Here is a 57,671-nt window from a genome sequence, read left to right on the forward strand (position 1 = left end):
TGAACGAACTCCTGGCGTTCATCCACGCCCGTTACGAGGACGACAACCACGCCTACGTCGACATCGCCGAACTCTTCGGCGGGCGTGCCCTGTTGGACAGCCACCTGCCCATGCTCGACCTGATCGACATGCTCGCCGCCGACTTCGAGGCCATGTCGGCCTCCGACCCGCGCCGCCCCGGCCTCGCGTACGCCCTGCGCTCCCTGGCCCAGTCGTACTCCCACCACCCCGAGTACGAGGAGGCGTGGCGCCCTTAGCCCGCGTCCCAGGACCGCGGACGCCCCCACGGCCCCCACCACTTCGGCGTCGGCGGCTCCGCCGCGGCCGAGGTCGGCTGGTCCGGGTGCAGCCCGAGCCGCCGCAGTGCCCCGGCCCGGAAGCGCACGGCGATGGTGCCGTGCCAATGCCCGTCCGCGCCTACGCCGCACATCAGGTCGATCCGCTGGTCCTCGTCCTCGAACGGCCACCAGTCGATCCCCCGGTCACGCAGTCAAAGGCCGATCAGGGAGCCCGGATTGGGGCTGCCCGCGACGTTCGGGAAGCTGAACAGCGTCACCCACTCATCGACGTACGAAGCCTCATCGCCCATCCCGCCATCATGACCCGGCCCCACCCCTCCCCGCCTCCCGATTAACAGTTCGCTCCACGACCACTCGTCCGGGCACAATCCCCCGGTGAACCTCCCTTCGCTGCTCACCGCCATAGAGCAGGCCGACGAACCCGCCGCCCTCGACCTCCTCCTCGACGCCGTACCGGACGGCGAGCTGGACGGCGCACCGGACATCGAACTTGACGGCGAGGACGGCAGCACCCTCCTCCACGCCGCCGCACACGCCGGACTCCCCGAACTCGTCTGGGCCCTCGTCACCCACGGCGCCGACATCACCCACCCCTGGCCGGACGGCACCGACCCCGTCACCTGGGCGGCGGAGCACGGCGCGTACGAGATCCTCTACTCCCTACTCGCCCCCTCCCCCCGCAGCGGCCCCGACACCTACCGCCGCGCCCTCGCCATCGCCCAGGCCCACATCGACGCCGGCACCGACGCCGGAGACGCCGCCACCGGCCCGAACCCCCCGGCCCACCTGGCGATCGTCACCGACCTGGAGGCCCGACTCGGCGTCCACCGCACCCCGGACGAGCTCCTCGCCCGCGCCCTGGTCCACGCCCTCCCCGAGCACGACGACTGGTTCGCCTCCGTCCTCCAACTCACCGTCCGCGGAGGCCAGGAGACCTTCGACTGGGCCCTCGCCACGGCGAGCGACCCCGCCTCCCCCGACCACCGCCGCTTCGGCCTCGACGTCATCAACACCCTGAGCTTCGGCCTCGACGACGACACCATCGACAACGACAGCCAGGATGACGACGAGGAACCCCCCTACACCGCCGAAGCCCTCGCCTTCCTCCGCCCCCTCCTCCACCCCGACCACGGCGAGCAAGACCCGCACGCCCTCCGCACCGCCATCGCCGCCTTCGCCGCCTACTGCCGCCCCGACGAGCTCCCCGCCGTCCTCCCCCACGCCGGCCACCCCGCCCCGGCCGTCCGCCGCAGCGTCGCCATGGCCTTCGTCACCACCGCCGCCGTGCCCCACCCCGAGGTCCTGCCCACCCTCACCCGCCTCGCCGCCGACCCCGACCCCGAGGTCCGCGACACCGCCTTCCACGCCCTCACCGGCCACCCGGCCGACTCCCCCGAGCTGCGCGAAGCCCTGGCCGCCGCCCTCGACGACACCCGCCCCGACGTCTGCCCCGACGCCCGCCTCGAAGCCGCCGCCGCCCTCGCCCTGCGCGGCGACGACCGGGGCCGGGCCGTCCTCGACGAGATCCGCAGCGCCCTCACCAGCCCCCGCAGCCGTACGGCCTCCCGCCTCGACGAGATCGACCGCCTCCTGAACGCCCGCCGCCCGACCGCCCCCGCCACCACCCCCGACAACGCCCCCGCCTGAGGCCCGCCATGCTGCTCCCCACCGTCCCCCGCACCCGCATCCACGGCCCCACCGCCCGCCCGTCCGTCGACACGCCGTTCGGCCCGCTGACCTTCACCACCACCCTCGACGGCACCACCCTCCCGCCCGTGCCCGACCAGCTGTTCCGGCTGCCCGGCGAGGGCCGAACGATCGCCCGCTGGACCACCCACGCGACCACCGTCGAGCTGCTGCTCACCCCGTACGACGCCGACCTCGACCCCGACACCTGGAGCCCCCTCACCGCCGCCCACGCCGCCGTCTGGCGCATCGAGACGCGATCCGCCCTCACCCGCGTCCGCTTCACCGCCGCCCTGCCGCGCCACCTCCCCGAGGACGTCGAGACCTACTGGAACGGCGGCCAGTCCCTCGCCGCCGTCACCGTCGAGGACCACCACACCCGCCTCTCCCTCGGCGGCGACGACGAGGTGGTCCTCTGCGAGGCGGCCGGCAACACCACCCCCCGCCACTGGGCGGCCCTGATCGACGAGGCGTACGAAGGCGCCAACACCACCTGGGGCATCGACTTCGGCGGCGACCACCACGGCATCACCTGGCGCCTGCCCCCGCTCAACCCGGGCGACCGCTGCGAACTCCCCGTCGTCACCGCCTGGACGGACGCGGCCGACGAGACCGAGAACACCTGGTACGCCGTCATGGCCTCCTCCGCCGCCCTCCTCCGCCAGGTCGCCACCACCTGGTCCTGAACACGCGCGTGCGCAGGAAGTCGGCCCCACCGACTTCCTGCGCACGCCCACCCTCACGAAGCGCCGTCGGCCACCCGCTCGACCGGCTGACGCACCACGGTCCTCAGCTTCTCCGGCGCCGTCCGCCGCGGATCGCCCAGGTAGACCTCGTGGTGCAGCCCGGCCGGCCGCAGCCCGTTGGCCGCCAGGTAGCGCTCGTGCAGCTCCTCCAGCAGCGGCCCCTCGTCGTCGTACGGCCCGACGTGCAGCGCCTGCGCGCTGGGCCCCTCGTTCAGGACCAGCCACCGGACCTCCGCGATCGCGGGAGCCCTCTTCTTCGCCAGCGCCGCCCGCCCGGCCTCCTCGACCGCCTCCTCGGTGATCCACTCCGGCAGCCCGATGAGCATCGTCCAGCTCCACGCGTCCTTGTCCCGCACGGTGAACGCCTCGTACGAGTCCGCCCACCAGAGCCCCTCCAGCGGCCCGACCACGAAGTCCCGCCCGGCGCCCTTCTCCGCGAACTTCAGCGTGTACGCCACCGCGTACAGCGCCTCCACGGCCGCCGTGTACGCGGGCGCGGTGTTCGGGTTCCCGCTGCCGTCGACGGCGAGGTACCGCATCTCCGGCACGTCCACCACGGCCCACTCGGTGTTCCTCGGCGCGTAGAACTCCTTCAGCTCCCGCTTGATGTCGTACGGTGCCACGGCCGCACTCCCTCCTCCCCTGGGGGCGCCGCCCATCGACGCCCGGTACCGCTCCAACCACTCCTGCTCGGCGGCCAGTTGGCCGAGCGAGTAGTCGAAGATCGCCCGCACGAACTCCGGGGCGTCCACCTCCGCGTCCGACGCCCGCCGGACGGCCTCCAGACGCTCGGCGAGGGCCCGCGCCCGCCGCCCGAGCGCGTCGAGCAGCTCCTCCGGGTCGACGGCCGGCTGGTTGGCCAGCCCCACCAGCACCCGCGGGAACACCGGATGCGGCTCGGCGATCGCCGCCACCGCCCCCGCCGCACACGCCCGCCGGCCCTCCGCCGTCGCCGCGTACACCTTGCGGCCCTTGCCCCGTACGGGAGTCGCCGCATCGGCCTCGGCGATCAGCCCGCGCTCGCGGAGCTTGGTGAGCAGGTAGTAGATGGAGCTGAACCCGATCTCCGTCCACTCCCGCAGCCCCCGCTCGGCGATCACCTTCTCCAGCTCGTACCCGTGCCGCGGCTTCTCCACCAGCAGGCCCAGCAGCGCCAGTTCGGCGGCGGTCAGCCCCATGTCCATGCGATCCACGGCGGTTATCCTAGCGCTAGAATAGCTGCGCGCGAACCACCAAAGGCCTTCCGGCGCCCGGCAGTTCACACCACCGGGCACCGAAGATCCCTCAAGCGCCCCTCAAACCCCGCAAAGCCGGCCGGAGTCCAGGCCACCGACGCCACCGACCCCGCCTGACCCCGCCCGACCCCGCCCGACCCCAGAAACACCGGAGGGCCGGGAGCACCCGCCCCCGGCCCTCCTCGACACCCCGAACTAGCCCAGCTCCTCCAGGAACGCCAGCGCCGCCGCCCACGCCCGCCCGGCCGCCTCCGCGTCGTAGTCCGGCAGGTCCGCGTCCGTGAACAGGTGCCCGGCGCCCCGGTACCGGTGCACCTCCACGTCCGCCCCGGCCCGCACCATCCGCAGGTACCAGGCGTTCACCCAGTCCTCCGGCTCGAACGGGTCCGGCTCGGCCATGTGCAGCTGCACCGGGATCTCCGTCGACGCGTCCTCCCGCAGGTCGGAGGTGCCGTGCAGGAGCACCAGCCCGCGCGCCTTCTCGTCGGCCAGCGCCAGGTTCTGCGCCACCGCCCCGCCGAGCGCAAACCCCGCGTACACCAGGCCCTCCGCCGACAGCGGCGCGACGGCCGTGACCGCCCGCTTCAGCAGCTCGTCGCTGCCGCCGATCTCCTCCTGGTACGCGCTCGCGGCCTCGTACGCGGTCGTCTCCCCCGTGTCGTCGAAGGTCCGCCCCTCGAACAGGTCCGGCGTGTGCACGGTGTGCCCGGCGGCGCGCAGCCGGTCGGCGGCGGCGTGCACGGCCGGGCGCAGCCCGTGGGCGGAGTGGAAGAGGACGATCTGGGCCACGGTACGGGTCCTTCACCAGACGGAATCAGATGGAATCAGACGGAATCAGAGGCGGTACGCACCAATGATCCCTCACCCCGACCGACCGCCTACGACACCACGTCCTTGCGCGCGAACCCCCGGAACGCCAGCGCCAGCAGCACCACCGCGTACGAGAGCGACACCGACGCCCCCTGTACCATCCCGCCCCACTCCAACTCCGGCTGCAGCGCGTCCGCCCAGGCGTACTGCCAGTGCGCGGGCAGCCACTGCCGCAGGTCGCCGAGCGCGGTGACGGCGTCCAGCACCCCGGTGATGATCGACGCGAACACCGCCCCGCCGACGGCCCCGAGCGGCGCGTCCGTGGCCGTCGACAGCCAGAACGCCAGCGCGGCGATCACCAGTTCGCTCAGGAACACGAAGGCCACCGCGATCGCGATCCGGGGCAGCACCTGCCCGGCCGGCAGGCTGGCCCCGGCGGGCAGCTTGAGATCCCCCCACCCGTACGCGGCGGTGCCGACGGCGAGCCCGATCAGCGGCAGCATCACCACCGCGACGGCCGAGAACAGCAGCCCGACGGCGAACTTGCGGGCCAGCAGCCGCGCCCTGGGCACGGGCGCGGCGAGCAGGTACCGCAGGGACGACCAGCTGGCCTCGGAGGCGACGGTGTCCCCGCAGAACAGCGCCACGGGGATGACCAGCATGAACCCGGTGCCGACGAACAGCAGGGTGACGGCGAAGTTCGCCCCGGAGGCCGTGGCCAGGTCGATGAAGGTGGTGCGGTCCGGCCGCGAGGGCGTGCCGCCGATCTGGAAGGCGGCCAGGATGACGAACGGCATCGCCGCCAGCACCGCGCCGATCACCAGGGTGCGCCGACGCCGCAGCTGCCGCATCGCCTCCACCCGCAGCGGCAGCGTCCGGCTCGCCCTGTAACCCTCCGCATGGTCCGGCGAACCGTGGTCCATCGAACCCTGGCCCGGCGAACCGTGGTCCATCGAGACGGCGCTCACGCCGCACCACCTCCGATCAACGACAGGAACGCGTCCTCGAGCCGCCGCTGCGGCCCCGCGCTCTCCACCGGCACGCCCATCCGCACCAGTTCCGCCAGCAGTTCACTCGCCGCGAGCCCGTCGAGCCGCACCAGCAGCCCGCCCTCGACGGCCTCCGCCGAGCCGACCCCGGCCAGCGCGCCCACCTTCCCGGCGGCCGCCTCCGGGTCGAAGCCGGAGGCCACCCCGATCATCAGCAGCTCCCCGGCCCCGACGATCTCGCTCACGGGCCCGGCCGTGACCAGCCGCCCGCGGTCCATGACCACCAGGTCCGTACAGCTCTGCTCGACCTCGGCCAGCAGGTGGCTGGAGACGATGACGGTCCGCCCGGCGGCCGCGTACCGGATCATCACCTCGCGCATCTCCCGGATCTGCGGCGGGTCCAGCCCGTTGGTCGGCTCGTCGAGGATCAGCAGGTCCGGCATCCCGAGCATCGCCTGCGCGATGGCGAGGCGCTGCCGCATGCCCTGCGAGTAGGTGCGCACCGCGCGGTCCAGCGCCTCGCCGAGCCCGGCGATCGCCAGCGCCTCCTCGTAGTGCGCGTCGGCCTCGGGCCGGCCGGTCGCCTGCCAGTACAGCCGCAGGTTGGCCCGTCCGCTGAGGTGCGGCAGGAAGCCCGCGCCCTCGACGAACGCGCCGACGCGCGACAGCACCGGCGCCCCGGCCTTCACCAGGTGCCCGAAGATCCGGATCTCCCCGGCGTCCGGCCGGATCAGGCCCATCAGCATCCGCAGGCTGGTGGTCTTGCCCGCGCCGTTGGGCCCGAGCAGCCCGAGCACCTGCCCCTGCTCCACCCGGAAGCCCAGCTCCCGGACGGCGTACCGGTCCTGGGAGCCCTTGTAGCGCTTGCTCAGCCCGGTGATCTGCAGCGGCACCCCGGCCAGCTCCGGGTCGAAGTCCCTCCCGCGCGCCGCCCGCCGGCGCCGCAGCCGGGGCACCAGCACCAGCGCGGCCGCCACCAGCACCGCCCCGATCGGCAGCAGCCAGGTCCGCGCGGGCAGCGGCGCCGCCTCGGTGACCAGTTCCTCCACGGTCGGCGCGCTCAGCACCCCGGCCGGCGCGACCTTGTAGACGGCCGGCTCCACCGGCGAGGCGTACGCCAGGTCCGTGGCGGCCAGCACGAGGCGCACCCGGTGCCCGGCGGGGAAGGTGTGGTCGACGGTGGGCAGCGTCACCGTGACCGTCCGCCCGGCGTCCGCGCCGGTCACCCGCAGCGGGGCGGCCAGCTGCTGCGGCAGCACCGACTTCCCGTCCGGGCCGACGTCGTACAGCTTCGCGAACAGCACCGCGTCCGCCCGGTCCGCCGACACCTTCACCGGTACGGTCGGCTGCCCGGTCAGGTGCAGCGCCTTGTCCAGCGGCGCGGAGTCGAAGGCGGCGTTCTGCCCGGGGAAGTCCAGGGACAGCCCGGCGCCCAGCGAGGCGGCCTGGCTGAGCGCGCCGATCCCGGGCAGCGTCGAGATGCCCGGCGGGGCCCCGCCGGGCGGGTTGGCGACGGTCTGCTCGCCGCCGGTCAGCTCGACCGTGCGGCTGCCCGTCCCGCCGAGCCCCGGGTAGTGGTCCGCCGTGGCGCCGCGCAGCACGGCCTGGAAGCCCGTCGAGTCGACCCCGCCGGTCCGGGTCACCCGGAACGCCGGGCCGGTGTCCGTGCTCTCGCCGCCCATGAGGTACCGGTCGAACCAGGCCGTCACCCGGTCGTCCACCCGCGCGCTGGTGTCCGTCCCGCCGTCGTGCCCGCCCGCGAACCAGTCCACCGCGACGGGCGCCCCGTTGGCCGCCACCGCCTTGGCGATGCGGTCCCCCTGGTCGAGCGGGAACAGCGAGTCCTGCTGCCCCTGCACCACCAGCGTGGGCACCTTGAGCCGCCCGGCCACCGAGGACGGGCTGGAGCGCTCCAGCAGTGCCACGGCCTCCGGATCGGCGTGCCCGGCGGTGGCGACCCGGTCGTACATCGCGCACAGCGACTCCAGGAACCGCCCGCAGCCGACCTGCCCGGCCGCCACCCCGGCCCCCGCCGGCTTCGCCCCGCCGCCGCGCGGCGAGCCCCCCGAGGGCCCGAGGTCCCCGGCGGAGCCGGTGGTGAAGAAGATCCCGGCCCACAGCTTCTTGAACACGCCGTCGGCCGCGCCCGAGCCCCGCACGTTCTGCGGGAACAGCGCGTCGGCCAGGTTCCACCAGGTGATCTGGCTGGACACCGCGTCGATCCGGTCGTCGTACGCGGAGGCGAGCAGCGCGATCGCCCCGCCGTACGAGGCGCCGGTGATGCCCACCCGCGGGTCCCCGGCGCCGTCGAGCTGCACCTCGGGCCGCTGGGCCAGCCAGTCGACCAGGTGCTTGACGTCCTCGACCTCGCGGTCCGGCGCGTTCAGCCCGATCTTCCCGCCGGAGCGTCCGAAGCCCCGCGCCGACCAGGTCAGCACCGCGTACCCCTGCCGGGCCAGTTGCTGGGCGCGCTCGCGCTCACCCTCCTTGGACCCGCCGAACCCGTGCGCCAGCAGCACGGCGGGCCGCCGGCCGTCGCCCGTGGTGAAGAACGAGGTGTCCAGCTGGACCTGCTGGGAGCTGCCAGGCGTCTCCGGCATGCTGAGGAAGCGGTCCTCCTCCCGGACGGCCTGCTGACCGCCCGAGGCGACCGTCGCCGTGCCGACCCCGGCCACCGCCACCAGGGCCACGACCCCTGCCAGCACCCTGCGTCTGACGGACGTACCCCGGCCGCGCAAGCGACGCCACGCCCCACCGAACTCCATGACCGTTGATCGTATCGGCCACCACGGTAGGCACCCGATAAGGCCCCGAAGCCCGTCCACGAACTCCCCCGGGCGGAAGCCCGGGAACGGGCCCCGGGCCGATGTCCGCTTCACCCCGTAACGCCCGGGTATCGTACGGCTCACGCCCACCCCGAGAAGGTCCCGTGCTCTGGTCCCTGCTCACCCTGCTCGCCACCGTCGCCGCCACCCTGGCGATCGGCTGGATCGTCGACCAGACCCTCCAGCGCCTGGCCGCCGGCCACCCCGAGGCCCCCGTCTGGGCGCAGCTGCGCCGCTGCCGCGTCCCGCTCCAGCTCACCGTCGTGGCGGCCCTGCTGCTCGCCACCCACCCGCTTCGGCGGATCCTCCACCTCACCGAGGAGGAGGGCCTCCGCCACCTCCTCCTGCTGCTCCTGCTCGCCTCCCTCGGCTGGCTCACCGTCCGCGTGGTGGCCGCCCTCCTGGAGGCCCTGCTCAGCCGCTACGAGAGCGTCACCGCCGATCCGGCGCGCGTCCAGCGGGTGCGCACGCAGATCGGCATGCTGCGCCGGGTGGTCAGCGCGGTGATCGTCGTGGTCACCCTCGCCGTGATGCTGCTGACCTTCTCCGCCATGCGCACCATCGGCGCCAGCCTGCTCGCCTCCGCCGGCATCATCGGCATCGTCGCGGGCATCGCCGCCCAGAGCACCCTGGGCAACTTCTTCGCGGGCCTGCAGATCGCCTTCGGCGACACCGTCCGCATCGACGACACGGTGGTGGTGGACGGCCAGCAGGGCACCGTCGAGGAGATCACCCTCTCCTACCTGGTGGTCCGGCTCTGGGACTCCCGCCGGCTGGTCGTCCCGGTCTCCTACTTCGTCAGCAAGCCCTTCGAGAACTGGACCCGCCGCGACCCGGGCCTCCTCGCCTCCGTCCTGCTGCACCTCGACCACACCACCCCGGTCGGCGAGCTGCGCGCCGCCCTCCACGCCCACCTGGAGGAGCACCCGCTGTGGGACGGCGCCGACTGGGCCCTCGACGTCACCGACACCACCCCCAGCACCATCGTCGTCCGCGCCACGATGACCGCCCGCAACCCCGACGACGCCGCCCGGCTCCGCTTCGACGTCCGCGAGCACCTGATCGCCCACCTGCGCGACCACCACCCCGGCGCCCTCCCCCGGCTGCGCACCACCGACGGCTGAACCGAAAAATCCCCGCACCCCCACAGAGGGGGCACGGGGATCTCCCGACACAGAACCGACTACAACGTCCTCGTCATCATCCGGTGCGGAATACCGACCGAGTCGTACACCGGCCCCTCGGCCACGTACCCGAGCCGCTCGTAGAACCCGAGCGCCCGCACCTGCGCGTGCAGCTCGACCTCCGCGGCCCCGCGCTCACGCGCCTCGGCCTCGATCGCCCGCACCAGCCGGGCCCCGAGCCCCGTGCCCCGGGCCGCCCCGACGACCGCGAGCCGCCCGAGCAGCACCCGCCCGGCGACGCCCCCGGTCTCCTTCCAGGCCTGCTCCCCGAAGATCAGCCGCGCCGTCCCCAGCGCGGCGCCGTCCTCGGCGAGGGCCAGCAGGTGCACCGAGGTGGCGTCGTACTCGTCCCACTCCAGCTCCTCCGGCACGTGCTGCTCGACGACGAACACCGCCCGCCGGACCTCCCACACCAGTGCGAGGTCCGCCTCCCCGGAGGCCGTCCGGATGGAGGCGGTCATCTCAGCTCTCCGCCGCGATGATGTCCAGCGCCTTCTGCAGGTCCGCCGAGTAGTCGCTGGTGAACTCGACCCACTGCCCGTCCGCCGGGTGCTCGAACCCCAGCGAGACCGCGTGCAGCCACTGCCGGGTCAGCCCGAGCCGCTTGGCGAGCGTCGGGTCGGCCCCGTACGTGAGGTCGCCGACGCAGGGGTGGCGCAGCGCGGACATGTGGACGCGGATCTGGTGGGTGCGCCCGGTCTCCAGCTTGACGGCGAGCAGCGAGGCCGCCCGGTACGCCTCGATGAGGTCGTAGTGGGTGACGGAGGGCTTGCCGTCCTTGGTGACGGCCCACTTCCAGTCCGAGCTGGGGTGGCGCCCGATCGGCGCATCCACGGTGCCGCTCATCGGGTCCGGGTGGCCCTGGACGAGCGTGTGGTAGCGCTTGTCGGTGATCCGGTCGTGGAACTGCCGCTTGAGGTCGGTGTAGGCGCGCTCGGACTTGGCGACGACCATCAGCCCGGAGGTGCCGACGTCCAGCCGGTGCACGACGCCCTGGCGCTCGGCGGCGCCCGAGGTGGAGATCCGGTAGCCGGCGGCGGCCAGCCCGCCGATCACGGTCGGGCCGGTCCAGCCGGGGCTGGGGTGGGCGGCGACGCCGACCGGCTTGTCGACGAGCACGATGTCCTCGTCCTCGTGGACGATCCGCATGCCCTCGACCGGCTCGGCGATGATCTGCACGGCGGCGGCGGGGGCGGGGATCTCGACCTCCAGCCAGGAACCGGCGGTCACCCGGTCCGACTTTCCGGCCACCGCGCCGTCGAGCGTCACCTTGCCCTCGGCGGCCAGCTCGGCGGCCTTGGTCCGGGAGAAGCCGAACATCCGGCCGAGGGCGGCGTCGAGGCGCTCACCCTCCAGGCCGTCGGGAACGGGGAGGCTGCGGATCTGCGCTGCGGTACTCACCCGTACGAGTATGCCGGAAGCGGCGGCCCGCCCCTGCCCCGAAGGCCGTCCGGCCGCCCCTTACTCGCCCTTGTCCCCGGCCTTCTCGGGCTTCTCGGCCTTCTCGACCGGCTGGTGGACACTGCCGTCCGGGTTACTGCCCCGGAACGAGAGCAGCACCACGAGGATGCCGCCGCAGACGATGGCCGAGTCCGCGAGGTTGAACACCGCGAAGTGCTGGACGGAGATGAAGTCCACCACGTGCCCCCGGAAGACGCCGGGCGCCCGGAACAGCCGGTCCGTGAGGTTGCCGAGCGCCCCGCCCAGCAGCAGCCCGAGCGCGATCGCCCAGGGCAGGCTGTACAGCCGGCGGGCGATCCGCCAGATCACCACGATGACGGCCGAGGCGATCATCGTGAAGACGACGGTCAGCGCCTGGCCCATGCCGAACGCGGCGCCGGAGTTGCGGATCACCTGGAAGGTGACGATGTCGCCGATCACCTTGATCGCCGCGTGGTTCTCCAGCCTGGCGACGACCAGCAGCTTGCTGCCCAGGTCGATCAGGAAGGCCAGCACCGCCACGACCAGCAGCACGCCGACCCGGCGCCGCCCCTTGCCCTTGCCCGCCGCCGTGGCCCCGGCCTCCGGAATCCCGTCCGTCGTGGGCTCGGCAGATTCGGCCACGGCCGCCTCCACGTCATCGGCCTGGTTCGGGACGGCGTCGTCCCGGGTCTGGGGGGAACCTTGCGTACTGATGATCCGCTCCGCTGCCGATGAAAGTGGTCCGCTGAGGACCTGGGCGCGTCCGCGAACGCGCCGACCGACGTTACGGGGTCGAGCGTACGGCAAGCCCGACCCCCCACGTCGCCCCGGTGGCCGGGTTCAGCGGCGTTCCTGCTTGGCCTTGCACTGCACACAGAGCGTCGCCCGGGGGAACGCCTGCAGCCGGGCCTTGCCCACGGCCTGTCCGCAGGACTCGCAGACCCCGAAGCCGACGCCCTCCAGCCGCTCCAGCGCCCGCTCGGTCTGGGCGAGGCTGTCGCGGGCGTTGTTGGCCAGCGCCAGCTCGCTCTCGCGCGAGATGTTCTTCGTACCGGCGTCCACCTGGTCGTCGCCGGCTCCGTCGTTGGAGTCGCGCATCAGGCCCGCGATGGCGGCGTCGGCGGCGTCGATCTCGCTGCGCAGCCGCTCGAGGTCGCCGATCAGCTCGTCGTGCAGCTCGTGGACCTCCTCGGCGGTCCACGGCTCCTCGCCGGGCCGCACGGGCAGCGTGGCCGGGTCCACCGACTCGGCGCCCCGCGCCACGGTGACGGTGTCCGTCTTCGGTGCTGTTGTGGTCACAATCCCCTCCCCTGGATCGACCGCCACGGCTTTGCGTGCCCGCTTGGTGGCGGTGCCCGCGCCGGTTGCCTTCTCAGCCATGGCTTCGACCCCATCTACGAACGAATCGAGCCGCCGGTTCCCGGCGGCCTCCAGTGCCGGAACGATAATCCTGATCAAAACCGGTCACAACATGACATACCGGCACCTCACAGTGATCCCACCCAGGCAGCCGCCCCAATCGCCACGCCCCTCGCGCTGACAGACTTCTGCCCAGATCACCCCCGCCTAACCGCCCCCCGAACCCGCCCGCCGCGCGCCCCCGCACCACCCCGGCCCGCGTGGCGGAATCGACTTGCGGCAGGCCGATACACTTGTGCCTGCAAGGCGCAGATGGGACGAGTACCGACGTACGCAGCCACCAGCGACCCGGGGACGGTGTGAGCCCGGGGGTGTGCACAGCGGGAAGATCACCCCGGAGCCGCCGGAAGAACGGCCACCGCGAGGCGGCCCACTAGACCCGGCAGCAACCCCAAACAAGAGGGCCGCAGCGCACCAACCGCGGCCAAGGAGGGTGGTACCGCGGGTCGGCGAAGGCCGTCTCGTCCCTCCGGAGGATCCAGTCCCAGCATCCGCCGGAGGTAGACGCCCGCGATGAGTACCTATAACCCCGTCCCCGCACAGGTTGATCTCCCCGCCCTCGAACACCAGATCCTCTCCTTCTGGCAGGACAACAAGATCTTCCAGCGCAGCCTGGAGCAGTCCGAGGGCCGCCCCGAGTGGGTGTTCTACGAGGGCCCGCCGACCGCCAACGGCATGCCCGGCGCGCACCACATCGAGGCCCGCGTCTTCAAGGACGTCTTCCCCCGGTACCGGACGATGAAGGGCTACCACGTCGCCCGCAAGGCCGGCTGGGACTGCCACGGCCTCCCGGTCGAGCTGGCCGTCGAGAAGGAGCTGGGCTTCTCCGGCAAGCAGGACATCGAGGCGTACGGCATCGCCGAGTTCAACGCGAAGTGCCGCGACTCGGTGACCCGCCACACCGACGCCTTCGCCGAGCTCACCACCCGGATGGGCTACTGGGTCGACCTCGACGAGGCGTACCGGACGATGGACCCGTCCTACGTCCAGTCCGTCTGGTGGTCGCTGAAGCAGATCTTCGACAAGGGCCTGCTGGTCCAGGACCACCGCGTCGCCCCCTGGTGCCCCCGCTGCGGCACGGGCCTGTCCGACCACGAGCTGGCCCAGGGCTACGAGACGGTCGTCGACCCCTCGGTCTACGTCCGCTTCCCGCTCACCGGCGGCCCGCTGGCCGGCCGGGCGTCCCTGCTCGCCTGGACCACCACCCCCTGGACCCTGGTCTCCAACACCGCCCTCGCCGTGCACCCCGAGGTCACCTACGTGGTGGCCACCGACGGCACCGAGAACCTGGTCGTCGCCGAGCCGCTGCTCGCCAAGGCCCTCGGCGAGGGCTGGGAGCCCACCGGCGAGTCCTTCACCGGCGCCGAGATGGAGCACTGGAACTACCAGCGCCCCTTCGAGCTGGTCGCGATCGAGAACGCGCACTTCGTCCTCAACGCCGACTACGTCACCACCGAGGACGGCACCGGCATCGTCCACCAGTCCCCGGCCTTCGGCGCCGACGACCTCGCGGTCTGCCGCCGTTACGGCCTGCCGGTGGTCAACCCCGTCCTGCCGGACGGCACCTTCGCCCCCGAAGTCCCCCTGGTCGGCGGCCAGTTCTTCAAGAAGGCCGACGAGGACCTGGTCAAGGACCTCAAGGAACGCGGCCTGCTCTTCCGCCACGTCCCGTACGAGCACAGCTACCCGCACTGCTGGCGCTGCCACACCGCGCTGCTCTACTACGCGCAGCCGTCCTGGTACATCCGGACCACCGCCGTCAAGGACGCGCTGATCCGCGAGAACGAGGCCACCAACTGGTTCCCGGAGACGGTCAAGCACGGCCGCTTCGGCGACTGGCTGAACAACAACGTCGACTGGGCGCTCAGCCGCAACCGCTACTGGGGCACCCCGCTGCCGATCTGGCGCTGCGAGGAGAACCACCTCACCTGCGTCGCCTCCCTCGCCGAACTCAGCGAGCTCACCGGCACCGACCAGAGCGCCCTCGACCCGCACCGCCCCTTCATCGACGCGGTCACCTTCGACTGCCGCGAGTGCGGCACCACCGCCACCCGCGTGCCCGAGGTCATCGACGCCTGGTACGACTCGGGCTCCATGCCCTTCGCCCAGTACGGCTACCCGTACCAGAACAAGGAGCTGTTCGAGAAGCGCTACCCGGCGCAGTTCATCTCCGAGGCGATCGACCAGACCCGCGGCTGGTTCTACACGCTGATGGCCGTCGGCACCCTGGTGTTCGACAGGAACAGCTACGAGAACGTCGTCTGCCTGGGCCACATCCTGGCCGAGGACGGCCGCAAGATGTCCAAGCACCTGGGCAACATCCTGCAGCCCATCCCGCTGATGGACCAGCACGGCGCCGACGCCGTCCGCTGGTTCATGGCCGCCGGCGGCTCCCCCTGGTCGGCCCGCCGCGTCGGCCACGGCACCATCCAGGAGGTGGTCCGCAAGACCCTCCTCACCTACTGGAACACCGTCGCCTTCCAGGCCCTGTACGCCCGCACCTCCGACTGGGCGCCCTCCGCGAGCGACCCGGCCCCGGCCGACCGCCCGCAGCTGGACCGCTGGGTGCTCTCCGAGCTGAACACCCTGGTCCGCGAGGTCGACGCCGCCTACGAGGCGTACGACACCCAGCGCGCCGGCAAGCTGCTCTCCGGCTTCGTCGACGACCTCTCCAACTGGTACGTCCGCCGCGGCCGCCGCCGCTTCTGGCAGGGCGACGCGGCCGCGCTCGCCACCCTGCACGAGGCCCTGGAGACCGTCACCCGCCTGATGGCCCCGCTCACCCCCTTCATCACCGAGCGCGTCTGGCAGGACCTGGTCGTCCCCGTCGCCCCCGACGCCCCGGCCTCGGTCCACCTCTCGACCTGGCCCCAGGCCGACGAGACCCTGATCGACCCTGACCTCTCCCGCCACATGACCCTGGTCCGCCGCCTGGTGGAGCTCGGCCGCGCCACCCGCGCCGAGTCCGGCGTGAAGACCCGCCAGCCGCTCTCCCGCGCCCTGGTCGCCGCCCAGGGCTGGGAGGAACTCCCCGCCGACCTGCGCGCCCAGATCGCCGAGGAGCTCAACGTCTCCACCCTGGAGTCCCTCGCCGAGGTCGGGGGCTCCCTGGTCGACACCAGCGCCAAGGCCAACTTCCGCGCCCTGGGCAAGCGCTTCGGCAAGGGCGTCCAGGACGTCGCCAAGGCCGTCGCCGCCACCGACGCCGCCCGCCTCGCCGCCGAACTCCGCGCCACCGGCGAAACCGGCGTCGACCTGAACGGCGAGACGATCACCCTCTCCCCCGACGAAGTGATCATCACCGAAACCCCCCGCGAGGGCTGGGCCGTCGCCAACGAGTCCGGCGCCACCGTCGCCCTCGACCTGGCCATCACCCCGGAACTCAAGCGCCTCGGCATCGCCCGCGACGCCATCCGCCAGATCCAGGAGGCCCGCAAGAACTCCGGCCTCGACGTAGCCGACCGCATCGTCCTCCGCTGGCGCGCCACCACCGAGGACACCGCCGAAGCCATCGCCGAACACGGCCCCCTCGTCGCCGACGAGGTCCTCGCCACCGACTTCGCCGCCGGCGCAGCCGACTGGACCTCCGAGACCTTCACCGACGAATCCCTCGGCCTCGCCTTCCAACTCCGCAAGGCATAACAAGGCCCCCGAAGCCGCCGTCCTCCCCCAAAGGACGGCGGCTTCGCCATTCCCCAGCGGCCGCGCAGGGCGCAAGCCCACGCGGCCGCAACCACCACCACCCCACCCGCACCCACCCACCACCCCGCCCCACCCCACCACCCCCACGACCAACCCCAGCGAGAGGGACGCGCTGCGGGAGGGGGCGGCGGAGGGGGTGGCCCGGAGCGGGGCGTTGCGGGTGATTTTCAGACTGCCAACGGCGCCCAACCCCCACCCACAGAGTCGGCAGTCTGAAAATCATCCAGCCCCGCGGAGCGGCCCCCCCCGGAGCCGCCCCCGCCACCCACCCTCCCGAGAGCCACCCCCCAACGACCCCACCCCCACCCCACCCCAAACACAAAAGGGGCGCCCCCTCCCCGACCCGAAGGCCGAAAAGGGGACGCCCCGAAGAACCCGACTACAACCTCAGTTGTCGCCGTCCTCGTCGATCAGAAAGCCCCGCATCGGCGCCGGAGCCTGCTGCATCGGCTGCGGAGGCTGCGGCCGCACGGCCGCCATCGGCTGCGTCATCCCGGCCGGCTGCATCTGCGGAGCACCACTGCCACCGCCCGCCTGCCCGCCGAACGACGGCGCCGGAGCACTCCCACCGAACGCGCTCTGCCCACCGAACGAAGGCGACGACCCCCCGTACGAAGGCTGGTTGCCACCGAAGGACGGAGCGGAGCTCATCCCGGCCGGAGCCATCGACGAGGCCGCCGGCGGCAGCGAGGCCGTGGCGGGGATCCGCGGCGGAGCGAGCGAGTCGTCGGCCTGCGACTCCAGCTGGCGCAGCTGGGTCTCCAGGTACGACTTCAGTCGCGTGCGGTACTCACGCTCGAACGCCCGCAGGTCCTCGACCTTGCGCTCCAGCGTGGCCCGGGCCGACTCCAGCGACCCCATCGCGACGCGGTGCTTCTCCTGCGCGTCCCGCTCCAGGGCGTCGGCCTTGGCACGGGCGTCGCGCTCCAGACCCTCGGCCCGGCTGCGCGCCTCGCCGACGATCTTGTTGGCCTCGGAGCGGGCCTCGGAGATCGCCTGGTCGGCGGTCTGCTGCGCGAGGGCGAGGACGCGGGCGGCGCTGTCGCCACCGGGGCCCTGCTGCTGCATCGGGGCGGGGCCACCGAGGGGGCCGCCCATCTGCTGCTGGCCACCCATGGGGCCGCCCATCGGCTGCATCTGCTGCTGGCCCATGCCCTGGCCCATCGGGTTGCCCATCTGCTGCGGGCCACCGGGACCGCCCATGGGCTGCAGCATCTGACCGCCCATCGGCTGGACCAGCTGCTGCTGGCCGCCCATGGTCTGGCCCATCTGCTGCTGCTGGCCACCGGGGCCCGCGGGCAGCTGCGGGGCGCCGGAGGGCAGGCCCAGCGGCTGCTGGCCACCCATCTGCTGGCCGCCCATCTGCTGCTGGCCACCCATGGTCTGGCCGCCCATCGGCTGGCCCATCTGCTGCTGCGGACCGCCGGGGCCCATCTGCTGCGGGCCACCGGGACCCATCTGCTGCGGTCCGCCCGGGCCCTGCTGGCCGGGGACCGGCGGGCCGGATATGGCGGCCGGCACGGGGGCGCCGGGACGCGAGTCCTGCGGCGGCTCCTTGCGCATGTTGGCCTGGTTCTGCGCGGCGGCGCGAGTCGCGGCCGCGAGCTTGGCCCGCAGGTCCTCGTTCTCCCGGAGGAGGCGGGTCAGCTCCGCCTCGACCTCGTCGAGGAAGGCATCGACCTCGTCCTCGTCATAGCCTTCACGCAGGCGGACGGTCGTGAACTGCTTGTTCCGAACGTCCTCGGGGGTCAATGGCATCTCTTCACCTCAACGTGATCGTCGGCACACCGGCATCCTGTCGCATCGCTCACCTACGACTAGGGGTGCACAAGCGAGATCAGGACATACACAATGATCATCAGTACGAAGAAGGACAGGTCGAGCGCCACGCCCCCGAAACGCAACGGCGGGATGAACCGCCGCAGAAGCTTGAGCGGAGGATCGGTGAGAGTGTACGTGGCCTCCAGCACCAGGACCATGGCCCTGCCGGGGCGCCACGAACGCGCGAACTGGAAGACCCAGTCCATCACCAGCCTCACGAGCAGGAACACCAGGAAGACGACAAGGGCGTAGTAGAGCACCGCCCACACGATGTTCATCGCGCTTCCCTCTCCCCGGCGTTGGCCCTAGGACCGTCGCTCGTCACCTGTCGTTGACCCACTGTTGATCAGTTCCACACGTACAGTCGTGGCCGGGTCAGCTCTGGTTGAAGAACCCACCCTCGGCGATCCGAGCCTTGTCCTCCGCCGTGACATCGACGTTAGCAGGCGACAGCAGGAACACCTTCTGTGTCACGCGCTCGATACTGCCGTGCAGACCGAAGACGAGTCCAGCCGCGAAGTCTACGAGCCGCTTCGCGTCGGTGTCGTCCATCTCGGTCAAATTCATGATCACCGGGGTCCCGCCGCGGAACTGTTCCCCGATGGTGCGGGCCTCGTTGTAGGTGCGAGGGTGCAGCGTGGTGATGCGGTAGGGCTCTCGTTCGTTCACTACCTTGGGCATGATCACCGGGGCGCTCTTCTCCAGGTTGTGGCGGCGTTCGGGTGTGATGGACGACACTGGGGCCATCCTCGGGGTCTCCTGCCGGATCGGCACCGCGGCCGGCACCGGCTGCGGGGTGATCGAGGAGACCGGGGCGGGCGCGGCGGCGGGCCGCGGGATGTCCTCGGTGCGCTGTCCCGTGCGGATCGGCTCGGGGTCCGCGTCGTAGTCGTCGTCGGGGTCGTACCCCTGGCCGTCGTACGTCTCGTCCTCCACGAGGCCGAGGTAGACCGCCATCTTGCGCATCGCGCCGGCCATGCTCCTGTCTCCTCCGCTAGTGGTGGACCGCCGGGCCACGGCCCTGACCAGCGGATTCCGCGGTCCCCCCACGACGGCGCGTCAGGCCGACGGCCTGTCAGGGTTCGTGGAGTGGGGGCCGCGGAGCTGCGATCCACGGTTCGCCAGCAGCCCCGAGGAGCTGCTAGATTCTGTCCTATTTTGTCCTGCAGTCTGATCTACTACCCGGTGACGTTACCCGAGGGGTGACCTCACTCCGAGTACCGCCGTTCCGACGCGTACATGTGTCGCACCGGCGGCGATCGCCTGCTCGAGGTCCCCGCTCATGCCTGCGGAAACCATGGTGGCAGCAGGATGGGTCGTCCGTACGCCGGTTGCGATTTCCATCAGTCGATCGAAGGCGCGGGCCGGATCCCCGGCCAGCGGGCCGGCGAGCGGAGCGACGGTCATCACACCGTCAAGTCGCAGCCCGGGCGTGTCGGCGATCGCGTCGGCCAGTTCGGCCACGTCCTCCGGCGCGACCCCGGCCCGGTGCTCGCCCTCTCCGTGCTCCTTGTCGAGGGCCACCTGCACCAGGCACCCCAGCTCCGGGCGCTCCGCCTTGAGCACGGCGGCCGAGAGCGACTCGACCAGCCGCAGCCGGTCCACCGAGTGCACCCGGTTCGCGTACCGGACGACCGAGCGGGCCTTGTTGGTCTGCAACTGCCCGACGAAGTGCCAGTCAAGAGGAAGGTTTCTGCACTGCTCCGCCTTGGGCGCGGCGTCCTGGTCGCGGTTCTCCGCGACGTCCCGCACCCCGAGCCCGGCCAGCAGCGCGCTGTCCTCGGCGGGGTAGGTCTTGGTGACGACGACCAGGGTCACGTCCTCGCGGGGGCGCCCGGCGGCCGCACAGGCGTCCGCGATCCGGCGCTCGACCACCTCGAGGTTGGTGCCCAGTTCCTCGTAGCGGGCCCGCTGGCCCTCCGTCAGCGCTCCCAAGAATTCGGGGCCGCCCGGGAACGGTCCGTAGATGTCGTTCGTCATCAATGATCAGAGCCCAACCAGACGTAGCTCGCGAGCCGGCCCGTGCGCCGCTCGCGCCGGTAGGAGTAGTGGTCGGTCGATTCCAGCGTGCAGACCGGTGAGCGCACCAGCGAGGTGACGCCCGCCTCGGCCAGCTGCGCCGCGACACCCTCCGCCACGTCCAGCGCCGGGGTCCCCCAGGAGGTCTCCGCGAAGGCCGCCGGCACCACGGCCGCGACCTCGGCGCGCATCTCGGCGGGCACCTCGTAGCAGCGTCCGCAGACCGCGGGGCCGGTGGCGGCGGTGATCCGCGCCGGCTCGGCCCCGAGTCCGACCATCGCCCGTACGGTCGCGGGCACCACCCCGGCCGCCAGCCCGGGCCGGCCCGCGTGGGCCGCGCCCACCACGCCCGCCACCGGGTCGGCCAGCAGCACGGGGGTGCAGTCGGCGGTCAGCACCGCCAGCGCGAGCGGCCGGTCGCTGACCATCCCGTCCACGGTCGGCGCCTGCCCGTCCGCCTGGCGCCGCGTCACCACGGACACCTCGGCACCGTGCACCTGGTTCATCCAGACCACGTCGGCCGGTTCGATCCCCAGTTCCCGGGCGGCCAGCACCCGGTTCTCCCGGACGGCCTCCGGGTCGTCCCCCACCGCGCCGCCGAGGTTGAGCTCCCCGTACGGCGAAGTGCTCACCCCGCCCCACCGGTCGGTGAAGGCGAAGTGAGCACCCGCGTGGATCGCGTGTTCGATCACTTAAGGAAATCCGGCACGTCGAGCTCCTCGGCCGGGCTCTCCACGTACGGCTGGCGGGCCGGCTGGACCTGCGGCGGCACCGGGGCGGCCGTCGTGGTGGCCGGGGCCTCGGCGGAACGGGCCGACGCCGGGGTCTCGCTCTCCGAACGGGAGGTCACCGAGCCGATGCCGCCGTAGGACGGGCGGGAGGCCGGGCGCTCCGGGGCGGCCGCCGGGGTGGACGCCGTGGAGGCGGAGGCCTTGACCACCGGGTCGCGGACGATCGCCGGCGGCTGCCCGCCGTCGAAGCCGGCCGCGATGACGGTGACGCGCACCTCGTCGCCGAGCGCGTCGTCGATGACGGCGCCGAAGATGATGTTCGCCTCGGGGTGCGCGGCCTCGCTGACCAGCTGGGCCGACTCGTTGATCTCGAACAGGCCGAGGTCGGAGCCGCCCGAGATGGACAGCAGCACGCCGCGGGCGCCGTCGATCGAGGCCTCCAGCAGCGGGGAGGAGATCGCCATCACGGCGGCGGCCTTGGCGCGGTCCTCGCCGCGGGCCGAGCCGATGCCCATGAGCGCCGAACCGGCGTCCGACATGACGGACTTGACGTCGGCGAAGTCGAGGTTGATCAGACCCGGGGTGGTGATCAGGTCGGTGATGCCCTGGACACCGGAGAGCAGGACCTGGTCGGCCGAGCGGAACGCGTCGAGCACGCTGACCTGGCGGTCCGAGATGGACAGCAGCCGGTCGTTGGGGATGACGATGAGGGTGTCGACCTCTTCACGCAGAGAGGCGATGCCGTCCTCGGCCTGGTTGGCGCGGCGGCGGCCCTCGAAGGTGAACGGGCGGGTGACCACGCCGATCGTCAGGGCGCCCAGGGAGCGCGCGATGTTGGCGACGACGGGCGCGCCGCCCGTGCCCGTGCCACCGCCCTCGCCGGCCGTCACGAAGACCATGTCGGCCCCCTTGAGGACCTCCTCGATCTCCTCGCGGTGGTCCTCGGCGGCCTTGCGGCCGACCTCGGGGTTGGCGCCGGCGCCGAGGCCCCGGGTGAGTTCACGGCCCACATCGAGCTTGACGTCGGCGTCGCTCATCAGGAGGGCCTGCGCATCGGTGTTGATCGCGATGAACTCGACGCCCTTGAGACCGACCTCGATCATCCGGTTGATGGCATTGACACCACCGCCGCCGATTCCGACGACCTTGATGACTGCGAGGTAGTTCTGCGGTGCTGCCACGTCGAAGGCCCTCTCGCCTCGAATTTCCGGGTCGGCTCGACCCAGTGGGGGGACGTACCGACGGATGTCGATGGGTAGGGAGCGCGGTTTCTGACTGAATGTCCGAAATGCCGACCACCGACCCCAACCCTAAACTTGACCTTTAGGGTTAGTGCTGCGCCACCGTCACATCACCAGGGGACACAGTCTGGTGACACAGGACACTAGGTGGCTCCGGGCACGTGTTTCAACGAACACGCCGAGCTTCCCTTTTTCTTTTGAGCCTATGTGATCATCGGCCGGCTTACGAAACCGGGGTGACCACCAAGGGTCGGGCCGACACTTCGAGGCGTCAACCCCTCCCTCAGCCACAGAACCTACCGGATCAGCCGGACACCGCCGGCGCCTCCGGCGCACTCACGTCGTAGTTCGTACCCTTCTGGTTCATCAGTGCGACCAGCACCCGGGCCTTGCGGTCGATCTGGTCCGGACTCCCCCAACGCACCGTCGCACCGCCGCTGAGCTGCAGCTCGATGTCGTCGTAGGAGTGCACGAGCACCGATCCGGCCCGCTTGGCGAGGTCCGGCGGGAGCCCGGCGGCCACCGCCACCGCCCCGCGCACCAGCTGCGGACGCGAGATCACCGACTCCACGTCCAGGGCCGGCTGACTGAGCCGCAGCTCCACCACCGGCACTCCCGCCGGTGGGGCCGCGTCGGTGGCGAAGCTCACTCCCGAGGCGTCCACCTGGGTGAATCTGCCATCCTCCCCCTTGACGGCGGCCGCCGCCGTGCGCTGGACGACCTTCACGCGCAGGGTGTGCGGCCAGCCCCGCCACACCTCGGCCTTCGCCACCCGGGGGATCGCCTCCACCCGGTGCCGGGCCTCGTCCAGGTCGACCCGGGCCAGCGGGCCGTCGGCCAGCTTGCCGATCGACTGCCGCACCTGGTCCGGGGTCAGGTTGTCGTCCGGCGCGCCCTGGACGGCGACGCTGCGCACGTCCAGCACCGAGGAGTAGAACACCAGCCAGGCCAGCACACCGACCACCGCGGCGCCGAGCACGCTCAGCACCACGACACCCCGCCGGGAGAGCCGGAGGCGAGGGGCGTTCTCCTCGTCCTCCAGCTCCTCCTCCAGGGGGTCGGCGAGCCGGCCGTCAGCCACGGCGGCGGCCGCCCCGGTGGGCCTGGATGGCCTCGTAGACCATGCCGACCAGCAGGTCGTCGGCGTCCCGGCGGCCGAACTCGGCGGCCGCCCGGCTCATGTCCCAGAGCCGCTGCGGGTCGGTGAGCACCGGCAGCACGTTCTGGAGCACCCAGTCCGAGGTCAGCTCGGCGTCGTCCACCAGCAGACCGCCGCCGGCCTTGACCATCGGCTGGGCGTTCAGCCGCTGCTCGCCGTTGCCGATCGGCAGCGGCACGAAGGCGGCGGGCAGGCCGACGGCGGCCAGCTCGGCCACGGTCATGGCGCCGGCCCGGCAGAGCATCAGGTCGGCGGCGGCGTAGGCGAGGTCCATCCGGTCGATGTACGGCACCGGGCGGTACGGCGGCATCCCGGGGACGTCCGCGACCATGGGCAGCTCGTTCTTCGGGCCGACGGCGTGCAGGATCTGGACGCCGTACTGCTGCAGCCTCGGGGCGATCGCGGTGATCGTCTCGTTCAGCCGCCGGGCGCCCTGGGAGCCGCCGGAGACGAGCAGGGTGGGCAGCCGCTGGTCGAGGCCGAAGTACTGGCGGGCCTCGGGCCGGGTGGCGCCCCGGTCCAGGGTGGCGATGGTCCGGCGCAGCGGGATGCCGATGTACCGGGAGTCGCGCAGCTTGCTGTCCGGGGTGGAGACGGCGACGAAGTCGGAGTAGCGGGCGCCGATCTTGTTGGCCAGGCCCGGGCGGGCGTTGGCCTCGTGCACCACGATCGGCACGCCGGCGCGCTTGGCGGCCAGGTAGGCGGGCATGGCCACGTAGCCGCCGAAGCCGACCACGCAGTCGGCGTTGACCCGCTCGATGATCTCCTGGGCGGCCCGGACGGTGCCGCGCAGCCGGCCGGGGACGGTGATCAGCTCGGGGGTGGGCTTGCGGGGCAGCGGGACGGCCGGGATCAGCTCCAGCTGGTAGCCGCGCTCGGGTACCAGCCGGGTCTCCAGGCCCCTCTCGGTGCCCAGGGCGGTGATCCCGACGGACGGGTCGTGCCTGCGGAGTGCGTCCGCGAGGGCCATGGCCGGTTCGATGTGACCGGCGGTCCCCCCGCCGGCGAGTACGACATGCACCGAAATTCACCGCTCCCTGCGTGCCGGCCCCGGGGCCGGGCGCGCTGTGGTTCGTCGTCGTGGCAGCACCCGGGCCAGTCGCTTCCTGATCCGGGAGTTCTTGGTCCGGGCGGCCAGGGCCGCCTTCGCGCCCGAGGAGCTGCGTGCCAGGCAGAGCAGCACCCCGATCGCGGACATGGCCGACAGCATGGCGGAACCGCCGTAGGAGAACAGCGGGAGCGGGACGCCCGCGATGGGCAGCAGTCCCAGCGCCGACCCCAGGTTGATCATGGCCTGAGCCATGATCCAGGTGGTGGCGGCTCCCGCGGCGTACCTGACGAAGGGGTCCTTCGTACCGATGGCCACACGGATACCCGCGTAGCCTAGTGCCGCGAAGAGACCGATCACCGACAGCGTCCCCACGAGACCGAGTTCCTCGCCGGTGGCGGCGAAGATGAAGTCGGTGTGCGCCTCGGGCAGTTGCCCCCACTTCTCGACGCCGGCGCCCAGGCCCGTGCCGAAGCCGCCGCCGAGGGCGAAGGAGTAGGCGCCGTGCAGGGCCTGGAAGCAGGCGCCGTCGGGGTCGAGTTTGGTGACGCCGATGCAGCCCAGCCGCTCCGCCCGGTGCGGGACGGTGACGACCAGGGCGGTGCAGACCACGACGGCCACCCCGAGGGTGGCGACGAACAGGCGCAGGGGCGCGCCGACCATCCACAGCAGCGCGAAGACCATGGCGACGAGGATCATCGAGGTCCCCATGTCGCCGCCGATCATGATCAGCGCGAGCAGCAGCAGGGCCCCGGGCACCAGCGGCACCAGCAGGTGCTTCCACGAGTTGAGGGTGCCGGCCTTCTGCTTGCGGGCGAGCAGGTCGGCGCCCCAGAGGACCAGCGCGAGCTTGGCGAACTCCGAGGGCTGGAACTGGAAGAAGCCGAAGTCCAGCCAGTTCTGGTTGCCGTTGATCCGCACCCCGATGCCGGGGACGGCGACCAGCGCGAGCGCGCCGATCACGCCGAACATCACCGGGTAGACGATCACCCGCAGCACCGCCACCGGCACGGAGGCGAAGCCGATCAGCAGGACGAGGCCGAGGATGGCCGCGATCAGCTGCTTGAGGAAGTAGTACTGCGCGGTGTGGTGCTGGTTCAGGGCGAGGATCTGCGAGGCCGAGAAGACCATCATCAGGCCGAGCACGACCAGCAGCAGGACGGTGCCCAGCACCAGCAGGTAGGGCGTGAGCGGCCGATCCAGCCAGTACCCGACACCGGCCCGGAAGGCCCGCAGCCGGGCCAGCGGACCGGCCGACTTGTACTTGGTCGTGGTGGCGGAGATCACGCGCCACGGCTCGCCGGAGTCCTTGCCGCCCGCTCCGGAATCCGCCCTGCCGCCCAGCCCCGCCACCGCTCCCCGCTCACTGTTCTCGTACGCCGCCCCCACGCGGGGCCGGCTACTCGTCCGCCAGGTCCCGCACGGCCGCCGCGAACAGGTCGCCGCGCTCGCCGTAGTTGGTGAACATGTCCATCGAGGCGCAGGCCGGCGCCAGCAGCACCGTGTCACCCGATCGGGCGAGCGACGCGGCCGTTCGAACGATCTCGGCCATCGCCACCGCGCCAGTGTGGCCCTCGGCCGCCTCGATCACCGGCACATCCGGAGCGTGTCGCTCCAGGGCCTCGCGGATCACCGCGCGGTCCTGGCCGATCAGCACCACCGCGCGCAGCCGCTCGGCCGCGCCCTGGACGAGGTCGTCGAAGGTCGCGCCCTTGGCCAGTCCCCCGGCGATCCAGACGATCGGCCGGTAGGCGGCCAGCGAGGCGGCCGCGGCGTGGGTGTTGGTGGCCTTGGAGTCGTCGATGTAGGTGATCTCGCGGACGGTGCCGACCTCGGCGATCCGGTGGGCGTCCGGGCGGAAGGCCCGCAGGCCCTCGCGGACGGCCTTGGTGTCGACCCCGTACGAGCGCGCCAGCGCCGCCGCGGCGAGCGCGTTGGCGATGTTGTGCGGCGCCGGCGGGTTGACGTCCTCGACGGACCCGAGCTCGGCGGCGTTCTTGGACCGGTCCTCGACGAAGGCCCGGTCCACCAGCAGCCCGTCCACCACGCCGAAGTTCGACGGGCTGGGCGCGCCGAGGCCGAAGCCGATCGCCCGGCAGCCCTCCTCGACGTCGGCCTCCATGACCAGCGCCTCGGTGGCCGGGTCGGCCAGGTTGTACACGCAGGCGACGACGTTGCCCTCGTAGATCCGGCCCTTGTCGGCGGCGTACGCCTCCATCGAGCCGTGCCAGTCGAGGTGGTCGGGCGCCAGGTTGAGCACGGCGGCCGAGTACGGGCGCAGCGAGGGCGCCCAGTGCAGCTGGTAGCTGGAGAGCTCGACGGCGAGGACGTCGTACGGCTCCTCGGCGAGCACCGCGTCCAGCACCGAGACCCCGACGTTGCCGACGGCGGCGGTGCGCCTGCCGGCGGCGGCGAGGATCGAGGCGAGCATCTGGACGGTGGTGGTCTTGCCGTTGGTGCCGGTGACGGCCAGCCAGGGGGCGGGCTCGCCGGTGGCGGGCAGCGGCCTGCGCAGGCGCCAGGCGAGTTCGACGTCGCCCCAGACCTCGACGCCGGCCGCCGCGGCGGCGGCGAACAGCGGGCTGTCGGGTGCCCAGCCGGGCGAGGTGACGATCAGCCGGGTGCCCTCGGGCAGGCTGTCGCCGTCGCCCAGGCGCACGGCGACGCCCAGCTTCTCGAGCTCGGCGGCGCGCGCCACCAGGCCCGCGCCGCTGCCGCCGTCGACGACGGTGACGCTCGCGCCGAGGCCGCGCAGGACGCGGGCGGCGCTGATGCCGGAGACGCCGAGCCCGGCGACGACGACGGGCAGCTCGGTGAAGTCGGTGGTGTCGCTGTCGGAGTTCGTCATCCCGCCCGGTATCCCGCGTAGAAGAGGCCGAGGCCGACGGCCACGCAGAGGCCCTGGATGATCCAGAAGCGGACCACGACCAGGACTTCGCTCCAGCCCTTGAGTTCGAAGTGGTGCTGCAGCGGCGCCATCTTGAAGACGCGCTTGCCGGTCATCCGGAAGGAGCCGACCTGGATGATCACCGACAGGGTGATGATCATGAAGAGGCCGCCGAGGATGATCAGCAGCAGCTCGGTGCGCGAGCAGATCGCGAGGCCGGCCAGGGCGCCGCCGAGGGCGAGCGAGCCGGTGTCGCCCATGAAGATCTTGGCGGGCGAGGTGTTCCACCACAGGAAGCCGAAGCAGGAGCCCATCAGGGCGGCCGCGACCACCGCGAGGTCCAGCGGGTCGCGGACGTCGTAGCAGGCACCGGTGGCGGAGATGAAGTAGGCGCAGCTCTGCGAGTACTCCCAGAGCCCGATGAAGGTGTAGGCGCCGAAGGCCATCACCGAGGCGCCGGTGGCCAGGCCGTCCAGACCGTCCGTCAGGTTCACGCCGTTGGAGGTCGCCGCGATCATGAAGTAGGCGAAGATGACGAACAGCACGGGGCCGATCGCCCACTTGAAGTCGCGCACGAAGGACAGCGACTGGGAGGCGGGGCTGAGGCCGCGGTCGTCGTGGAACTGCAGCGCCAGGACGGCGAAGGCCAGGCCGACGATCGACTGCCCGGCCAGCTTCGCCTTGGCCCGCAGGCCCAGCGAGCGGCGCTTGACGACCTTGATGTAGTCGTCGAGGAAGCCGACCAGGCCCAGACCGGTCGTCAGGAAGAGCACCAGCAGGCCCGAGGCGGTCGGACTGTCGCCCGTTATCGCCTTCGTGCCGAAGTACGCGATCAGGGTCGCCAGGATGAAGGCGATGCCGCCCATGGTGGGCGTGCCCTTCTTGCTGTGGTGCGCCTTGGGGCCGTCGTCGCGGATGTACTGGCCGTAGCCCTGACGGGCGAGCAGCTTGATCAGGGCGGGGGTGCCGATCAGCGAGAGGATCAGACCGATCATCCCGGAGATCAGGATCTGCTTCATCATCGGGCAGCACCGTCCGCCAGGATCGCCTCGGCCACCTTCTCCAGCCCCACCGAACGGGACGCCTTCACCAGGACCACATCCCCGGGCCGCAGCTGACTGCGCAGCAGTTCGACCGCCGCGTCCGCGTCGGACACCAGCACCGACTCCTCACCCCACGAACCTTCGTTCCTCGCGCCGAGTTCCATGCAGGCCGCCTCGCGTCCGCCGACCGCCACCAGCTTGGTGACGTCCAGCCGGACGGCGAGCCGTCCGATGGCGTCGTGCTCGGCCAGGCTCTCCTCGCCGAGCTCCCGCATCTCGCCGAGCACCGCCCAGGTGCGGCGGCGCTCCGGGCCCCGGCCCCCCATCGAGACCAGCGCCCGCAGCGCGGCCCGCATCGAGTCGGGGTTCGCGTTGTAGGCGTCGTTGACGACGGTGACACCATCGGCCCGGTCGACGACCTCCATGCGCCAGCGGGACAGCGCACCCGCCTCGCCCAGGGCGGCGGCGGTGTCGTCGACGGTCATCCCGAGCTCCGTCGCCACCGCTGCGGCGGCGAGGGCGTTCGAGACGTGGTGCTCACCGTACAGGCGCAGCTGCACGGGCGCGGAACCGGCCGGGGTGGTGAGCGTGAACGATGGCCGTCCGGTGGCGTCCAGGCGAACGTCGGTCGCCCGCACGTGGGCGTCCGGGGACTCGCCGAAGTACACGACCTTCGCCCTGGTCCGGGCCGCCATGGCGCGCACCAGCCGGTCGTCCGCGTTGAGGATCGCGGTGCCGTCGGCCGGGAGCGCCTCGACGATCTCGCCCTTGGCCTCGGCGATCGCCTCCTGCGAGCCGAACTCGCCGACGTGCGCGGTGCCGACGTTGAGCACCAGTGCGATGTCCGGCGGGGTGATCGAGGTGAGGTACTCGATGTCGCCCTTGTGCCGGGCGCCCATCTCCATCACCAGGTGCCGGGTGCCGGCCTCGACCCGCAGCGCGGTCATCGGGTGGCCGATCTCGTTGTTGAGCGAGCCCGGCGGGTAGACGGTGTCGCCCAGGCGCTGGAGCAGCTGGGCGATCAGGTCCTTGGTGCTGGTCTTGCCGGCCGAGCCGGTCAGCGCGACCACGGCGGTGCCCTCGGCGCGGGCGACCACGGTACGGGCCAGCTTGCCGAGCGCGTCCACCACACTGTCGACCAGGACGGCGGGGACGCCGACCGGGCGGGAGGCCAGCACGGCGACGGCTCCGGCCGCGACCGCGGTGGCCGCGTACTCGTGGCCGTCGGCGTGCTCGCCGACGAAGGCCGCGAACAGGCCGCCGGGGGTCACCTTGCGCGAGTCGACCTCGACCGGGCCGGTGACCGGGGTGTCGGGGTCGGCACCGTCGAGGGTGCCTCCGACCGCGGCGGCCACCTCGGCGAGGGTCAGTGCGATCACTGCTGCTCTACTCCTCGGTCGCCCTTGACGGCCGTGGTCCGCACGACGGCGCTGTGCCTGATCGCCTCGTGCAGCACCTCCCGGTCGTCGAAGGGGCGGATCTCGTCTCGTACGTACTGGCCGAGCTCGTGGCCCTTGCCGGCCACCAGCACGGTGTCGCCCGCCTGGGCGCGGGCGACGGCCAGGCCGATCGCCTCGGCCCGGTCGGGCACGACCAGGACGGCCCCGCGCTCGGCCTCGGGGACGGCGGCGGCGCCGTTCAGCATGCTGGCGAGGATCGCCAGCGGGTCCTCGCTGCGCGGGTTGTCGCTGGTCAGCACGGCGGTGTCGGCGAGGCGGGCGGCGATGTCGCCCATCGGGCCGCGCTTGTGCGGGTCCCGGTCGCCGCCGCAGCCGACGACGACGTGCAGCCGGCCCTTGGTGACCTCGCGCAGCGAGCTCAGGACGGCGTTCAGGGCGTCCGGCTTGTGCGCGTAGTCGACCACGGCGACGTACGGCTGGCCCGCGTCCACCCGCTCCAGCCGGCCGGGGACGCCGGGGACGGCGGCGACGCCGGCCACCGCCCGCTCCAGCGGCAGCCCGGCGGTGACCAGCGCGGTGATCGCGGCGAGCGCGTTGGCGACGTTGAACGGGCCGGGCAGCGGCACGGAGGCGTCGGCCGCCGCGCCGTCCGGGCCGACCACGCGGAAGGAGGAGCCGGCCGGGCCGAGCTGCACGTCCACGGCCCGCCAGTCGGCCTCGGGGGCCCCGGTGGCGGAGAAGGTGGTCACCGGGATCTCGGCCTCGGCGGCGAGCCGGCGGCCGTACGCGTCGTCCAGGTTGACCACGCCCAGGCGGGACTTGCCGGGCTGGAAGAGCCGGGCCTTCGCCTGGAAGTAGTCCTCCATGTCCGGGTGGAAGTCGAGGTGCTCGGGGGTGAGGTTGTTGAACAGCGCGACGTCGTAGGCCACGCCGTCGGTGCGGCCGAAGACCAGGGCGTGGCTGGAGACCTCCATGGTCACCGCGTCGGCGCCGCGCTCGGCCATCACGCCGAGGATCGCGTGCAGGTCGGTGGCCTCGGGGGTGGTGCGCTCGCTCTTGATCCGCTCCTCGCCGACCCGCATCTCGACGGTGCCGATGACGCCCGGGCTGCGCCCGGCGCCGCGCAGGCCGCCCTCGACGAGGTAGGAGGTGGTGGTCTTGCCGTTGGTACCGGTCAGCCCGATCATCAGCAGCCGCTCGGAGGGGTGCCCGTAGACGATCGCGGCCAGCTCCCCCATCCGGGCCCGCGGCCGGTCGACGACCAGCAGCGGCAGGCCCGTCCCGGCGGCCAGCTCGGCCCCGGCCGGGTCGGTGAGCACCGCCACCGCGCCGGCCTCGGCGGCCTTCGCGGCGAAGGCCGCGCCGTGGTGGTTGGCGCCCGGGAAGGCCACGTACACGTCGCCCGGACGGACCGCGCGGGAGTCGTGGGTGACGCCGGTGACGTCGCCCCCCTCGACGGGCGCGAGGCCCATCCGGTCGGCCAGCTCGGCGAGCGGCAGGGCGGTGGTCCCGGTCGGGCGGGGCGGAGTCACGGTGGTTTGATCGGGTTTCGGCACGGCGGGAAGGCTATCCGCCGAAGGGTGCCCAGGGCCAAACCGGGCCTTCGCCGCGCCGCCGCCGCGGCCGGTGCGCTGCTCGTCCATGCTCGTTCACGGCTTCCACTCGACGGGCAGGTTCGGCGCCTGGCTTCCGCTCGGCGGGACCTGCATGGTCTTCAGGGTGAACTCCATCACCTGCTTGAACACCGGGCCGCACAGCTGTCCGCCGAAGTGCCCGTTGACCGGGCCCTGGAGGGTGCAGGAGACGGTGTAGCGGGGGGCGTCGGCGGGGGCGAAGCCGATGAAGGAGGCGGTGTAGCCGTCGTAGCCCTTGCCGTCGGCGGCCCCCCGGTTGGCCGTACCGGTCTTGCCGGCGACGCGGTAACCGGGGATGGCGGCCTTGCCGCCGGTGCCCTGCTCGTCGTCGACGACGGACTCCAGCATCGAGGTGAGGGTCTTCGCCGTCTGCTCGCTGACGACCCGGGTCTCCTCCCCCGCCGGCGTCGGGACGTACTTCCCGTCCGGGCCGGTGACACCCTGGACGATGCCGGGCGCCACCCGGACCCCGCCGTTGGCGATGGTGGAGTACACCGAGGTCGCCTGGAGGGCGTTCATCTGCAACGGGCCCTGGCCGAAGGCGATGTTGTACTTCTCCGAGGCGACCAGGTCCTCCGGCTTCTTGAGCATCCCGGGGGTCTCCCCGGGGAAGTTCAGGCCCGTCGGGCGGGCCACGCCGAACTTGCGCATGTAGGCGTCCAGCGCCTGGTTGGCCTTGGCCTGGTCACCGTCGCCGAGCGCCTCGACGGCCTCGATGGTGCCGATGTTGGAGGACTTCGCCAGCACCCCGGCCAGGGTCAGGTACCAGTCGCCGTGCTCGACGTCGTCCTTGAACTGCTGCCCGGCGCGCACCAGCCGGTTGGGCACGGTGACCCGGGTATCCCAGTTGGCCTTGCCGGAGTCCAGCACGGCGGCCAGGCTCATCAGCTTGGCGGTGCTGCCCGGCTCGTACGCGTCCTGGAGCGCGGCGTTGCCCAGCTGGGACTGCTTGGCGCTGGACAGGTCGCCCGGGTTGAAGCCGGGCGCGGTGGCCATCGCGATGACCTGGCCGGTCTTCACGTCCTGGACGACGACGTAGCCCTTCTCCGCGCCGGAGTTGGCCACCTGGTCGGTGATCGCCTTCTGGGCGGCCCACTGGATGTCCCGGTTGATCGTCAGCCGGAAGTCGCTGCCGGGCACGGCCGGGTCCATCGAGCCGCCGGCCGTGGGCACCAGCCGCCCGCCCGCCTGGGCGTAGCTGCTGCGGCCGTCCTTGCCCGCGAGCTGCTTCTGGAACTGCAGCTCCAGGCCGCCGGCGCCCTCGCCCTCGCCGTTGACGAAGCCGACGAGGTTGGAGGCCAGCCCGTCCGCCGGGTAGATCCGCTTCTGGGTCTCCCGGTTGAACACCCCGGCCAGCGGGTTGGCGCACTGGTCGTCGACCCGGGTGCGCCCGCCCTGCTCGGCGGGCTTGCCCATCAGCTTCTTCTGGGCCTGGCAGGTACGGCTGCCGGCCTGCTTCTCCAGGCCCGCCTTGAGGTCGCTGATCTGGTTCTTGGCGGCCGGGGTCTGCTGGGCGGCGAGCCGCTTGTAGCGGGTCTTGGGGGTGTGCAGGTCGGCGGCGAGCTTCTCCTTGGGGACGCCGATGATCGGCGACAGGAGGGCCGCGGCCTGCTCCGGAGCGTCCGGGATGCCGGTCGCCTCCGGGGTGAACATGACCGGGTCCGCGGTGATGTCGTACGCGTCGACGGTGGCGGCCAGCGCCACGCCGTCCGAGGACGTTATCGACCCGCGCTCGGCGGTGATCGGGATGTTCAGGTAGCGGTTGGTGTTGGCGTCGGCGGCCAGCGCGTCGGAGTCCAGCAGCTGCAGCTGCACCAGCCGCCCGGCGAACACGGAGAACACCAGCGACATCACCACGGTGATCACCCGCAGCCGGCGCCTGGGCTCGGCCAGCCGCAGCGCCTTGGGCCGCTGGGGCGGCCGGGGCCGCGGCCGGGCGCCCGGGGGCCTGCGCCCGTCACCCTGCCGCTGCTGCGGGGCGCGCGGCGTACGGGCGGCGCCCGCCTTGGGCGCCGGGCCCCGGCCGGGCTGCGCCGAACGCGCCGGCTGGGGCTTGCCCGAGGCGGCGGACGGCCTCGCGACCGAGCCCCGGCCGGGCTGGGCCCGGCCCGCACCCGAGGCCGAGGGCTTGGCGCCCTGGCCCCTGGCGGGCTGACCCTTCGTCGGCTCGGCCGACTGCCCACGGGCGCTCTGGCCCCGGGGCGGCTGGACCCGGCCGCTGCTGGGGCGCGGCGGCTGGCGGCGGGCGCCGCCGGAGCCGCTCGAACCACCGGAACCGCCGGAACCGGGCTGACGAGGCGTGGTCATCGGGCCGCACCCCCACTCTTCTGCGGCTGCGGAGCGACGGGGTTGAGCTGGGTCACCGGGTCACCGCCGGAGGCCGCCGGGCTCGGCGCGCCCGAAGGCGCCCCCGAAGGCGCTCCCGAGGGCGCCACCGGCGGGGCCGCAGGCGCGGCGGGGCTCGGCGGGGCGGCGGGCGAGGCGCCCGGGGTGCCCTTCGTCGGCCACGGCTCGACGCCCGAGCGCTTCACCGGCGGGCTGTCCTGGGCCGGTCCCGGCGTGCCGATGACCTTGCCGCCGTTCGGCACGTCCAGGAACGCCATCCCGCCGGCCGGGATCATGCCGAGTTCGGCGGCCCGCTTGGAGAGCGCCTCCGGCGCCGAGGACTGGTCGATCTCGTGCTGGAGGCCCTGCTGCTCGTCGGTGGCCTTGGTGGTCTGCTTCTGCAGCCGGGACAGCTCGAAGGAGCCCTCGTTGAGCGCGGTGTTCAGCGCCAGCAGGCCGAAGAGCCCGCCCGCGAGCAGCGCGACCACGAGCACGGCGAACGGCGTGCGCCCCCGCACGGGGCGCCGCCCCGGCCGGACCGTGATGCGCGCCCTACCCTGTCCCGCGAGCGTTCCCCGCCCCGTCCGGACCCCACCGGCCACCGGCCCCACCGCTCTCCTCCGCCCTTCGGACCCCGCCGGGGCCGTTCCGTCAGCCCCGCTTGCTTCGGTCCCTGATCCTCTCCGCCACCCGCAGCCGTACGGGCGCGGCGCGCCGGTTCTCCTCGATCTCCTGCTCGGTGGCCAGCTCGGCACCGCGGGTGATCAGTTTCAGCCAGGGCTGGTGCTCCTCCGGGATGAACGGCAGTCCCGGCGGCGCGGTGCTGGTGGCCCCGGCGGCGAGGAACTGCTTCACCAGGCGGTCCTCCAGCGACTGGTAGGACATCACGACGATCCGCCCGCCCAGCGCCAGGGCGTCCAGGGCGCCCGGGATCGCCCGCTCCAGGACCTCCAGCTCGCCGTTGACCTCGATCCGCAGGGCCTGGAACGTCCGCTTGGCCGGGTTCCCTCCCGTACGGCGGGTGGCGGCCGGAATCGCGTTGCGGACCAACTCGACCAGACGCGCGCTGTTGGTGAACGGTTCCTTCTCGCGTTCGCGCAGGATCACCGAGGCGATCTTCCCGGCGAAGCGCTCCTCGCCGTACACCTTGAGGATCCGCGCCAGGTCCCCGTGGCCGTAGGTGTTGAGCACCTCCGCCGCGCTGATCCCCCGGGTCTGGTCCATCCGCATGTCCAGCGGGGCGTCCTGGGCGTACGCGAAGCCGCGCCCGGCCTCGTCCAGCTGCATGGAGGAGACGCCGAGGTCGAACAGGACGCCGTCCACCTTCTCGATGCCCAGGCGCTCCAGCACCTCGGGGATCTCGTCGTAGACGGCGTGCACCAGGGTGGCCCGGTCGCCGAAGGGGGCCAGCCGCTCGCCGGAGAGCTTGAGCGCCTGCGGGTCGCGGTCCACCGCGACGAGGCGCACCTCGGGGAACTGGGTCAGCAGCGCCTCGCTGTGCCCGCCGAGGCCGAGGGTCGCGTCGACCACCACGGCGCCCGGGCGCGAGATCGCCGGCGCCAGCGCGTCCATGCACCGCTGCAGCATCACCGGAACGTGCTTGGGGCCGGAGTCGTTGCTGGTCATGCGCGGTGGCGCCCTTCCTCGGTGGAGCAGCCCGACGTCCGGGAGCTGTGACCATTCTCGCCCACCGCCGCCCGGCAGCACGACGCGGCCCGTGGTCCCCGCCCGCTCGAGGGGAAGGACGCGCCCGCCCGGCACCGGGGAAGGTGCGCCAGGTGAGCGCGGAGCGGGAGGAGGCCACGGGCCGCGTCGGCGGAGCCCGGCACCGGCCGGCGGCGCCCGGTTGACGGGACCCCGGCGGCTGTGCTCCACCGCGCTGCGAACTCTATCGCGCGGGCCCCGGCAGTCAATGGTCCGCTCCGGCGCACCACCCGGGCGGCGGTACGGATCGTCGCAGGTCGCAGCGGCCGGGTCGGCCCCGGAGGGTGCTCCGCGACGGCCTCCGGGCGCGGCCGCGCGCCCCCACCGGACGAACCGCCGCACGGACGTCGCGGACCAGCCGGGACAAACCCTCCCGTTGTGGCTATGCGCTCGATCACAGCCGCCGGTTCTGTAGCTGTTCACCCCACCGCGCTCGACCGAATCGCACTAACGTCGCCGTCATGACAGTGACACCCGACCGGCCCGTGCCGCACGCCGCTGCCACCACCGACAGACCCACGATCATCGACCGCTTCGTCTCCGCCAACCGCGAGTACGCGGTGACCTTCCGGGACGGCGGCATGGACGCCCGACCGGTCCAGCGGATCGCCGTCGTGGCCTGCATGGACGCCCGGCTCGACCTGTTCGCGGCGCTCGGCCTCGAACTGGGCGACGCCCACGTCATCCGCAACGCGGGCGGGGTCGTCACGGACGACACCATCCGCTCCCTGACCATCAGCCAGCGCGCCCTGGGCACCCGCTCCATCGCGCTGATCCACCACACCGGCTGCGGCCTGCTCGGGCTGACCGAGGACTTCCGCCGCGAGCTGGAGCTGGAGGTCGGCCAGCGCCCGCAGTGGGCGGTGGAGTCCTTCGTCGACCTGGACGGCGACGTGCGCCAGTCCATGCAGCGGGTGCGCACCTCCCCGTTCCTGCCGCACACGGACGACGTCCGGGGCTTCGTCTTCGACGTCCACACGGGCCTGCTGCGCGAGATCGACTGACCCGTATCCGGCCCGTTTCCGACCCGTATCCGAACCAGGCAACCCGGGCATCCCGGGCACCCGCGCCACCAGGGTGACTTTCAGCCGCCGCCCGGGGGAGAATGCGCCTGCCGGTCGGACCCCGAACCACCTGGGGCGGCCCGGCCGCAGGCCGCCACCGGCGCCGGTCCCCCACACGGAACCGCTCCCGGGAGCGGCCGCGTCCAGCAGGGGTGGGGTCCGGCCTCGGGGTGAGGCGGGCACAGGGTGCCAGGGAGCGTAAACGGGTGACGAGCTACAACGATCAGGCCGGTATCGGCGGTCCTGCGGGGGGCCAGGGGACGGACGGGTACCACCGGGTCGGGCTGCCCGAACTCGCCGCGGTCGTGGACCGGGTCCGCACCAACGTCGAGAGCGTCATCGAGGGCAAGCCGGAGGCGATCCGCATCGCGCTGACGGTCATGCTCGCCGAGGGCCACCTCCTACTGGAGGACGTGCCCGGCGTCGGCAAGACCATGCTGGCCAAGGCGCTGGCCAAGTCCGTCGACTGCACCGTGCGCCGCATCCAGTTCACGCCGGACCTCCTGCCCTCGGACGTCACCGGCACCAACATCTACGACCAGCACCAGCGCGACTTCGAGTTCCGCCCCGGCGCGATCTTCGCCCAGATCGTCGTCGGCGACGAGATCAACCGCGCCTCGCCCAAGACCCAGTCCGCGCTGCTGGAGTCCATGGCCGAGCGCCAGGTCACCATCGACGGCACCAGCTACGAGCTGCCCTCGCCGTTCATGGTCGTCGCCACCCAGAACCCGGTCGAGATGGAGGGCACCTACCCCCTCCCCGAGGCCCAGCGCGACCGCTTCATGGCCCGGATCTCGATCGGCTACCCCAGCCCCGAGGCCGAGTTCGCGATGCTGGACGTGCACGGCGGGGCCAACCCGCTGGAGGACCTCCAGCCCGTCGCGCACTCCTCCGACATCCTCAAGCTGATCGACCTGGTGCGCGCCGTCCACATCGCCGACCCGGTCCGCCGCTACGCCGTCGACCTGGTCGGCGCCACCCGCAACAGCCACGAGCTGCGCCTGGGCGCCTCGCCGCGCGCCACCCTGCACCTCGTGCGGGCCGCCCGCGCCGCCGCCGCGCTCGACGGGCGCGACTACGTCATCCCGGACGACATCCAGCGCCTGGCCGTGCCCGTCCTCGCGCACCGCCTGATGCCGACCGCCGAGACCCAGCTCAACCGCCGCACCACCGAGCAGATCGTGGCCGAGATCGTCGCCAGGCTGCCCCTGCCGCGCCCGCAGGGCGGCCCGGCCGTCCGGAGGGGCTGAGGTGACCCCACCCCCCTCCGACCAGACGTCGGGCCTGCGGGACGCGATGCGCGGCCTCACCACCCGGGGCCGCTGCTTCGTCGCCGCCGGGACCACCTCGATCGCCTTCGCCTACGTGGTCGGCCAGGACGCGCTGGTGAAGGTCGGCTTCCTGCTGGTCCTGCTGCCCGTCATCGCCGTGGTGATCGTCGCCAACACCCGCTACCGGGTGGCCAGCGGACGCCGGCTCAACCCGCACCGGGCGGTCGCCGGTCAGGAGGCGAGGGTCCACCTGCGGGTCGACAACGTCTCCCGGGTGCCCACCGGGGTGCTGCTGCTCGAGGACCAGGTGCCGTACGTGCTCGGGCCGCGCCCGCGCTTCGTGCTGGACCGCGTCGAGCCGCGGGGCTTCCGCGAGGTGTCCTACCGCGTCCGCTCCGACCTGCGCGGGCGCTACCCGCTCGGGCCGCTGCAGCTGCGCCTGTCCGACCCCTTCGGCATGTGCGAGGTCGGCCGCGCCTTCACCGCCTCCGACACCCTCACCGTGGTCCCCCAGGTCCAGGCCCTGCCGTACGTACGGCTCCTCGGCTCCTGGGGCGGCCAGGGCGAGAGCACCAGCCACTCCCTCGCGCTGGCCGGCGACGACGACGTCATCCTGCGCGAGTACCGGCCGGGCGACGACCTGCGCCGGGTGCACTGGAAGTCCACCGCCCGCTACGGCGAACTGATGGTGCGCCGCGAGGAGCAGCCGCAGAAGGCCCGGGCCACCGTCCTGCTGGACACCCGCGAGTTCGGCCACCGGGGCAGCGGCCCCGCCTCCTCCTTCGAGTGGGCCGTCAGCTGCGCCGCCTCCGTCTCCGTGCACCTGTTGGAGCGCGGCTACCAGACCCACCTGCTCACCGACACCGGCGAGTGGGTGCCCGGGCCCGGCAGCGGCAACCACAGCGCCGCCGACACCTCCGGGCTGATCCTGGACGCCCTCGCCGTCACCGACCTGTCGGACGGCGGCGGGCTCTCCCGCGCCGAGGAGCCGCTGCGCGTCGGCGGCGAGGGCCTGCTGGTCGCCGTCCTCGGCGAGCTGGACGAGACCCAGGCCACCCGCCTGGGCCGGCTGCGCAGCCGCACCGGCGGGGCCATCGCCTTCCTGCTGGACACCGGCACCTGGACGGGCCTGCGCCTGCTCGCCCCGCACACCGGCGGCGACGAGTTCCGCGCCAGGGAACGGCAGCTGCGCGAAGCCGGCTGGACCGTCATCCCCGTACGCGCCGGCGACTCCCTGCCGGACCTCTGGCAGGCCGTCGACGGCGCCAGGACCACCGCCCACCACCGGGAAGGAGCCGGCGCGTGACCACCCGGGCCAAACTGACCGTCTACTCGGCGCTCGCCACCGCCCTCGCCTCCCTCTGCCTGCTGCCCCTGGTGAGCGAGCACAGCTGGCTCACCTACTCGTTCGTGGTGATCGCCGTGATCTCGGCGGTCGGCGCGGGCCTGCGCCGCTCCCCGCTGTTCCGCTGGAGCATCCCGATCGCCCAGCTGCTCGTGCTGCTGCTCATGATGCTGATCGGCTTCGCGAGCTCCGGGGGCCTCGGGCTGGGCATGATGCGCACCCTGACGCAGGTCTTCGCGGACGGCGTCTCCGACATCCAGAGCTACGCCATGCCGGCCCCGGGCACCCCGGGACTGCGGCTGATCCTGCTCTCCGCCATCGGCCTGATCGCCGTCATCGTGGACACCGTCGCGGTGACCTACCGGCGCGCGGCCGTGGCCGGGCTGCCGCTGCTGGCGCTGTTCTCCGTCGGCAACAAACTCGCCGAGGACCGCGCCAGCTGGATCTGGTTCGCGTTCGGCGCCGCCGGGTACCTGCTGCTGCTCTTCGCCGAGGGGCAGGACCGCGCCACCCGCTGGGGCCGCATCTTCCGCGGCGCGGCGGGCACCGTCAGCACCGGCACCGTGCGGCCCGCCGGCCAGATGGTCGGCGTGCTGGCCCTGGCCTCGGCCGTGGTGCTGTCCGTCCTGGTCCCGCAGAGCGGGTCCGGGCTGCTGGGCGGCGGCTCCCACGACTCGGCCGGCGGCAGCGGCACCGGCACCGGGATCGGCGGCGGAATCCTCGACCCGATGGTCAGCCTGGAAGCGGCGATCGCCAAGCCCAACGACGACGAGCTGCTCACCTACACGATGGACAGCACCCAGGCCGATCAGACCTACCTGCGCACCGGCTCGCTCGACCAGTTCGACGGCGCCCGCTGGAAGCTCAGCAGCACCACCTTCCTCGGGCTGCCGGCCACCCTGCCCAACCCCGAGGGCCTGCGCGACGCCGCCGTCCCCCGGGTGGAGACCGACGTGCGGATCGGCGACCGGCTCGGCGGGGCCAGCTGGCTGCCGATGCCCTACCCGGCGGCCTCCGTCAGCGTCCCCAACCGCGGCGAGTGGAAGCTCGACCAGCTGACCCGCACCGTGGTCCCCACCAGCGACAACGCGATCCGGGGCCTCAGCTACCACGTCAGCTCGCTGGACCTGCGCCCCACCGCCAACGAGCTGCGCGGCGCCGCCCTCGCCCCGCAGGACGTCCGCGACCGCTACACCGCGGTGCCCTCCGAGATGCCGGCCGTGGTCGCCCAGCAGGCCAAGGCGATCACCGCCGGGGCGCAGAACGACTACGACCGGGCGACGGCCCTGGTGAACTACTTCACCAGCCCGCAGTTCAAGTACGACACCTCCATCACCCCGGGCACCGGCAACGACGCCATCGCCGTCTTCCTGCGCGACCGCCGCGGCTTCTGCGTGCACTACGCCTCCGCCATGGCGGCGATGGCCCGCACGCTGAACATCCCGGCCCGCGTGGCCGTCGGCTTCACCCCCGGCGACACCAAGGGCGGAAACGTCTACACCGTCACCGGCCGGATGTACCACGCCTGGCCCGAGCTGTACTTCTCCGGCTACGGCTGGATGCGCTTCGAGCCGACCCCGAGCCGGGGCACCCCGGCCAAGTACACCGAGACGACGCCCACCCCGACGGCCACGCCGACCGCGCAGCCGACCTCGGCCGTGCCGAGCGCCTCGGCCGCCCCGGCGCCGTCCAAGAGCAGCGCCTGCTCCGGCAAGGAGCAGCAGCTCGGCGACTGCGGTCCGCAGAGCAAGACGGCGGGCAACGCCTCGGACGAGTCCTGGCTGCCGTCCTGGCAGCTGCTGACCATCATCGGCGTGGGCGTGCTGGTCGTCCTGCTGCTGCTCGCCCCGATGTTCTGGCGCACCGCGCTGCGCCGTCGCCGCCTCGGCGGCGGAGGCGGGAAGCGCGGCCCGGGCGGACCTGGCGGCCCGGGTGGCCCGGGCGGCGGCGGACCGGAGCTGACGGACGCCCAGGTGCTGGCCGCCTGGGAGGAGCTGATCGACTCCGCCTGGGACCTCGGCCTCGCCCCGGACGAGTCCCGCACCCCGCGCTCGACCGCCCGGCGCATCAGCACCGGCGCCGGGCTGGACCCGGAGGCCTCGGCGGCCACCGGCCGGCTGGCGCTGGCCACCGAGCGCGTGATGTACGCGCCCTCCGGCCGGCTCACCACCGACCCGGTGGTGTCGGACGTGCGCACCGTGCGGCAGGGCCTGCTGGCCGGGGCCGACCGGCGGCGTCGCCTGCGGGCGCTGCTGCTGCCGCCGTCCTCGGTGCAGCTGTGGTGGCGGTTCTCCGACGCCCTGGGAGTCGCCCGGGCGGCGGTCGGCGAGCGCGTCGGCCGGGCCTCGGCGGCGGTCATGACCCCGCTGCGGCGGGCGTTCACCCGCGGGCCCAAGGGTCCGCAGGGCTGAGCGGACAGCGAAACGCCGGGGCGGGCAGTCGGATCGACTGCCCGCCCCGGCGTTTCGACGTGATGCGGTGAGGCTCAGAAACCGCCGGTCTGCTCGTCCCGGCGGCGCTGCCAGCGCTGCTCCACCCGGTCCATCATCCCGGCCTTGCGGCGCGGGGCGGGGGCCGGACGGGCACCGGAGCCCTGGGCGGCCGGGCCGCGGCGCCAGCCCGTCACGGCGAACACCGCGCAGCCGAGCATCACCAGGAAGCCCACGACGCTGACCCAGATCTGGTCCGGGACGACCATGCCGCCCATCAACAGGGCGACGCCCACCACGAAGCCGGCGACGGCCAGGTAGACCCGCCGACGGGTGAACGTGCGCAGCCCGGTTCCCTCGAGCGCCGACGCGAATTTGGGATCTTCGGCATACAGCGCTCGCTCCATCTGGTCGAGCAGTCGCTGCTCGTGCTCCGAGAGCGGCACGGAGTCCTCCTACTCGTCGGTCGCGGGTGCGACCGGTCCGCCGCCCCGGTCGGGGAGGCAAGTCCTGTCAGCCATGGGGCACCACGGTCGGACGCCTGTGCGGGGGGTCCTGGTCCGTGTCGTCCATATGCCCCACGGATCCGGCTGTCATGCTTTCCGGCTTTACCCAGATCATACGGTCCGGGGCCCGGTTACGGAGTGGTCCGCGTCGCGTGGGCCAGGCCACTTCGGGCCGGGCGGGGCCGCACCGGACTCAACGCCCCGAGCACCGGACAAGTGCCCGAACGGGTGGAATCCGTCCGGAGCCGGGGAGCTTCGCGAGCGGACGGCGGGCGAACGCCGGGAGAACGGTACGTGCGCACGCGTACGGCGGCGGAAACGGGCCGCCGCCGTACGGTTCGGGACCGTACGGCGGCGGTGGACACGCTCGGCACAGGCTCAGCACACGCTCCGGGCCGGCTCCGGGCCGGCTCCGGCCTCAGTCGAGGGTGGCCAGCAGGTGCAGCTGGGTGGCGACGGAGTGGAAGGCCGGCTGGGCGGCGGCGGCCTCCTCCAGCTTCAGCAGGGCCTCCAGGGCGCCCGGCTCGGTGTCGACCAGCACACCGGGCACCAGGTCGGCGAAGACCCGTACGCCGTGCACCGACTGCACCCGCAGGCCCGCGCCCTCGGCCAGCCGGGCGAGCTCCTCGCCGGTGAACCGGCGCGGCATCGGGTCCTGCTCGCCCCAGCGGCCGTCCCCGGCCGTGAGGGCCGCGCGGGCCTCGTTGAAGTGGCCGCCGAGGGCGCGGGCCAGCACGGCGCCGTTGCGGTTGGCGGCCAGCAGGCTGACGAAGCCGCCCCGGCGCAGGGCGGCGGCCAGGCTGCCGAGCGCCTCGGCCGGGTCGTCCACGACCTCCAGCACGCCGTGGCAGAGCACCGCGTCCACGGTGCCGGGGGCGACCAGCTCGGGCAGCGTCTGGGTGTCGCCCTGGACGGCGCGGACGAGGTCCGTCACCCCGGCCTCGGCGGCCCGGCGCTCCAGCGCGAACAGCGCGTCCGGGCTCGGGTCGACCACGGTGACCCGGTGGCCGAGCCTGGCCACGGGCACGGCGAAGTTGCCGGTGCCGCCGCCGGTGTCGACCACGTCGAGCACCGGCTGGTCCAGCTCGGCCGCCCGCTTCTCCAGGGCCGCCCGCACCACCTCCCACACCACGGCGGTACGCAGGGCACTGCGGGGACGCGTCGGGTACACGGTCGGGCTCCTTGACAGGGGAGTTCGATCAGGGTTGCTCCCCACCTTATTGCCTGTCCGGCGCCTCCCCCTCGTCCAGGGGCAGCCGGGGCGCCGGCGGGGTCGCGCGCAGGCCGAGGAGGCGCTCGACCAGGCGCAGGAAGAGGGCGGAGTTGCGGATCAGGTCGTCGGCCTCGCGGGCAGAGGCGGCGCCCCTGATCCCGGCCTCGGCGGCGGCCCGGCGGCGGGCTCCGGCACCGTAGTAGAGCGCCCATTCGGACAGCTCCGGGGCCACCTCGGGCAGCACGTCCCAGGCGGGGCGGATCGCCTTGCGCCGGCGTTCGCTCTTCTCGGGCCGCCCGCGCACCGCCAGGACGGCCGCCACCGTGCGCAGCGCGGCCAGGTGGGCGGTGGCGTAGCGCTCCAGCGGGTCCTCCAGGGCGCGGGCCCTGGCGAGGGTGCGGTGGGCGTCGGTGAGCAGGTCGAGGGCGGCCGGAGGCGCGGCGATCCGGCGCAGCACGGGATGGACGTCCCCACCGGCGGGGCGCGGGCCCCGGTCGTACGGCAGGGCGGCGGAGTGGAGGCGGGCGGTGACGGGCTCAGGATGGCTGATGGTCATGGTCTCCCCCGGTTCCGAGGCAGCGCGCGGACCGGATGATCCGTGCCCCTCCATCGTGACCGGCACCACTGACAAATCCGCCCGCTGCGGGCATCCCGGCGGCGGGCGCGGACCCATCGCCCGGGTCCGTCGCCGCCGCCGTGTGCCGTTCGCTCCGCCCTCCCCCCACGGCGGCGGAACGATTCCCCCCTCGGGTGGCCGGCCTCTCCCCCGTGCCCGCTCCGCCGCCCCGTGCCGGCGGTGCGGGGCCCGTGACCGGCGCCCTCGTCCGGGCGGGCGGCGCCCGACGCGCCGTCCTCCCGGGTGCCACCACTCTGCCGTCCCGGCAGGTCGGAGGGCATCCGCTCGGGTACTCAACCCCCGATCTGAGTACCCGTACTCAGTCCGGAACCATGTCCGGAACCGGTCCGGAACCCGTCGGGAACCGACCCCCGGACCGTGTGCGTCCCGCCTCGCGGGCCGGGTAGCGTACGGCCGGAGCACCGGGCGCAGCGCCGGACGACGAGGGAGCGCCATGACGATCCTGCCGCTGATCTTCACCAGCGGACTGGCCAGCGGCATCAACGCGTACGCGGTGGTGCTGCTGATGGGCCTGCTCGGCCGGTTCGCCGACGCCGGATCGGTGCCGCCGGCGCTGGAGCGCACGGACGTGCTGGTCGCGGCCGGGGTGCTGTTCCTGCTGGAGGCGGTGGCCGACAAGATCCCGTACGTGGACAGCGTCTGGGACGTCGCGCACACCGTGATCCGGCCGATCGCCGGAGCCGTCGTGGGCGTGCTGATCGCCGGCCACGACCCGGGCTCGCTCAGCGACGTCGCGGCGGGCGCGATCGGCGGTTCCTCGGCGCTGGTCAGCCACCTGGTGAAGGCGTCACTGCGGATGGCCGTCAACACCTCGCCGGAGCCGTTCAGCAACATCCTGGTGAGCGTCACGGAGGACCTGGGCGTGGCCGGCCTGATCACCCTGGCGATCTTCCACCCGTGGCTGGCCGCCTCCATCGCCGCCGTCCTCCTGCTGGCCGGGATCCTGCTGGTCCGGCTGATGATCAAGAAGATCCGCGCCTTCCGCGCCCGCCGCCGCGAACGCCGCGCCGCGAAGGCGGCCGGAGCGGCGGGATCCGCCTCCGGGGCGTACTCCCGGCGGATCTAAGATCGTCGGCATGGCAAGGATCGTCGTCATCGGTGCAGGTATGAGCGGGCTCGCGGCGGCCTCCCGGCTGGCGACCCTCGGGCACGGGGTGACGGTCTGCGAGGCGGGAGCGACGTACGGGGGCATGGTCGGCCGGTACGAGCGCGACGGCTTCGCCTTCGACACCGGGCCCGGGCTGCTCCCGCTGCCCGCCGTCTACCGCGATCTCGCGCTGAAGACCGGCAAGGAGCCGCTGGAGCAGCTGGTCGAGCTGACGCCGCTCGCGCCGGAGAGCCGGCACCTGTTCGCCGACGGCACGGACCTCACCCTGCCCAACGCCTCGCGCGGCGGGGTCGGCCAGGCCCTGGACGCCGCCTTCGGCGAGGGTTCCGGCGCCCGGTGGAGCGAGGTCATGAACCACGCCCGCGCCGTCTGGGAGGCCACCCGGCGCCCGCTGCTGGAGGAGCCGCTGCCCACCGAGCGCGGCCTGCTGAGCCCGGCGGACCGCGAGCGGCTGGACACCGATCCGTACCCCCTCCCGCCCCGAACGGGCCTGGCCCGGCTGCGCAGGCCCGTCCCGTGGACCCTGGACACGGTGGCCCGCCGGCAGCTCGGCGGCCACCCGGGTCTGACCGCCCTGCTGGGCGAGCCGGCGCTGCGGTACGGCCTGGTGCCCGGGCAGGCCCCGGCCGGGGCCGCCGTGCTGGCGTACATGGAGCAGTCCTTCGGCGTCTGGTACGTCCGGGGCGGGATGCGGGCCCTGGCGGAGGCCGTGTACCGGCGCTGCGAGCTGCGCGGGGTGGGGTTCCGCTTCGACACGCCCGTCACCCGGGTGGTCGTCGAGGAGGGCCGGGCCCGGGGCGTGGAGACGGCGCGGGGCCGGATCGAGGCGGACCTGGTGGTCTCCGCGATGGACACCGACGCCCTGTTCCGGAACGGCCTGGCCGAGTGGCCCGGCGTGCCGGCCGAGGAGTGGGAGCCGGTCGAGGTGCCCGGCCGGTTCAGCGTGCTGCTGGCCCTGCGCGGCCCCCGCCCGGCGGGCACCGCGCACCGGACGGTGGTGCACGCGGCGGACCCGGCGGCGGAGGAGAACGCCCTCACCCACAACGCTCCGCCCTGCGAGCGCCCCACCGTCCAGGTGCTCCGCCCGGACGACCCGACGCTGAGGCCCGACGACGCCCACGAGAGCGTGGTGCTGACGGCGACCGTCCCGGCCCAGGACGAGGTGGACTGGACGGCCCCCGGCTTCGCCGAGCACTACGCCGACCGGCTGCTCGCCCACGTCGACGCGGCGGGCCTGGGCCTTCGCGAGCGGGTGCTGTGGCGGGTCGTGCGCACCCCCGCGGACACCCTGCGGGAGACCGGCGCGGTGTACGGCGCCGTCGCCCAGCCCTCGCTGGCGGGCGGGAACCTCCCGACGGCGCGCCTCAAGGCGGCCAACGAGTCCCCCGTTCCGGGCCTCTACCTGATCGGCGGCGGCGCCCATCCGGGCGGCGGGCTCGCCCGCGTCGGCATGTCGGCCTGCATCACCGCCGGGCTGATCGGCCCGGCCTGAGGCCCGTCAGCCGTGTGAGGGCCAGGTGTTCTGCTGCTGGTAGCCGTACGCCTGGTCGTAGCCCGGCTGCTGCTGCGGGATGCCGCCCTGGGGGTGCTGCTCCCACTGCTGCTGTTGCTGGGCGTTCGGGTCCCAGCCGGGCTGCTGCTGGGGCTGGGACTGCTGCTGGGGCTGCTGCTGCCACTGCTGCTGGTCGTAGCCGCCCTGGTAGGCGGCCGCGTACGGGTCCTGCTGCTGGGGCTGGGGCTGCTGCTGCGGGTAGCCGCCGTACTGCTGCTGGTCGTAGGAGGCGTAGGCGGGCTGCTGCTGCCACTGCTGCTGGTCGTAGCCGCCCTGGTAGCCGGCGGCGTACGGGTCCTGCTGCTGGGGCTGCTGCTCCTGCTCGTAGTACGTGGGCGCGTAGACGCCGTCCTGGGCGAGCTCCTGCAGCTCGAAGGCCGCCGTCTGCTCCACCGCGGGGGCGTCCTCCGACGTTTGTCCGAACTCCGGCCCGAGGTCCGGCCCGAGGTCCGGCCCCGAGTCCGCCCGGGGAGCCGCCTCGGGCTCCTCCACCGAGCTGACCTCGCCGACGCGCGCCTCCGCGACGGCGACGGCGGCCACGGCCGTCGCGCCCCCGGTCAGCGCGCCCAGCATCGGCACCTTGGCGAGCGGGCCCGGCAGGCTGCCGTCCGGCTTGCGCAGGGACCAGCCGGCCTGGAAGCCGCGCTTGACGGAGAGGGTGACGAAGGTCTGGCCGAGCGCGAACAGGGCGGCGCCCGCGCCGATCACCACGACCGAGTCGAGGGACATCCCGGCGGCCACGCCGAGGAAGCCCGTCAGGGCGAGGACCCGCCAGTGCACCGGGGCCCGGTTCTGCAGCAGCACCTCGGCGACCAGCCAGAGCGCCACCACCGCCAACGCGACGTACAGCAGCAGGAATCCGATGCCCATCCGCCCGCTACCTCCAGTCGCGTGCCCGCGCTCGCCGCGCGTGTGCGGCGACTGTACCGGTTCAACGGCCCGGGTACCGCATCGCGTTCCCACCCCCGGCCGCCCCCGCGCGCACACGACCGAGCCCGCCACCGTCCAACCGGTGACGGGCTCGTGAACACCCGGTCAGCGCTGGTGCAGACCCAGGTTCTGGTAGATCTCCAGCGTCGCCGTCGAGTGGTTCAGCGTGATGAAGTGCAGGCCGGGCGCGCCCTCGGCGAGCAGCCGCTCGGCCATCGCCGTGGCGTGCTCGATGCCGATCGCCCGCAGGGCCGCCGGGTCGTCGACGGCGGCGCGCAGCCGCGCCTCCAGCGCGGGCGGGAAGGCCGAGCCGCTGAGCTGCGGGAAGCGCTCCAGCTGCTTGGCGTTGGTCACCGGCATGATCTCCGGGATGATCGGCGCCTCGCAGCCGGCCGCGGCGACCCGGTCGCGCAGCCGCAGGTAGTCGTCGACCTCGAAGAACATCTGGGTGATCGCGTAGTCGGCGCCGGAGCGGAACTTCGCGACGAAGTGCCGGATGTCGTCGTCCCAGTTCGTCGAGCGCGGGTGCATGTTGGGCGAGGCCGCGACGCCGACGCAGAAGTCGCCGATGCCCTTGATCAGCTCGACCAGCTCGTACGCGTAGGTGACGCCCTGCGGGTGCCGGACCCACTCGCCCGTCGGGTCGCCGGGCGGGTCTCCCCGGACGGCGAGGACGTTGCGCACGCCCTGGTCAGCGTAGTGGCCGATGATGTTGCGCAGCTCGGCGACCGAGTGGTCCACGGCGGTCAGGTGGGCGACCGGGGTGAGCGTGGTCTCGGTGGCGATCCGGCCGACCATGTTGACGGTGCGCTCGCGCGAGGAGCCGCCGGCGCCGTACGTCATGCAGACGAAGTTCGGGTCGAGCGGTTCGAGACGGCGGATGGCGTCCCAGAGCCTGTGCTCACCGATCTCGGTGCGAGGGGGCATGAACTCGAAGGAGAATGACCGCTTTCCGGCCGCCAGGAGCTCGCGGACCGTCTGTGCGCGGTCCGTTCTGGTGGAAGCGATACCGAGTGCCATGATGGCAGGTTATCGGTCGGTGACCGGGGCGTCACAAGAGGGTCCCACGAAGTGAGACGGGCGCTGGACCTCGGCTCGCACGTCTGTTCCCAGTACCCCGGCTAGGCTTGCCGCATCCCAGCGAAACAGCGGAGCCTCATCGTGACCTCGTCCAGCACCCGGCCGGCCAACCCCATTGACGTGGAGGACGTCCGCACGCGCGTCAACGGCGCCCTCGCCGCGTTCATGGACGGCCAGTCCGCCCTGCTCGACGGGATCTCGCCCCAGCTGGCCCCCGCCGCCGACGCCCTGCGCGACTTCCTGCTGGACGGCGGCAAGCGGCTGCGCCCCGCCTACTGCTACTGGGGCTGGCGCGCCGCCGGCGGGTCCGCCGCCGCCGAGGGGATCGCCCACGCGGCCGCGGCCCTGGAGCTGCTCCAGGCCAGCGCCCTGGTCCACGACGACCTGATGGACCGCAGCGACACCCGGCGGGGCCTGCCCTCCGTCCACCGCCGTTTCGAGGCCCTGCACCGCGAGCGCGGCTGGCGCGGCGACCGCGAGCAGTACGGCGCCTCGGCGGCGGTGCTGCTGGGCGACCTGCTGCTGATCTGGTGCGACGAGCTGTTCCTGCGCTCGGGTCTGGAGCCGGCCGCCGTCCTCGCCGCCAAGCCGGTGTTCGACCTGATGCGCACCGAGGTCATGGTCGGCCAGTACCTGGACGTGCTGGAGCCGGTGGCCGGGGACTCGGCCGACGAGGGCGCGCTGGAGCGCGCGCGGACCGTCCTGCACTACAAGTCAGCGAAGTACACCATCGAGCGCCCCCTGCAGGTCGGCGCGCTGCTCGCCGGGGCCGGGCCCGACCTGGTCGAGGCGCTCGGCGCGTTCGGGCTGCCGCTGGGCGAGGCGTTCCAGCTGCGCGACGACCTGCTCGGCGTCTTCGGGGATCCGGCCGTCACCGGCAAGCCCGCCGGGGACGACCTGCGCGAGGGCAAGCGCACCCTGCTCGTCGCCCACGCGATGCGCGCCCTGCCCGCCGCCGACGCCCGTCACCTGGACGAGCGCCTCGGCGCGCCGGACCTGGCCGCGGCCGAGGTCGCCGGGCTGCGGGAACTGGTGGAGCGCAGCGGCGCGGCCGAGCTGGTGGAGCAGCGGATCTCCGAGCTGATGCGCGAGGCCCTGGCCGCGCTGGCGGCGGCGCCGCTCGCCGACGAGAAGGCCCGCGAGGTGCTGCTGGCGCTGGCGGAGGCTTCCACCGTCCGCAAGTACTGAGACGTACGGACAGGCGGACGGCGGAAGCCTCCGCGGTCGTACGGTCAGACCGCCGCGCGCACCCGGCGGGCGAGCTCGGCGGCCGCGGCCCGGGGGTCCTCGGCCGCGGTGAGGGCCCGGACCACGACGATCCGGCGGGCGCCGGCCTCCAGGACCTCGTCCAGGTTGCCGAGGTCGATCCCGCCGATGGCGAACCACGGCCGGTCGGTGGCCTGCTTCGCCGCGTACGAGACCAGGCCGAGGCCCGGCGCCGGGCGGCCCGGCTTGGTCGGGGTCGGCCAGACCGGGCCGGTGCAGAAGTAGTCCACACCCGGCTCGGCGATCGCCGCGTCCACCTCGGACTCGGCGTGGCAGGAGCGCCCGATCAGCACGTCGTCGCCGAGGATCGCCCGGGCGGCGGCCACCGGCAGGTCGTCCTGGCCGAGGTGCAGCACGTCCGGCCGGGCCGCGTGGGCGACGTCGGCGCGGTCGTTGACGGCCAGCAGCTTCCCGTGGCGGTGGCAGGCGTCGGCGAAGACCTCCAGGGCCTCCAGCTCCTGCTTGGCCTCCAGGCCCTTGTCGCGGAGCTGGACGACGTCCACCCCGCCGGCCAGCGCCTCGTCCAGGAAGTCGACCAGGTCGCCCTGCGCGCGGCGGGCGTCCGTGCACAGGTAGAGCCGGGCGTCCGCCAGCCGCGCACGCCGCGTGTCCGCCGCCATCAGATCAGCATCGCCTGGGCACGGCGCTTGACCTCGGTGCCGCGGTTCTCCCGCAGCGCCTGGATCGGGCTACCGGGCAGCGACGGGTCCTCGGTGAAGAGCCACTCCAGGATCTCCTCGTCGCTGTACCCGCAGTCGCGCAGCAGGTTCAGGGTGCCGGACAGGTGCTTGACCAGCCCCGGGCCGTCGATGAACGCGGCAGGGACTTGCAGCGACTTGTTGGGGCCCCGGCGGACCGCGATCAGCTCACGCTTCCTGACCATGTCCCGGACCTCGGTGACCAGCACCCCCCACTGCTCCGAGATGTCGGGGAGGTACATCCACTCGGGGACCAGGGTTTCAATCTTGCTTTCGATCTCGCTCACGCCACCAGACTGCCACCTCCGCGCCGTCCGGAGCTAAACGGTGGCCCCCTTGAGCGCCACGGAGGGGTCCGCCGCGAGGGCCGGGTCCAGTACGGCGCCGCGCTCGATGAGCTTGCGCCCCTGGGCGAGGTCGCGCGGCCGGTCCACGGCCAGCAGGGCGCTGGGCACGCCCCCGCGCAGCCACAGCACCGACCAGGAGCCGTCCTCCGGGCTCCCCCGCCATAGCAGCTCGTCGCCCTCGGTGTGCCGGCCCGCGTACTGGACCATCCGGCCGAACTGCTCGGACCAGAAGTACGGCACCGGGTCGTACGGCGCCGCGTCCTCGCCGAGCCCGAGCCCGAGGCCGAGGAGCGCGGCGGCCACCGCGCCGCCGGACTGCAGCGCGTGGTCCCAGTGCTGGACGGCCAGCCGGGCGCCGGAGCGGGCGGAGGGGTAGCTGACGCAGTCCCCCGCCGCGTGGACGCCGGGCACGCCGGTGCGCAGCCGCCCGTCCACGACGATCGCGCCACTCGCGTCCAGCTCGACGCCGGAGCCGGCCAGCCAGCCGGTCGCGGGCCGGGCGCCGATGCCGACGACGACCTCGTCGGCGGGCAGGTGCGAACCGTCCGCCAGCCGGACCGAGCCCGCCTCCACGGCCTCCACGCCGACACCGCAGCGCAGGTCGATCCCGGCCTCGGCGTACCAGGGGGCCATCGCCCGGCCGATCTCCGCGGGCAGGGCGCCCGGCAGCGGGGCCGCTCCGGCCTCGACCACCGTCACCTCGCAGCCGGCCTGGCGGGCGGCGGTGGCCACCTCGGCGCCGATCCAGCCCGCGCCGACCAGCACCAGCCGGCGGCCGGGGCGCAGCAGCGCCCGCAGCGCCAGCGCGTCGTCCAGGGTGTGCAGCAGGTGGGCCCGCTCGGCGCCGGGCAGGGCGCGCGGGACGGCGCCGGTGGCGATCACCAGGGCGTCGTACGACAGGTCCCCGGCGTCGGTGTGCAGGGTTCCGGGGGTCAGGGTTCCGGGGGCCAGAGAGCCGGGGGTCAGGGTTCCGGGGGCCAGGGAGCCGGGAGTGAGGCCGGTGGCGCGGCGGCCGAGGAGCAGCTCGATGCCGAGGCCCTCGTAGTCCACGTCCAGGGTGGTGGTGTCGGCCTTGCCCAGCAGGACGTCCTTGGACAGCGGCGGCCGGTCGTACGGCGCGTGCGGCTCCTCGCCGACCAGCACGACCCGCCCCCGCCAGCCGCCCTGCCGCAGCTTCAGGGCGCACTGCGCCCCGGCCAGCCCGGCACCGACGACGACCGCCACCCGCTCAGTTCCGCTCAGCTCTGCCACGCCCGTCACTGTACTCAGGGCTCCGTCCCACCCTGCGTACGGGCCTTCGGTCCGATGACGCCCCGGAGTTAAGGTGGGGGCACACACGGGAGCCCGGCGCACCGGGCTGAGAGGCGGGCTGGCACGGCCTGCGACCGTCCGAACCTGATCCGGGTCATACCGGCGAAGGGAGAGAGCAGCTTTGTCACGCTTGCTACCGGGTGCCCACACGGAGGTCCTGGTCATCGGCGGGGGCGTCATCGGCCTCGCCGTCGCCTGGCGCGCGGCGCAGCGCGGGGCGGGGAACGTGGTCGTGGTGGACCCCTCGCACGGCCACGGCGCCGCCGGGGTCGCGGCCGGGATGCTCGCCCCGGTCACCGAGCTCCAGTACGGCGAGGAGCCGCTGCTGCGCCTGGGCATGGCCTCCAACGAGCGGTACGCGGCCTTCGCCGCCGAGCTGTCGGAGGCGAGCGGGGGCCTGGACACCGGCTACCGCCGCTGCGGCACGATCGCCGTCGCGCTGGACTCCGACGACCGCGAGGAACTGCGCGAGCTGCACGCCTTCCACCTGCGCCTCGGCCTGGACTCCACCTGGCTCACCGGCCGCGAGGCCAGGAAGCTGGAGCCGATGCTCGCCCCCGGCGTGCGCGGCGGTCTGCACGTGGCCGAGGACCACCAGGTCGACCCCCGCCGCCTGCTCAGGGCCCTGACCTTCGCCTGCGAGGGCGCGAACGTCCTGCTCCACCGGGCCGAGGCCCTCGAACTGCTCGTCGGGGACGGGCGCGCGACCGGCGCCCGGCTGAGCACCGGCGAGAGCATCACCGCCGATCAGGTCGTCCTGGCCGCAGGAGCGCGGAGCCACCGGCTGCCGGGCCTGCCCGAGGGCGTGCTGCCCGCGATCCGCCCGGTGAAGGGCCAGATCCTGCGCCTGCGGATCCCGGAGGCGTACCGGCCCTTCCTCTCCCGCAACGTCCGCGCGGTGGTGCGCGGGCAGCACCTGTACGTCGTCCCGCGCGAGGACGGCGAGCTGGTGATCGGCGCGACCAGTGAGGAGCAGGGCTACGACACCACCGTCACCGCCGGCGGGGTGTACGAACTCCTGCGCGACGCCCACGAGTTGGTCCCGGGCATCACCGAACTCCCGCTCGTGGAGACGGCCGCGGGCCTGCGCCCGGGCTCGCCCGACAACGCCCCGCTGCTCGGCCCGACCTCCCTGCCCGGCCTGGTCGCCGCGACCGGCCACCACCGCAACGGCGTGCTGCTCACCCCGGTGACCGCCGACCTCCTCGGCGCGTACCTGGCCACGGGCGAACTCCCGGACCTGGCACTGCCGTTCACCCCCACCCGCTTCGCCACGAAGGCCGCCGCATGACCGAGACCACCTCCACCGACATCGCCCTGACCGTCAACGGCGAGCCCCGCACGCTGCCCGCCGCCACCACCCTCGCCCAGGTGGTGGCCACCGTCAGCGCCGCCAACACCGGCGTCGCCGCCGCGCTCAACGAGGCCGTGGTGCCGCGCAGTTCGTGGTCCGGAACGCCGCTGAGCAGCGGCGACCGGATCGAGATCCTCACCGCCGTCCAGGGAGGCTGACCGATGGCCGACGACCTGCTGACCATCGCCGGGGCGACCTTCTCCTCCCGGCTGATCATGGGCACCGGCGGCGCCCCCAGCCTGGAGGTCCTGGAGCGCGCCCTGCTCGCCTCGGGCACCGAGCTGACCACCGTCGCGATGCGCCGGGTGAACGCCACCACCCAGGGCTCCGTCCTGGACGTGCTGACCCGCAACGGCATCCGCGTCCTGCCCAACACGGCCGGCTGCTTCACCGCCGGCGAGGCGGTGCTGACCGCCCGCCTGGCCCGCGAGGCGCTGGGCACGGACTGGGTGAAGCTGGAGGTGATCGCCGACGAGCGCACCCTCCTGCCGGACCCGATCGAGCTGCTGGACGCCGCCGAGACCCTCGTCGACGACGGCTTCACCGTCCTGCCGTACACCAACGACGACCCGGTGCTGGCCCGCAAGCTGGAGGACGTCGGCTGCGCGGCGATCATGCCGCTGGGCTCGCCGATCGGCTCGGGCCTGGGCATCCGCAACCCGCACAACTTCCAGCTGATCGTCGAGGCCGCAACCGTCCCCGTCGTCCTGGACGCGGGCGCCGGCACCGCCTCCGACGTGGCCCTGGCGATGGAGCTGGGCTGCTCCGCGGTGATGCTCGCCTCCGCGGTGACCCGCGCGCAGGACCCGGTCCTGATGGCCGAGGCCATGCGGCACGCCGCCGAGGCCGGACGCCTGGCCCACCGGGCCGGCCGCATCCCGCGCCGCTTCCACGCGGAGGCGTCCTCCGCGATGGCCGGCCGCGCGGACCTCGACACCCGGGAGCGGCCCGCGTTCTAGCGAGGCCACCCGGCCACGTCACGCATGTCACAACCCGGTCCCGGAGGCGGCGCCCTCCGGGTCCGGGCTCCGAGCGCGCCACTAGACTCCCCCGGGTGGACACGGGAATGCACGACCCCCTGATCGGTACCCTGCTCGACGGCCGCTACCGGGTCGAGCAGCGCATCGCCGCAGGCGGGATGTCCACCGTCTACAAGGGCACCGACACCCGGCTCGACCGGGTCGTCGCCCTCAAGGTGATGCACCCGCAGCTGGCCGGCGACGAGGGATTCACCGCCCGCTTCATCCGCGAGGCCAAGGCGATCGCCCGGCTCACCCACCCCAACGTGGTGAACGTCTTCGACCAGGGCGCGGACGGCGGGAACACCTTCCTCGCCATGGAGTACGTCCCCGGCCGCACCCTGCGCGACCTGCTGCGCGACCGCGGCGCCCTGTCGGTGCGCGCCGCCCTGGACGTCCTGGAGCCGGTGCTCGCCGCCCTCGGCGCCGCCCACCGCGCCGGGCTGGTCCACCGGGACGTCAAGCCGGAGAACGTGCTGATCACCGACGGCGGCCTGGTCAAGGTCGCCGACTTCGGCCTCGTCCGGGTGCTCGGCACCGCGGACGGCGCCCCCACCTCGGTGACCACCTCCACCGGCGGCACCGTCCTCGGCACCGTCTCCTACCTGGCCCCCGAGCAGATCCTCCCGGACGCCCCCACCGACCAGCGGGTGGACGTCTACGCCTCCGGCATCCTGCTGTACGAGATGCTCACCGGCCGCCGCCCGCACACCGGCGACAACCCCGTCGCCGTCATGTACAAGCACCTGCACGAGGACGTCCCCGCCCCCTCGCTGGTCGCCCCCGCCGTCGCCCCGGCGCTGGACGCCATAGTGGCCTTCGCCTGCGCCCGCTCCGCCGGGGCCCGCCCGTACGACGCCGTCGAACTGCTCGCCGCCCTCCAGCGCGTGCGCCGCACCCTCACCCCCGCCGAGCTCGACGCCGAGCCGCCCGCCTCCACCCGGCCCACGCCCCGCCACCCGACCGGCGAGGCCACCTCGGTGCTGCGGCAACGGCCCGAGCCCGCGGACCTGCGGCCCGCGCCCGAGCGCACCAGCGTCCTCGACGTGCCGGCCGACCTGATGGAGCAGCTGCTCACCGAGCCCCGCCCGTACGACGAGCCCACCCCGGTGCGCCGCCCCCGCCCGCCGCGCCCGCCCCGGCTGCACCGACTGTCCCGCAAGCCGCTGATCTGGGCGGGCGCGCTGACGGCGCTGGTGCTGCTGGTCGGCGGCGCGACGTACGGGCTGAACCAGGGCCTGTACGGGGCGGTGCCGGCCGTGCTGGGCAAGGACCGCGCCGAGGCGCAGCGCGACCTGGACGGGCAGGGCATGCACGCGAAGTTCGTCGAGGTGTTCAGCGAGTCCGTCCCCGCCGGGCAGGTCATCTCCACGGACCCGGGGATCGGCACCCGGACCCGCAAGAGCGACACGGTGACGGTCACCGTCTCCAAGGGCCCCAAGCGGATAGCGGTGCCGGACGTCACGGGCAGGACCACCGACCAGGCCGTCTCGGCGCTGACCGGCGTGCAGCTGATCAAGGGCAACGTGACCCAGACCTACAACGACTCGGTGGCCGAGGGCACCGTGATCAGCACCTCCCCGGCGGCCGGGCAGCTGCTGCCGGAGAACAGCTCGGTCTCGCTGGTGGTCAGCAAGGGCATGGTGCCCGTCCCGGACGTCACCGGGATGTCCAAGGAGGACGCCCAGAGGGCGCTCCAGGCGGCCGGCTTCTCGATGCAGACCTCCGGGGTGAACCTGTTCGGCACCGGGAAGGTCTCCGGCCAGTCCCCGGCGGCCGGGGAACGGCGCCCGCAGAAGACCGTGGTGACGGTCAACTTCCCGTTCCTGTAAGCCCTTTCAGGTCCTGTAAGCCCTTTCAGGACGGCTCAGCGCAGCGGCCCGTCTCCGGGCTCCTCCTGGTGGGAGTAGCGCTGCTCGCGCCAGGGGTCGGCGAGGTTGTGGTAGCCGCGCTCCTCCCAGAAGCCGCGGCGGTCGGCCCGCATGTACTCCACCGCGCGGACCCACTTGGGGCCCTTCCAGGCGTACAGCCGCGGCACGACCAGCCGTACGGGGAAGCCGTGCTCGGCGGTGAGCACCTCGCCGTCGCGGTGGGTGGCGAGCAGGGTGCTCGCGTCCGCGAAGACGTCCAGCGGCAGGTTGGCGCTGTAGCCGTACTCGGCCCAGACCATCACGTGGGTGACGCCCGGCGCCGGGGGCGCCGGTTCGAGGAGGGCGGCGGTGGGCACGCCCGTCCACTCGTTGCCGAGGACGGAGAACTTGGTGACGCAGTGCAGGTCCCCGGTGACGGTGGTGCGCGGCAGGGCGGCGAAGTCCTCGAAGGTCCAGGTGTGCTTCTCGGCGGAGGCGGTGGCGCCGAACACCTGGAGGTCCCAGGTCAGCCGGTTGAAGCGGGGCACCGATCCGTAGTACAGGGCGGGCCAGCCGCGCTGTGCGCGCTGCCCCGGCGGGAGCCTCGGGTCAGCCGGCGGAATCGGTTCTCTCTCGGACTGACCCATGGGTCCATGGTGACAGACGGCGCCCGAGGCCCGACGCGCGCCCCTTCACCTCTCCTTCACGCCCCGCCCATATGGGCCAACGGTCGGTCGCACACCCTCGGAGAGCGGTGCAAATCGGATATTCCGACACATGTCCTAGTGAGTGTGAACTTACTGGAATTACCTCCCATCACGGTGCCAGGATGCGCAGCGCAGGCCCGACCGCAGGGCACCGCAGGACGTAGGCGCTGGGAGGCACCACCATGCAGGGCGATCCAGAGGTCATCGAGTTCCTCAACGAGCAGCTCACCGCCGAGCTCACCGCGATCAACCAGTACTTCCTGCACGCCAAGATGCAGGAGAACTTCGGCTGGACGAAGCTCGCCAAGTACACCCGGCACGAGTCCTTCGACGAGATGAAGCACGCCGAGACCCTCACCGACCGCATCCTCTTCCTGGACGGGCTGCCCAACTACCAGCGGCTGTTCCACGTCCGGATCGGGCAGACGGTCAAGGAGATGTTCGAGGCGGACCGCCAGGTCGAGGTCGAGGCGATCGACCGGCTCCGGCGCGGGATCGTGGTGATGCGGGCCAAGAACGACGTCACCTCGGCGAACATCTTCGAGGACATCCTGGCCGACGAGGAGCACCACATCGACTACCTGGACACCCAGCTGGAGCTCCTGGAGAAGCTCGGCGAGGCGCTCTACCTCGCCCAGCTCATCGAGCAGCCGGA

At 73.2% G+C, this 57,671-nt stretch carries 50 protein-coding genes and 1 riboswitch (2 of these 51 cut by a window edge); of the genes, 17 read left to right on the plus strand and 33 right to left on the minus strand.

Annotated elements, in window-relative coordinates; translation table 11 throughout:
* The 3 genes from ACIBCA_RS23390 to ACIBCA_RS23400 form a co-directional block, all read left to right on the plus strand.
* Positions 1-257, plus strand: partial view of a DUF6221 family protein gene (locus tag ACIBCA_RS23390; RefSeq protein ID WP_396284895.1) — the 3' portion only. The gene continues 1 nt to the left of window position 1, outside the view; the window shows 257 of its 258 coding nt (coding positions 2-258); the start codon is cut by the window's left edge — 2 of its three bases fall inside, at positions 1-2; it ends in the stop codon at positions 255-257.
* A gap of 417 nt (positions 258-674) precedes the next feature.
* The gene (locus ACIBCA_RS23395; RefSeq protein ID WP_396284896.1) at positions 675-1,946 is read left to right on the plus strand and encodes a HEAT repeat domain-containing protein; all 1,272 of its coding nucleotides are present in this window, start codon (positions 675-677) and stop codon (positions 1,944-1,946) included.
* 8 nt (positions 1,947-1,954) lie between these two features.
* A complete protein-coding gene (locus ACIBCA_RS23400) occupies positions 1,955-2,671 on the plus strand; it encodes a hypothetical protein (RefSeq protein ID WP_396284897.1) in 717 nt (238 codons plus the stop codon).
* Positions 2,672-2,724: 53 nt separating this feature from the next.
* On the opposite strand, the gene ACIBCA_RS23405 is transcribed toward ACIBCA_RS23400, so the two are convergent.
* The 4 genes from ACIBCA_RS23405 to ACIBCA_RS23420 form a co-directional block, all read right to left on the minus strand.
* Positions 2,725-3,915 (minus strand): GyrI-like domain-containing protein, encoded by a 1,191-nt coding sequence (locus tag ACIBCA_RS23405; protein WP_396285016.1) that lies wholly within the window; start codon positions 3,913-3,915, stop codon positions 2,725-2,727.
* 246 nt (positions 3,916-4,161) lie between these two features.
* Positions 4,162-4,755, minus strand: a complete 594-nt coding sequence (locus ACIBCA_RS23410; protein ID WP_396284898.1) for a dienelactone hydrolase family protein — start codon at positions 4,753-4,755, stop codon at positions 4,162-4,164.
* A gap of 89 nt (positions 4,756-4,844) precedes the next feature.
* Complete coding sequence (locus ACIBCA_RS23415; protein ID WP_396285017.1) at positions 4,845-5,729, minus strand: ABC transporter permease; 885 nt, start codon at positions 5,727-5,729, stop codon at positions 4,845-4,847.
* Positions 5,730-5,740: 11 nt separating this feature from the next.
* Positions 5,741-8,530 carry an alpha/beta fold hydrolase gene (locus ACIBCA_RS23420; RefSeq protein ID WP_396284899.1) on the minus strand — a complete coding sequence of 930 codons (2,790 nt, stop codon included), beginning with the start codon at positions 8,528-8,530 and terminating at the stop codon, positions 5,741-5,743.
* 164 nt (positions 8,531-8,694) lie between these two features.
* On the opposite strand from ACIBCA_RS23420, the gene ACIBCA_RS23425 reads away from it, so the two are divergent.
* On the plus strand, positions 8,695-9,714 hold the full coding sequence (locus ACIBCA_RS23425) for a mechanosensitive ion channel family protein (protein ID WP_396284900.1): 1,020 nt from the start codon (positions 8,695-8,697) through the stop codon (positions 9,712-9,714).
* 59 nt (positions 9,715-9,773) lie between these two features.
* On the opposite strand, the gene ACIBCA_RS23430 is transcribed toward ACIBCA_RS23425, so the two are convergent.
* From ACIBCA_RS23430 to ACIBCA_RS23445, 4 genes are all read right to left on the minus strand, one after another.
* Entirely contained in the window at positions 9,774-10,235 is a 462-nt protein-coding gene (locus ACIBCA_RS23430; RefSeq protein ID WP_396284901.1) for a GNAT family N-acetyltransferase, read from the minus strand.
* Between the two features lies 1 nt (position 10,236).
* Complete coding sequence (locus tag ACIBCA_RS23435) at positions 10,237-11,175, minus strand: RluA family pseudouridine synthase (RefSeq protein ID WP_396284902.1); 939 nt, start codon at positions 11,173-11,175, stop codon at positions 10,237-10,239.
* A 60-nt stretch (positions 11,176-11,235) separates the two neighbouring features.
* Positions 11,236-11,913, minus strand: a complete 678-nt coding sequence (gene lspA, locus ACIBCA_RS23440) for a signal peptidase II (RefSeq protein WP_396285018.1) — start codon at positions 11,911-11,913, stop codon at positions 11,236-11,238.
* A 123-nt stretch (positions 11,914-12,036) separates the two neighbouring features.
* Entirely contained in the window at positions 12,037-12,495 is a 459-nt protein-coding gene (locus ACIBCA_RS23445; protein ID WP_396284903.1) for a TraR/DksA family transcriptional regulator, read from the minus strand.
* Positions 12,496-13,128: 633 nt separating this feature from the next.
* Here ACIBCA_RS23445 and ileS point away from each other — a divergent pair.
* On the plus strand, positions 13,129-16,257 hold the full coding sequence (ileS, locus tag ACIBCA_RS23450) for an isoleucine--tRNA ligase (protein WP_396284904.1): 3,129 nt from the start codon (positions 13,129-13,131) through the stop codon (positions 16,255-16,257).
* Positions 16,258-16,704: 447 nt separating this feature from the next.
* Here ileS and ACIBCA_RS23455 read toward each other — a convergent pair whose 3' ends face one another.
* The 16 genes from ACIBCA_RS23455 to rsmH form a co-directional block, all read right to left on the minus strand.
* Positions 16,705-18,075 (minus strand): DivIVA domain-containing protein, encoded by a 1,371-nt coding sequence (locus tag ACIBCA_RS23455; RefSeq protein WP_396284905.1) that lies wholly within the window; start codon positions 18,073-18,075, stop codon positions 16,705-16,707.
* Between the two features lie 59 nt (positions 18,076-18,134).
* Positions 18,135-18,416, minus strand: a complete 282-nt coding sequence (locus ACIBCA_RS23460) for a YggT family protein (protein WP_031071808.1) — start codon at positions 18,414-18,416, stop codon at positions 18,135-18,137.
* 97 nt (positions 18,417-18,513) lie between these two features.
* Positions 18,514-19,116, minus strand: coding sequence for a cell division protein SepF (locus tag ACIBCA_RS23465; RefSeq protein WP_031071810.1), 603 nt, complete (start codon positions 19,114-19,116; stop codon positions 18,514-18,516).
* Between the two features lie 213 nt (positions 19,117-19,329).
* The gene (locus tag ACIBCA_RS23470; protein ID WP_396284906.1) at positions 19,330-20,118 is read right to left on the minus strand and encodes a YggS family pyridoxal phosphate-dependent enzyme; all 789 of its coding nucleotides are present in this window, start codon (positions 20,116-20,118) and stop codon (positions 19,330-19,332) included.
* Positions 20,118-20,849: a peptidoglycan editing factor PgeF gene (pgeF, locus tag ACIBCA_RS23475; protein ID WP_396284907.1), complete on the minus strand. Its 732-nt coding sequence runs from the start codon at positions 20,847-20,849 to the stop codon at positions 20,118-20,120. Before pgeF ends, ACIBCA_RS23470 begins: the two co-directional genes overlap by 1 nt.
* On the minus strand, positions 20,846-22,069 hold the full coding sequence (ftsZ, locus tag ACIBCA_RS23480; protein WP_396284908.1) for a cell division protein FtsZ: 1,224 nt from the start codon (positions 22,067-22,069) through the stop codon (positions 20,846-20,848). The genes pgeF and ftsZ overlap by 4 nt, the downstream gene beginning before the upstream one ends.
* A 364-nt stretch (positions 22,070-22,433) precedes the next feature.
* Positions 22,434-23,210 (minus strand): cell division protein FtsQ/DivIB, encoded by a 777-nt coding sequence (locus tag ACIBCA_RS23485; RefSeq protein WP_396284909.1) that lies wholly within the window; start codon positions 23,208-23,210, stop codon positions 22,434-22,436.
* Entirely contained in the window at positions 23,203-24,309 is a 1,107-nt protein-coding gene (murG, locus tag ACIBCA_RS23490) for an undecaprenyldiphospho-muramoylpentapeptide beta-N-acetylglucosaminyltransferase (RefSeq protein WP_396284910.1), read from the minus strand. The genes ACIBCA_RS23485 and murG overlap by 8 nt, the downstream gene beginning before the upstream one ends.
* Positions 24,310-24,315: 6 nt before the next feature.
* On the minus strand, positions 24,316-25,623 hold the full coding sequence (ftsW, locus tag ACIBCA_RS23495) for a putative lipid II flippase FtsW (RefSeq protein ID WP_396285019.1): 1,308 nt from the start codon (positions 25,621-25,623) through the stop codon (positions 24,316-24,318).
* Positions 25,624-25,735: 112 nt separating this feature from the next.
* Positions 25,736-27,184, minus strand: coding sequence for a UDP-N-acetylmuramoyl-L-alanine--D-glutamate ligase (murD, locus tag ACIBCA_RS23500; RefSeq protein ID WP_396284911.1), 1,449 nt, complete (start codon positions 27,182-27,184; stop codon positions 25,736-25,738).
* Positions 27,181-28,242: a phospho-N-acetylmuramoyl-pentapeptide-transferase gene (gene mraY / locus ACIBCA_RS23505; protein WP_396285020.1), complete on the minus strand. Its 1,062-nt coding sequence runs from the start codon at positions 28,240-28,242 to the stop codon at positions 27,181-27,183. Before mraY ends, murD begins: the two co-directional genes overlap by 4 nt.
* The gene (gene murF / locus ACIBCA_RS23510) at positions 28,242-29,645 is read right to left on the minus strand and encodes a UDP-N-acetylmuramoyl-tripeptide--D-alanyl-D-alanine ligase (protein ID WP_396284912.1); all 1,404 of its coding nucleotides are present in this window, start codon (positions 29,643-29,645) and stop codon (positions 28,242-28,244) included. The genes mraY and murF overlap by 1 nt, the downstream gene beginning before the upstream one ends.
* Positions 29,642-31,309, minus strand: coding sequence for a UDP-N-acetylmuramoyl-L-alanyl-D-glutamate--2,6-diaminopimelate ligase (locus ACIBCA_RS23515; RefSeq protein ID WP_396284913.1), 1,668 nt, complete (start codon positions 31,307-31,309; stop codon positions 29,642-29,644). The genes murF and ACIBCA_RS23515 overlap by 4 nt, the downstream gene beginning before the upstream one ends.
* A gap of 6 nt (positions 31,310-31,315) precedes the next feature.
* Complete coding sequence (locus tag ACIBCA_RS23520) at positions 31,316-33,607, minus strand: penicillin-binding transpeptidase domain-containing protein (RefSeq protein WP_396284915.1); 2,292 nt, start codon at positions 33,605-33,607, stop codon at positions 31,316-31,318.
* Positions 33,604-34,143 (minus strand): cell division protein FtsL, encoded by a 540-nt coding sequence (locus ACIBCA_RS23525; protein ID WP_396284916.1) that lies wholly within the window; start codon positions 34,141-34,143, stop codon positions 33,604-33,606. Before ACIBCA_RS23525 ends, ACIBCA_RS23520 begins: the two co-directional genes overlap by 4 nt.
* A 133-nt stretch (positions 34,144-34,276) precedes the next feature.
* A complete protein-coding gene (gene rsmH, locus ACIBCA_RS23530) occupies positions 34,277-35,251 on the minus strand; it encodes a 16S rRNA (cytosine(1402)-N(4))-methyltransferase RsmH (protein WP_396284917.1) in 975 nt (324 codons plus the stop codon).
* A 539-nt stretch (positions 35,252-35,790) separates the two neighbouring features.
* Here rsmH and ACIBCA_RS23535 point away from each other — a divergent pair.
* The 4 genes from ACIBCA_RS23535 to ACIBCA_RS23550 all read left to right on the plus strand — a co-directional run bounded on the left by ACIBCA_RS23535 (position 35,791) and on the right by ACIBCA_RS23550 (position 41,420).
* On the plus strand, positions 35,791-36,333 hold the full coding sequence (locus tag ACIBCA_RS23535; protein ID WP_396284918.1) for a beta-class carbonic anhydrase: 543 nt from the start codon (positions 35,791-35,793) through the stop codon (positions 36,331-36,333).
* Between the two features lie 266 nt (positions 36,334-36,599).
* Positions 36,600-37,643, plus strand: a complete 1,044-nt coding sequence (locus tag ACIBCA_RS23540; RefSeq protein ID WP_396284919.1) for an AAA family ATPase — start codon at positions 36,600-36,602, stop codon at positions 37,641-37,643.
* 46 nt (positions 37,644-37,689) lie between these two features.
* Complete coding sequence (locus tag ACIBCA_RS23545; RefSeq protein WP_396285021.1) at positions 37,690-38,970, plus strand: DUF58 domain-containing protein; 1,281 nt, start codon at positions 37,690-37,692, stop codon at positions 38,968-38,970.
* On the plus strand, positions 38,967-41,420 hold the full coding sequence (locus tag ACIBCA_RS23550) for a transglutaminaseTgpA domain-containing protein (protein WP_396284920.1): 2,454 nt from the start codon (positions 38,967-38,969) through the stop codon (positions 41,418-41,420). Before ACIBCA_RS23545 ends, ACIBCA_RS23550 begins: the two co-directional genes overlap by 4 nt.
* 74 nt (positions 41,421-41,494) lie before the next feature.
* Here the strand turns inward: ACIBCA_RS23550 and ACIBCA_RS23555 are convergent, their stop codons facing one another.
* The 3 genes from ACIBCA_RS23555 to ACIBCA_RS23565 all read right to left on the minus strand — a co-directional run bounded on the left by ACIBCA_RS23555 (position 41,495) and on the right by ACIBCA_RS23565 (position 43,713).
* A complete protein-coding gene (locus ACIBCA_RS23555; protein ID WP_396284921.1) occupies positions 41,495-41,884 on the minus strand; it encodes a DUF3040 domain-containing protein in 390 nt (129 codons plus the stop codon).
* A 478-nt stretch (positions 41,885-42,362) separates the two neighbouring features.
* A complete protein-coding gene (locus ACIBCA_RS23560; protein ID WP_396284922.1) occupies positions 42,363-43,115 on the minus strand; it encodes a methyltransferase domain-containing protein in 753 nt (250 codons plus the stop codon).
* A 46-nt stretch (positions 43,116-43,161) separates the two neighbouring features.
* Positions 43,162-43,713 (minus strand): SAV_6107 family HEPN domain-containing protein, encoded by a 552-nt coding sequence (locus ACIBCA_RS23565; RefSeq protein WP_396284923.1) that lies wholly within the window; start codon positions 43,711-43,713, stop codon positions 43,162-43,164.
* Between the two features lie 514 nt (positions 43,714-44,227).
* Between ACIBCA_RS23565 and ACIBCA_RS23570 the strand changes: the two genes are divergently transcribed.
* Entirely contained in the window at positions 44,228-44,860 is a 633-nt protein-coding gene (locus tag ACIBCA_RS23570; RefSeq protein WP_396284924.1) for a DUF4126 domain-containing protein, read from the plus strand.
* Positions 44,861-44,870: 10 nt separating this feature from the next.
* Positions 44,871-46,394 (plus strand): phytoene desaturase family protein, encoded by a 1,524-nt coding sequence (locus ACIBCA_RS23575; RefSeq protein WP_396284925.1) that lies wholly within the window; start codon positions 44,871-44,873, stop codon positions 46,392-46,394.
* 6 nt (positions 46,395-46,400) lie between these two features.
* Here ACIBCA_RS23575 and ACIBCA_RS23580 read toward each other — a convergent pair whose 3' ends face one another.
* Both ACIBCA_RS23580 and metF read right to left on the minus strand, forming a co-directional pair.
* Complete coding sequence (locus tag ACIBCA_RS23580) at positions 46,401-47,324, minus strand: hypothetical protein (RefSeq protein ID WP_396284926.1); 924 nt, start codon at positions 47,322-47,324, stop codon at positions 46,401-46,403.
* Positions 47,325-47,489: 165 nt separating this feature from the next.
* Positions 47,490-48,404: a methylenetetrahydrofolate reductase [NAD(P)H] gene (metF, locus tag ACIBCA_RS23585; protein ID WP_396284927.1), complete on the minus strand. Its 915-nt coding sequence runs from the start codon at positions 48,402-48,404 to the stop codon at positions 47,490-47,492.
* Positions 48,405-48,545: 141 nt separating this feature from the next.
* Between metF and ACIBCA_RS23590 the strand changes: the two genes are divergently transcribed.
* Positions 48,546-49,652 carry a polyprenyl synthetase family protein gene (locus ACIBCA_RS23590; RefSeq protein WP_396284928.1) on the plus strand — a complete coding sequence of 369 codons (1,107 nt, stop codon included), beginning with the start codon at positions 48,546-48,548 and terminating at the stop codon, positions 49,650-49,652.
* Between the two features lie 44 nt (positions 49,653-49,696).
* On the opposite strand, the gene thiE is transcribed toward ACIBCA_RS23590, so the two are convergent.
* The 3 genes from thiE to ACIBCA_RS23605 are packed head-to-tail and all read right to left on the minus strand — an operon-like array spanning position 49,697 to position 52,035.
* On the minus strand, positions 49,697-50,350 hold the full coding sequence (thiE, locus tag ACIBCA_RS23595; protein WP_396284929.1) for a thiamine phosphate synthase: 654 nt from the start codon (positions 50,348-50,350) through the stop codon (positions 49,697-49,699).
* Complete coding sequence (locus tag ACIBCA_RS23600; protein ID WP_396284930.1) at positions 50,350-50,715, minus strand: Rv2175c family DNA-binding protein; 366 nt, start codon at positions 50,713-50,715, stop codon at positions 50,350-50,352. The genes thiE and ACIBCA_RS23600 overlap by 1 nt, the downstream gene beginning before the upstream one ends.
* A gap of 33 nt (positions 50,716-50,748) precedes the next feature.
* Entirely contained in the window at positions 50,749-52,035 is a 1,287-nt protein-coding gene (locus ACIBCA_RS23605; RefSeq protein ID WP_396284931.1) for an NAD(P)/FAD-dependent oxidoreductase, read from the minus strand.
* A 66-nt stretch (positions 52,036-52,101) separates the two neighbouring features.
* Positions 52,102-52,214: riboswitch (TPP riboswitch) on the plus strand.
* Between ACIBCA_RS23605 and thiO the strand changes: the two genes are divergently transcribed.
* The 4 genes from thiO (at position 52,208) to pknB (ending at position 56,291) form a co-directional block, all read left to right on the plus strand.
* Positions 52,208-53,377 (plus strand): glycine oxidase ThiO, encoded by a 1,170-nt coding sequence (gene thiO / locus ACIBCA_RS23610; RefSeq protein ID WP_396284932.1) that lies wholly within the window; start codon positions 52,208-52,210, stop codon positions 53,375-53,377. (Overlaps the previous riboswitch by 7 nt.)
* Complete coding sequence (gene thiS, locus ACIBCA_RS23615) at positions 53,374-53,598, plus strand: sulfur carrier protein ThiS (protein WP_396284933.1); 225 nt, start codon at positions 53,374-53,376, stop codon at positions 53,596-53,598. Before thiO ends, thiS begins: the two co-directional genes overlap by 4 nt.
* A gap of 3 nt (positions 53,599-53,601) precedes the next feature.
* Positions 53,602-54,399, plus strand: coding sequence for a thiazole synthase (locus ACIBCA_RS23620; RefSeq protein WP_396284934.1), 798 nt, complete (start codon positions 53,602-53,604; stop codon positions 54,397-54,399).
* Between the two features lie 95 nt (positions 54,400-54,494).
* Entirely contained in the window at positions 54,495-56,291 is a 1,797-nt protein-coding gene (pknB, locus tag ACIBCA_RS23625) for a Stk1 family PASTA domain-containing Ser/Thr kinase (RefSeq protein ID WP_396284935.1), read from the plus strand.
* 35 nt (positions 56,292-56,326) lie between these two features.
* Here the strand turns inward: pknB and ACIBCA_RS23630 are convergent, their stop codons facing one another.
* Positions 56,327-56,956 (minus strand): molybdopterin-dependent oxidoreductase, encoded by a 630-nt coding sequence (locus ACIBCA_RS23630; protein ID WP_396284936.1) that lies wholly within the window; start codon positions 56,954-56,956, stop codon positions 56,327-56,329.
* Between the two features lie 242 nt (positions 56,957-57,198).
* On the opposite strand from ACIBCA_RS23630, the gene bfr reads away from it, so the two are divergent.
* Positions 57,199-57,671: the 5' portion of a bacterioferritin gene (gene bfr, locus ACIBCA_RS23635; protein WP_031071881.1), read on the plus strand. It continues 7 nt past the right edge of the window; the window shows 473 of its 480 coding nt (coding positions 1-473); its start codon is at positions 57,199-57,201; the stop codon falls past the right edge of the window.

The sequence above is a fragment of the Kitasatospora sp. NPDC051170 genome, from assembly GCF_044455705.1.
Classification (GTDB): domain Bacteria; phylum Actinomycetota; class Actinomycetes; order Streptomycetales; family Streptomycetaceae; genus Kitasatospora.

Coding starts and splice junctions, on each gene's coding strand:
- ACIBCA_RS23400 (WP_396284897.1), top strand. CDS start 1,955: ATGCTGCTCCCCACCGTCCCCCGCACCCGCATCCACGGCCCCACCGCC.
- ACIBCA_RS23405 (WP_396285016.1), bottom strand. CDS start 3,915: ATGGACATGGGGCTGACCGCCGCCGAACTGGCGCTGCTGGGCCTGCTG.
- ACIBCA_RS23415 (WP_396285017.1), bottom strand. CDS start 5,729: ATGGACCACGGTTCGCCGGGCCAGGGTTCGATGGACCACGGTTCGCCG.
- ACIBCA_RS23420 (WP_396284899.1), bottom strand. CDS start 8,530: ATGGAGTTCGGTGGGGCGTGGCGTCGCTTGCGCGGCCGGGGTACGTCC.
- ACIBCA_RS23430 (WP_396284901.1), bottom strand. CDS start 10,235: ATGACCGCCTCCATCCGGACGGCCTCCGGGGAGGCGGACCTCGCACTG.
- ileS (WP_396284904.1), top strand. CDS start 13,129: ATGAGTACCTATAACCCCGTCCCCGCACAGGTTGATCTCCCCGCCCTC.
- ACIBCA_RS23455 (WP_396284905.1), bottom strand. CDS start 18,075: ATGCCATTGACCCCCGAGGACGTTCGGAACAAGCAGTTCACGACCGTC.
- ACIBCA_RS23460 (WP_031071808.1), bottom strand. CDS start 18,416: ATGAACATCGTGTGGGCGGTGCTCTACTACGCCCTTGTCGTCTTCCTG.
- ACIBCA_RS23465 (WP_031071810.1), bottom strand. CDS start 19,116: ATGGCCGGCGCGATGCGCAAGATGGCGGTCTACCTCGGCCTCGTGGAG.
- ACIBCA_RS23470 (WP_396284906.1), bottom strand. CDS start 20,118: ATGACGAACGACATCTACGGACCGTTCCCGGGCGGCCCCGAATTCTTG.
- murD (WP_396284911.1), bottom strand. CDS start 27,184: ATGACGAACTCCGACAGCGACACCACCGACTTCACCGAGCTGCCCGTC.
- mraY (WP_396285020.1), bottom strand. CDS start 28,242: ATGAAGCAGATCCTGATCTCCGGGATGATCGGTCTGATCCTCTCGCTG.
- ACIBCA_RS23515 (WP_396284913.1), bottom strand. CDS start 31,309: ATGGACGAGCAGCGCACCGGCCGCGGCGGCGGCGCGGCGAAGGCCCGG.
- ACIBCA_RS23520 (WP_396284915.1), bottom strand. CDS start 33,607: ATGACCACGCCTCGTCAGCCCGGTTCCGGCGGTTCCGGTGGTTCGAGC.
- rsmH (WP_396284917.1), bottom strand. CDS start 35,251: ATGACCAGCAACGACTCCGGCCCCAAGCACGTTCCGGTGATGCTGCAG.
- ACIBCA_RS23535 (WP_396284918.1), top strand. CDS start 35,791: ATGACAGTGACACCCGACCGGCCCGTGCCGCACGCCGCTGCCACCACC.
- ACIBCA_RS23545 (WP_396285021.1), top strand. CDS start 37,690: ATGCGCGGCCTCACCACCCGGGGCCGCTGCTTCGTCGCCGCCGGGACC.
- ACIBCA_RS23565 (WP_396284923.1), bottom strand. CDS start 43,713: ATGACCATCAGCCATCCTGAGCCCGTCACCGCCCGCCTCCACTCCGCC.
- ACIBCA_RS23570 (WP_396284924.1), top strand. CDS start 44,228: ATGACGATCCTGCCGCTGATCTTCACCAGCGGACTGGCCAGCGGCATC.
- ACIBCA_RS23575 (WP_396284925.1), top strand. CDS start 44,871: ATGGCAAGGATCGTCGTCATCGGTGCAGGTATGAGCGGGCTCGCGGCG.
- ACIBCA_RS23580 (WP_396284926.1), bottom strand. CDS start 47,324: ATGGGCATCGGATTCCTGCTGCTGTACGTCGCGTTGGCGGTGGTGGCG.
- metF (WP_396284927.1), bottom strand. CDS start 48,404: ATGGCACTCGGTATCGCTTCCACCAGAACGGACCGCGCACAGACGGTC.
- thiE (WP_396284929.1), bottom strand. CDS start 50,350: ATGGCGGCGGACACGCGGCGTGCGCGGCTGGCGGACGCCCGGCTCTAC.
- thiS (WP_396284933.1), top strand. CDS start 53,374: ATGACCGAGACCACCTCCACCGACATCGCCCTGACCGTCAACGGCGAG.
- ACIBCA_RS23620 (WP_396284934.1), top strand. CDS start 53,602: ATGGCCGACGACCTGCTGACCATCGCCGGGGCGACCTTCTCCTCCCGG.
- ACIBCA_RS23630 (WP_396284936.1), bottom strand. CDS start 56,956: ATGGGTCAGTCCGAGAGAGAACCGATTCCGCCGGCTGACCCGAGGCTC.